This window comes from Faecalibacterium hominis (ex Afrizal et al. 2022), from assembly GCF_049545105.1.
Classification (GTDB): Bacteria; Bacillota; Clostridia; order Oscillospirales; family Ruminococcaceae; genus Faecalibacterium; species Faecalibacterium duncaniae.
Map to the genome: position 1 here is coordinate 2,574,541 of NZ_CP186860.1, position 57,247 is coordinate 2,631,787.

The following is a 57,247-nucleotide window of genomic DNA, read 5'->3' on the forward strand; positions in this document are numbered from 1 at the left end:
GCCATCTGCCCAAGGTAGGCGACCGCTTTACCCTGGGCGAGTACGATGGTGTTGTTACCCGCACCGCCAAGCGCCGCGTGACGGAGGTGCGCCTGACCCCCGCCGCCCCGGCTGAGGATGCCGAGAAGGATGACGAAAAGGATAAGCGCTTCTCCCGCCTTGCACAGCGCGGGGAGAGCCGCTGACAGGAAGCATAAGATAGAAACAGTGAAACGCCGCCGGGTGGAGCTTTTGGCTCTGCCCGGCGGCGTTTTCTTGATTCAAGTCCTTGCCCGCGGCCCTGCACTGTGCTAAACTGAATAAAATACAGAACGCAGGAGGACAAGGAACTTGAAACGGATGTCGAAGTTTGCGCGCCGGTGTGCGGCGCTGATGCTGGCGGTGGTGCTGCTCTGCATGGCAGTGCCTGCCGCCTTTGCAGCGGAAGGGGACACCCTGCCCGCCGGTGCCACCACCATGGGCGGTGCCAACACTACTCTGATCCCGGACGAGGAGGAAAACTGCCTGAGCTGGCTCTTCGGCTCCGGCGATACCATCACCATGCCCTACCTGAACGTCAAGGGGCAGGGCCTGCGCCGGAACGTGACCCTGGATCTTGAGGACTGTCTGGTGGGCATCACCTACACCGAGCTGGGCTCCATCGGCAGCTATGTCAGTGACGCGGCAGCACAGCAGGCGTGGAAAGCGCAGGCGGTGGCCATCCATTCCTATCTGGAATACCACAAGAAATACGGCTCTTCGGCCAACGCGCTGGTGTACACCCCCGTGGATCAGATCCCTTCCTCTGCCCGCAGCGCCATCCGCAGGGCAGTCTCTGAGGTCAAGGACGAGGTGCTGACCTGCAACGGCAGCGTCATCGATGCAGTGTGGTCGGCCAGCGCGGGGTACAACACCCAGACCGGCGTGTACGGCACCTGCTCCGGTCTGGATGCCTGGGGCACCGATGTGCCCTATCTGCAGAGCGTGGAAAGCCCCTACGAGGAGCAGTATCACAACCTGATGCGCCGGGTCATCGGCAAGGATTACCGCTACATCGAGTATAACGACAGCAAGACCGGCCAGCCCTACGAGAGCGCCGACACCACCCATAAGGATCTGGGCGGCTTTGTCCAGTACAATACCTTTGTCTCGAACGGAAAGAGCTACCGCTACATCGGCCAGTTCGTTTCCTCCCGCTACTGCTTTGATTTCAGCGCGGACGAGAACGGAACCCCCTGCATGAACTACTATGGCTTCGGCCACGGTGTGGGCATGAGCCAGTGCGGCATGGTGGGCTATGCGCAGGAGCAGGGCATGGGCTACCGGGACATCCTGCGCCACTACTATACCGGCGTGTCCTTTGGCACGGTGGGCAGCGGCAGCTCGAACGGCAGCCTGTTCGGCTGGCTGTGGAGCCTGCTGGGGCTGTAATAGATTTTGCACCGGAAAGCGCAGGAAATGCGGAAAAACGCTTCTCAAACGGGACGAAATCTGGTATACTATTGTAGTTTGTAAAAATGCGTCTGGGCGGCGGAATGGCCCAGTGAAGTGGAGAAGTCGGAATGCAGTTGGAGAAAGCAAAGGAAACAAAGCAGGACATGGAGCGCTGCCGCCTGCTGGCACAGCGCATTGCGGAGGAGCTGGCCCCGGCAACAGCTGCGGTGCTGAACGCCGAGACCCCGGCACTGGAAAAGGCCCTGCACCGGGCGGGCGTGGATGCCAACCCCTTTACAGTGGCTGCCCGGCAGGCAGACCTGCTGGTGGTGGAGGACCCCGCCTGGGTGGAGATGCCCGCGCAGCTGCCCGGACAGGTGCTGCTGGTGTTTACCGGCAGCAACGTGGCTGAGGGCTGGGCCGAGGAACTGGCCCGCCGGGGCTACTACCGGGATTTCCGCTGGCGCAGCCGGGGCCGTGCCCAGCAGTCGGCTCTGTACTGCACGGTCCAGCCTGCCACCGCCGAGATGATCGCGGGCTATGAGAAGGAGTTGGATCTCCTGCGTGACCGGATGGTGCGTGCCGAGCGCACCTGCAACGAGGAGGCTGCCCTCATTGAGCGGCTCCGCAGCGATCTTTCCCTGAGCCGCAGCCATGCCAAGAACCTGGAAAAGACCCTGAACGAGGTGACCAGCTCTACCTTCTGGAAGCTGACCTGGCCCATGCGGTATGTTGTCAGCAAGAGCCGCCAGATCTGGCACACCTTCCCGCTTTTCGTCCTGCTGGGTGAGCTGCGCCGGGACGGCATTTCGGGTGTGCGGGAGCACGCCCGCGCCAGGCGGGAATATGCCGCCCTCTTCCCGGGGAACCTCCTGCGGGCCGACCGCTTTGCCCCGGTGGAGCTGCTGGTCAGGCAGGCGAACGATCAGCCTGCCGGGCCCAAGATCAGCATCGTGGTGCCTCTGTACAACACCCCGCTGGACTTCCTGGACGAGATGCTGGATTCCGTGGTGAACCAGACCTACAAGAACTGGGAGCTCTGCTGCGTGGATGCCGGTAAGGACGAGGCCGTAGGCCAGCATGTGCAGGCCCGTGCGAAGGCCGATGCACGCATCCGGTATCAGAAGCTGGAAAAGAATGAGCTGATCCCCGGCAACACCAACAAGGGCTTTGAGATGGCCACCGGTGAGTATATCGCCCTGCTGGATCACGATGACCTGCTGCATCCCTGCGCCCTGTGGTACGCGGCCAGGGCCATTGCCGAGCAGAAGGCCGACTTTGTCTACACCGACGAGGCGACCTTTGAGGGGAAGCCGGAGCATGTGGTGCTCTACCACTTCAAGCCCGACTTCATGCTGGACAACCTCCGCTCCAACAACTACATCTGCCACCTGACCGTGTTCAGCCGCGCCCTGATGGAGCGGGCCGGCGGCGGCGAGCGGATGGAGTACAACGGCAGCCAGGATTACGAGCTGTTCCTTCGCCTGACGGAGCAGGCTGAGAAGATCGTTCACATTCCCCATGCTTTGTATTACTGGCGCTCCAGCCCCGGCAGCACGGCGGCGGATATCTCCGCCAAGACCTACTGCATCGACGCAGGCATTGCGGCCCTCAAGGCCCACTATGCCCGCTGCGGGATCGCTGTGGACGATGTTGCCCTCATCCCCGGCACTCCGGGCTATTACAAGACCGATTACACCATTGAGCACCCGGGCCGGGTGAGCATCCTCATCCCCACCTGCGACCACATCCGGGATCTGGAGCTCTGCGTGGATTCCATCTATGCCCGCACCACCTACCCGGATTTTGAACTCATCCTCATCGAGAACAACAGCAAGCAGCCCGAGACCTTCCGCGCCTACGAGCGGATGCAGAAGGAGCACCCGGACAACCTCAAGGTCGTGACCTGGGAGGGCAAGGGCTTCAATTACAGCGCCCTGAACAACTTTGGCGAGCAGTATGCCACCGGCGAATATCTGCTGCTGCTCAACAACGATACCGAGGTCATCACCCCCAACTGGTTGGAGGAAATGGTCATGTACGCCCAGCAGAAGCGGGTGGGCTGTGTTGGTGCAAAGCTGCTCTACCCCGATGACACCATTCAGCACGCCGGCATCGGCTTTGGCATCGGCGGCGTGGCGGGCCACCTGCACAAGTATTTCCCGGCGGCATCCGATGGCTACATGGGGCGGCTGAACTATGTGCAGGATGTTTACGGCGATACCGCCGCCTGCCTGCTCATCCGCAGGGAGATCTATGATGAGATGAACGGCCTGGACGAGAGCTATGCCGTGGCCTTCAACGATGTGGATTTCTGTGTCCGTGTGCGGGAGGCGGGCTACACCAACGTGTTTACCCCCTTTGCCCAGCTCTACCACTACGAGAGCAAGAGCCGCGGCACCGAGGACAACCCCGAAAAGCAGAAGCGCTTCCAGGGCGAGGTGCTCCGCTTCCAGGCCCGCTGGGGAGACCTGCTGGCCGCAGGCGATCCCTGCACCAACCCCAACTTTGATATCCAGCGTGAGGACTTCACGCTGAAGATCCTGCCTTTGGAGTGAATTGATGAAACTCTCTGCTTGTATTGTTGTTTACAACGGCTATGACGAGGCGCTGAAGGCAGCGCAGACGGTGCTGCACTGCACGCGCCGCTACCCGGTGACCCTGTATTTGGTGGACAATGCCAGCCCGGACGGCAGCGGCAAAAAACTGGAGCAGGCCGTGGCGGACGGCCTGCTGGCAGCAGGCCCGGGCCAGCAGGTGGTGGTGCACTGCCGCACTGAGAACGGCGGCTTTGGCACCGGCCACAATATGATCCTGCCCGAGCTGGACAGCGATTTCCATTTTATCCTCAACCCGGATATCCAGCTGACCGCTGATACCCTGAGTGACCTGGCCGACTGGATGGCCGCCCACCCGGATGCCGTGATGGCCCGGCCCTCGCTGGTGTTCCCGGACGGCAAGCCCCAGCAGCTGCCCCTGCGCCGGTGCGCCCTGCGGCCCATGCTCTACCGCCAGCTGCCCCGGCTTAGCTTCTGGAAAGGGCAGAACGACCACTACCTGATGCTGGATGAGGACCTGACCAGGCCCATCGAGATCGAGTTCTGCACCGGCAGCTTTTCCGGTGTGCGCACCAGCACCTTCAAGGCGGTGGGCGGCTTTGACGAGAGCTACTTCATGTATGTGGAGGATGCGGATCTCACCCAGAAGATGCGCACCCGGGGCAAGGTGTATCTGGTGCCCCAGTATACCGCCATCCACGCCTGGCACCGCGCTGCCCACCGGGATCTCAAGCCCGCCCTCTGGCAGACAGGAAATCTGCTGAAGTATTTCCATAAGTGGGGCTTCAAGTGGTAAGAAACGCTCCACCATCGCGATGTGCTGCCGCCGTGGGCGGCTGAACGGTTCTGTTTGACGGCCTGTTCCGGAAAAAATTCTGGAACAGGCCGTTTTTTCTTGCTTTTTTTTCGATTTGAGAGTAGAATAAGGTGTAAAACTATCTGATGCCGCCCCGCGCGGCCGGAACTTTTACCCTGTAACTTTGTTGACAGCGGACGCAGCTCCGCTTTGAATATTACGAGGTGAGCGTTTCACCCCGTATAGCTGCACAACTTTTTCAATACAAATAAAGGAGTGCACAAATTATGAAAGGCATTATTCTGGCCGGCGGTGCCGGCACCCGGCTTTATCCGCTGACGATGGTCACCAGCAAGCAGCTGCTGCCTGTCTACGATAAGCCCATGATCTACTATCCTCTGTCCACCCTCATGCTGGCGGGCATTCAGGATATCCTGATCATCTCCACCCCCACTGATACGCCGCGCTTTGAGGCGCTGCTGGGCGATGGCAGCCAGTATGGCATCCATCTGCAATATAAGGTCCAGCCCTCTCCCGATGGTCTGGCACAGGCCTTTATTCTGGGCGAAGAGTTCATCGGCGACGACTGCTGCGCCATGATCCTGGGCGACAACATCTTCTACGGCAACGGCTTCTCCAAGATCCTCAAGACTGCCGCCGCCAATGCAGAGACCAAGGGCCGCTGCACTGTGTTCGGCTACTATGTGCAGGACCCCGAGCGTTTCGGCATCGTGGAATTTGACCAGAACGGCAAGGTGCTGAGCGTGGAAGAAAAGCCCGAGCACCCGAAGAGCAATTACGCCATCACCGGCCTGTACTTCTACAACAAGGAAGTGGTCCAGATGGCAAAGCAGGTCAAGCCCTCTGCCCGCGGTGAGCTGGAGATCACGACCCTGAACGATATGTACCTGAAGAAGGACGAGCTGGATGTCCAGCTGCTGGGCCGCGGTTTTGCATGGCTGGATACCGGCACGATGGAGAGCCTGGTGGATGCCGCCGACTTCGTCCGCATGGTCGAGAAGCGTCAGGGCATCAAGATCAGCGCCCCCGAAGAGATCGCCTTCAAGTATGGCTGGATCGACCGCGAGACCCTGCTGGAGAGCGCTTCCCGTTATGGTAAGAGCCCCTACGGCCAGCACCTCAAGAACGTGGCCGATGGAAAACTGAGATATTGATGCAGGAGGGGAAACACCCATGAAAATCATCGTCACCGGCTGCAAGGGCCAGCTTGGCACCGAGATCATCAAGCAGCTGCGGGAGGGCCGCAGCGAGATCGGCCCCATCCCCGAAAAGCTGATGAATGCCACCGTGATCCCGGTGGACCTGCCGGAGCTGGACATCTCCAACTATAAGATGGTGGATGACTTCATCCGCCGCCAGCGCCCGGATGTCATCATCAACTGCGCCGCCTACACCAACGTGGACGGCTGCGAGGTGAACCACGACGCAGCCTTCAAGGCAAACGCTCTGGGCCCCCGCAATCTGGCACAGGCCGCCGAAAAGACCGGTGCCCGCCTGGTGCATGTCTCCACGGACTATGTGTTCTCCGGCCGTGAGAACGGCGGCATTGCACAGGACGAGGCCACCATTCCCGGCCCCATCAGCGCCTACGGCTCCACCAAGCTCATGGGCGAAAAGTATGTGGAGCAGTTCTGCCACCGCCACTTTATCGTCCGCACGGCATGGCTGTACAGCTACTACGGCAAGAACTTCGTCAAGACCATCGTCAACGCCGGCCGGAAATTCGGCAAGCTGGAAGTGGTCAACGACCAGTGCGGCAACCCCACCAACGCGGTTGACCTGGCCCATGAGCTGCTGCAGCTCTGCGTGACCCATGAGTACGGCCTGTATCACTGCACTGGTGAGGGCATCTGCTCCTGGTACGATTTTGCTTCCGAGATCATCCGCCTGTCTGGTGTGGATGCCTCTGTGGCCCCCTGCACCAGCGAGGAGTACAAGGCCAAGCATCCCGAAAGTGCTGACCGCCCCAAGTGGAGCGCACTGGACAACCGGATGCTCCGCTGCACCGTGGGCAACGATGTGCGGGACTGGAAAGAGGCCCTGGCCTGCTTCTTCGCCCACTGGGACGGCGAGAATGGGATGAAATAAGGGGAAAGCTTCCCCAAGAAGATAAAACCTGAAAATTGAGGTAGAATAAACCTATGAAAAAATATCTGATCACCGGCTGCGCCGGTTTTATCGGCTCCAACTTTGTCCACTATATGCTCAAGAAGTACCCCGAGATCCTGCTGGTCAACCTGGATAAGCTGACCTATGCGGGCAATCTGGAGAACCTGAAGGATGTGGAGGGCGACCCCCGCCATGTGTTCGTGCAGGGCGACATCTGCGACAAGGAGCTGGTGGAAAGCCTGTTTGCAAAGTACGATTTCGATTATGTCATCAACTTTGCCGCTGAGAGCCATGTGGACCGTTCCATCAAGAACCCCGAGATCTTTGTCCAGAGCAACGTCATGGGCACCGTGAACCTGCTGCAGCGTGCCAAGGAAGCCTGGTACGATGCCGATGCCAAGACCTGGAAGGAAGGCAAGAAGTACCTGCAGGTCTCCACCGATGAGGTCTACGGCGCTCTGGGTGCCGAGGGCTACTTCATGGAGACCACCCCGCTGTGCCCCCACAGCCCCTACTCCTCCTCCAAGGCCAGCGCTGATATGTTCGTTATGGCATTCCACGATACCTACGGTATGCCCATCAACATCACCCGCTGCTCCAACAACTACGGCCCCTATCAGTTCCCTGAGAAGCTGATCCCCCTGATGATCAACAACGTCAAGCACCACAAGCAGCTGCCTGTCTACGGTGACGGTATGCAGATCCGTGACTGGCTGTACGTTGAGGATCATTGCAAGGCCATCGATATGGTCTGCAACGGCGGCAAGATCGGCGAGGTCTACAATGTGGGCGGCCACAACGAGCGCCCCAACATCTTCATCGTCAAGACCATCATCGCGCAGCTGCACGACCGCCTGAAGGACGACGGCATCAGCGAGGATCTGATCAAGCACGTTGCCGACCGTCTGGGCCACGACCGCCGCTACGGCATCGACCCCACCAAGATCAAGAACGATCTGGGCTGGTACCCCGAGACCCCGTTCGAGAAGGGCATCGTCCTGACCATCGACTGGTATCTCGAGCACGAGGAGTGGATGGAGCACATCACCAGCGGCAACTACCAGAAATACTACGAGGAAATGTACAAGAATAAGTAAGTTCTTGTTCTGTATATTGAAAAAGAGAGAACGTCCATCCGCAGACTGTTCGTAAAACAGTATTCAACAAATGACACGGCAACTGGATGTCAGGATTGGTTACTGTTCACTCCGCTAGGTCTAAAAAGCAAAAAGTCCCATGCCCGCACCGCCAAAGTGCTGGGCATGGGACTTTTTGCGTCTGGGAACGGTACACCTCTATCGAGGTGTAACATACTAGACTTTGTACCAAAGTCGTGTGCCAAAGGAGATTGTGCTCCTTTGGCATTTCCGTCATCATAGAGGAAAGAAACAATCTATTAACTTTCCCATGCAGCAACAATGCTTCTTTCTGGGTTTTGAGGATCAATAGTCACCTTTATAGGTGTTCCCTTGCTCACGAGAGGATTGAACCAAAACCAATGGGACTGTCCATAATAAGTGTCTTTTCCAATCTTATATTGGTACCGGATCACCCAAGGATAAATTACATCTTCATCAGCAAGGTGATAGGTACTCATGTGGAATTTTATGTGAACCCTTTTTACTGCATTAACTTCTCCGGAAACAATCTTTCCGTTTTTCAGCAGGTCTGCTTTGCGGATGTCTGTAATCCATGCTACCCCGATAATTGCGATAGCAATAAGCCACGCAGCTATGAGTGCCCCGATTCCAACTTGCTTATAGGCGATAGAAATCAGAAAAGCAACAAAAATCCCAACAGCACCAAGAATATGGAGCAGATCTTTAGAAAAGAACTTATGGATTTTTTTCATGGAGAGACACTTCCTTTCACGAGGTTTTGTTACACTTGGAATACGGATAAACCGGGAAGAAGATTGCGGTCATGCCGGAAAGATTTCTCAGCCCAAACTGATCCCCATGCGTTTGGCAACGGTGAGGAGCTCGCAGCCCTCGGGGATATTGCGGGTCTTACCGGCGATATCCTCCAGACGGTTGGAGATGACGTGGTTGTTCACGAGAGCCACCGTAACGCCGTACTGCTCGATCTCCACCAGCTTGGCGGCGTAGCTGCCGAACTGGGTAGCCAGCACGCGGTCGTAGGCGCTGGGGCTGCCGCCGCGCTGCATGTGGCCCGGGATGCAGACCCGGGTCTCCATGCCGGTCTTTTTCTGGACGGCGGCGGCAATGCGGTTGGTGGCGGTGGTGTAACCGGCCTCGGCGCGCTTGGCGGTCCACTCCTTGCGCTTCAGCTTGGCCTCGTCCACGTTCATGGCACCCTCGGCCACAGCGATGATGGAGAAGTTGGAGCCGCGCTTTGCCCGGCGCTCCACGGCCTCGCAGACGCGGTCGATGTCGTAGGGCTGCTCGGGCAGCAGGATGATATCCGCGCCGCCTGCAATGCCGGAGTAGAGGGTCAGCCAGCCGGCCTTGTTGCCCATGATCTCGATGCACATCACGCGGCTGTGGCTGCCGGCGGTGGTGTGGATGCGGTCGATGACCTCGGTGGCAATGTCCACAGCGGTGTGGAAGCCAAAAGTCACATCGGTGCCGTAGATATCGTTGTCGATGGTCTTGGGCAGGCCGATGATGTTCAGGCCCTCCTGCGAGAGCAGGTTGGCGGTTTTGTGGGTGCCGTTGCCGCCCAGGCAGAGCAGGCAGTCCAGCTTTGCGTCCTTGTAGGTCTTTTTCATGGCCGCGACTTTATCGATCTTGTCATCCTCGACCACGCGCATCAGTTTGAAGGGGGTGCGCTTGGTGCCCAGAATGGTGCCGCCCAGTGTCAGGATGCCGCGGAAGTCATCCTCGCACATCTCCCTGTACTCGCCGTTGATCAGGCCGTGGTAGCCGTTCAGGATGCCCACGATCTCCACATTATCACCCATCCGGGCATACAGTGCCTTTGCCACGCCGCGAATGGTTGCGTTCAGGCCCGGGCAGTCGCCGCCGGAGGTCAGGATGCCAACACGTTTTTTCATCTCACAAATCCCTCGTTTCCTCTTGATCTTTCCCACCGCAGAGCAGGGGATATCTGGTACTATAAGAGTATTCCCAAAGGGGAAATGTGTCAAGAAAAAATTTTGTAAAAAGAAAAAAGAGACACACCGAAGTATGTCTCTTTTTCGATCGGAGCAGCGGGATTTGAACCCACGGCCTCCTCGTCCCGAACGAGGCGCGCTACCAACTGCGCTATGCCCCGAAAATACCGCAGCCGGAAGGCGACTGCGGTTTTCTGGTTGGGGATGAGAGAATCGAACTCCCACAAGTAGAGTCAGAGTCTACCGCACTACCACTATGCAAATCCCCATCATTCTGTTGTCGTCAGCTTTGAACCTCGCCGCTGACAAGGGATATTATACTATACGGCCCGGGTCTTGTCAACACTTTTTTTGAGATTTTTCGCCTGAGAAGAAAATGCCAAAAACTTTCTCTTTCCGGCAAAGTATGTTAGAATAGAGCCACTAAGATTCAGGAGGATATTTTTATGCTGAAACGTCTGCGCGCAAAGCATCCCGTCGGCTTCTGCGTTTTGTCCGAGGTGCTGTTTCTGGGCAGCCTGCTGCTGGCATCCTATCTCATTGTGTTTGCACTGGTGCTCTTTGGGGTGGACCTGGAACGGGTGGACTCCTACTTCCTCAGCGCCGTGCAGGAGGCGGTGGGCATGGTGGTGGCGTTGGTCATTCTGGGCCGCACCGGTAAGATGTACCTGCTCCGCCGCCGGGGCAGCGGCTTTTTCAATGGGCTGCTGGTGGGAATGTATCCGCTGGTGCTCATTGGTTACAGTCTGTATACCAAGCTGATGTTCGGGATGCCCGAGGATGGCCAGCTGCAGCCTGCGTTCAGCATCTTCAGCTTCTTTTTGAGCATGGCACTGGTGGGCGTGGCGGAGGAGTTCATCTTCCGCGGGGTCATTGCCCAGAGCCTGCTGGAGCGCTTTGGCACCGGCAGGGCGGGGGTCTGGAAAGCCTGTCTGCTGTCGGGCCTGCTGTTTGGCGCGGCCCACCTGACCAATCTGCTGTCCAGCGCTCCCTTCGGTGTGCTGATGCAGTGTGTCTTTGCGGCATCGCTGGGCACGCTGTTCGCAGCCATCTATTTCCGCACCGGCAACCTGTGGGTCACGGTGTTCCTGCACGGGGCCATGGACATTGCCTCTATGCTGGTGGGCGGTCTGTACGGCACGGAGGACGTGGCCGAGAGCATTTCGGGCTATGATGCCAGCATGATGCTCTCGATCTTGATCTATCTGATCCCGACTCTCTTCCTGCTGCGCAAAAAGAAGATCGGCGAGGTGGCGCTCTACTTTGGCCGGGACTGCGCCCCGGCAGCTGCTCCGGCCCCGGAGGAAAACGGGGAACGGCTCCGGTAAGGCCTCTTGCCTTTTGAAACAAAAAGGATTACAATCAGTCAAGGCAAACCGAGAGACAAATACTTCGATTCGGAGGAGAAGATATTATGGCATGTACAACGCTTCTGGTTGGTAAAAACGCATCCTATGACGGCTCCACCATGATCGCCCGCAACGACGATTCCGGTTCCGGCCATTTCACGGCAAAGAAATTCGTGGTGGTCCAGCCCGAGGAGCATCCGGCGGTCTACCGCTCGGTGCTGTCCCATGTGGAGATCCCGCTGCCCGGTGACCCCATGCGGATGACCGCCATGCCCAACGCCGTGGAGGGCAAGGGGATCTGGGCCGCAGCCGGTGTCAATGCCGCCAATGTCGGCATGACCGCCACCGAGACCATCACCTCCAACCCCCGCGTGCTGGGCGCTGACCCGCTGGTGGTGTACCAGCCTGCCAGGGGGGAGCAGCCCGAGGTGCCCGGCGGCATCGGCGAGGAGGACATCGTCTATCTGGTGCTGCCCTACATCCACACCGCCCGCGAGGGCGTGGAGCGGCTGGGCAAGCTGCTGGAGACTTACGGTACTTACGAGATGAACGGCATTGCATTCCAGGACGTGAATGAGATCTGGTGGCTGGAAACCATCGGCGGCCATCACTGGATGGCACGCCGTGTGCCCGATGACAGTTATGTGGTGATGCCGAACCAGCTGGGCATTGATGCCTTTGATCTGGACGATGCCTTTGGCGCGCAGGAAAACCATCTCTGCTCGGCTGACCTGAGGGAGTTCATTGTAAAGTATCACCTCGACTTGGCACAGGACGGCGTGTTCGATCCTCGTGCCGCCTTTGGCAGCCACACCGATTCCGATCATGTTTACAACACGCCCCGCGCCTGGTACATGCTGCGCACCCTGAACCCCACCACCTGGGTCTGGGATGGCCCCGATGCCGACTATACCCCGGCTTCCGACGACCTGCCCTGGTGCATGGTGCCTGAGAAGAAGATCACCCCCGAGGACGTGAAATATGTGCTGTCCAGCCATTATCAGGGCACGCCGTACGATCCGTATGCAAGCTACGGTGCCAGAGAGAACCGGGGCGTTTACCGCTCCATCGGCATCAACCGCAACGACTTTGTGGCGCTGATCCAGCTGCGGTCTGATCTGCCCACCGACCTGCAGGCAGTGGAGTGGGTGGCCTACGCCTCCAATGCCCTGAACGCCATGGTGCCCTTCTACGCCAATGTGGAGACGACCCCGGCCTATCTGGCCGGCACCACCGGTGAGGTGTCCACCGACAGCTTCTACTGGGTCAGCCGGATGATCGCTGCGATGGCGGATGCTTCCTATGGCAAGTCGGTGTTCCATGTCGAGCGCTATGAGCTGGGGGTGCTCTCCGCCTGCCGTGCCCTGCTGAATCAGTATGACGCAAAGCAGCTGGCCGAGACCGACCCTGCCCGCCGCGCCGCCCTGCGCCAGGAGGCCAACGAGGCCCTGGCCGCTGAGGTCAAGGCCCGCGCCGCCGACACGCTGGATAAGGTGCTGTTTGAGCTGAGCAGCAATATGAAGAACGCATATTCCCGTTCAGATATGTGATATTTAAACGATATAATCCATCTGGTAGAAATAAGAATGCCCTGTACCATGCAAAACGGTACAGGGCATTGTTGTTTTGAAAGATAATTTAAGCGGCCAGAGCGGTCTTGATGGCGTTCATCACGGCATCGCTGTTCTCACAGCACACCATGACCACTTCGCCGGTGGGGACAGTGGCCACCTTGGCGGAGGCGGCGATCTGGTACTGATCCTCGAGGTAGTGCTCCATCGTCTGCTGCTGGTTCTGGATATAGGCATCCATTGCGTCCACGACCTCCTGCGTCTTGCCCTCAGCAGGCTTGATGATGGCAACGCCGTAGCTCTGCACCATCATGGAAGAGAGGGAAGCGGCAAGATCGGTGTAGCTGCCCTCGGGCAGGTCCAGCAGGGGGAGCAGCATGTTCTGAATCTCATCGTTCAGGTCATCCGCCGGATAGCTGGCGCTGTAGCCGTACTGGGCGGTGAACTTGCCGTCCTCTGCCGGGGAGAAGATCATATAATAATCATTGTCCTCGGCTTCCCGGGCATCGTGGATGATCTGGGTGTAGTCTTTGGGGGTGGTATCTTTTTTGCTGCCGCAGCCGGTGAACACCAGCAGGGCACAGCCAAGAGCCAGCAGAGCGGCAAGAATGCGTTTTTTCATGGTCGTAGTTCCTTTCGTCTGACAAAGGCAGGGTGATCGTGATCAGTCTGCCCGCCTTTGGGGGCATTTATGCAGCCGCTGAACGGCGGCCTTGTATCAGGAATACGGCCCGGTCGGCCAGAAGATTGCACGGCAGTTGTAACAGTTCTGTGAACGGCTTACAGCTGCAGCGCTTCCAGATCACCATGGTTGACCGGAGTAGAAAGGATGATCTGGGTGCTGGTGGTGCCCAGCTTCTGGAACTGCAGGATCAGGTGCTCCAGCTGGGGCATGCTGCCGCAGCTGACCTTGATGAGGAAGGTGTAGGCACCGGTGACGTGGTAGCACTGCAGCACCTCCTTGCTGTTCTGCATCAGCTCCACCAGCTCGTCCCGGTGGCTGGGTGTGACGGACAGGCTGATGAGCGCGTCCACATAGACACGGTCTGCCGGGCGGTTCAGCACCACGGTGTAGCCGCTGATGATGCCGTCGGTCTCCAGCTTGTGGATGCGGCTGGAAACAGCCGGGCTGGTCAGTGCTACCTGCTCGGCAATCTCCTTGACGGGCATCCGGGCATTTTTTGCGAGAAGGGAGAGGATCTTGCGGTCTAAATCGTCCATGAGAAAGGTCTCCTTTTATGTTTTTGTTGAATTGTACAAAAATTTTTGAAAGTAAAGTTTTACTGTTGTTGCAATCGCATAAACTGCGGAAAAACTCGCTTTTGTGTTTTCTGTGTTAATTATATAAAGTTTTGATCGAAATGTAAAGTGCTAAATTAAAGCAAATGTCAAAAATTTTGTTTGACAAGAAAAGAAAAAAGCGTATAATACATATCGCGAGGCACGGTAAGCGCCAAAGACTGCGCAAAACACGTTGTTTCTCAAGTGCCTGCATTTGAATTGCGATTCCCAACTTTATATACTTTCCCACCCCTCTATACACAAAAACCCGCTGCCAGGCGGGTTTTTGTGTTTGTTGGGGATTTTTTTATTTGTTCGAGACGATAGGACGGCGGGGAGTTTCCCAAAGCAAGTGTCCGGAGGGTGGGACCCGACTGCCGTCAGGCAGTTGGGCGGGGGATGGAATGCCCCGTATCACTTGCGTGGGAAAGCTCCCCAACGGCCGATTCCCTTTATTAAACCAAGAATCCTTCAAAACAGTGCAGGTCCTCGGTTTTGACGATGCCTTCCAGATAAAGCCCGTCCTCCCGGTACTCCTCCAACTGCACGCTGCCCCGCTCCCGCATGGGGGCGGCCAGGCCCAGCTTATCATAAGGCAGCAGCACCCGGATGGTGTGCACCCGGTCACTGAGCAGCTCGTCCAGCTTTTTCAGCAGGGCATCCAGACCGTAGCCGGTCTTGGCACTGGTCAACAGGATGTCCGGGTCAAAGTTCAGGGCATTGGGCTTGTCACACTTGTTGTAAACGGTCAGGCGGGGGATGTCGGCACAGTCCAGCCCGTCCAGCACCTCATCGGTAACGGCCAGCTGCTCTTCCCGCTGATCGTCGCCCGCGTCTGCCACCCGCACGATGACATCAGACCATGCGGCTTCCTCCAGCGTGGATTTGAAGGCCTCCACCAGATTGTGGGGCAGACGGGAGACAAAGCCGACCGTGTCCACCAGCAGAACGGCCATGCCGCTGGGCAGAACCAGCTTCCGGCTGGTGGGGTCCAGGGTGGCAAACAGCATGTCGGCCTCGGCCACGCTGGGGCCGCACAGGGCATTCATCAGGCTGGATTTGCCCACGTTGGTGTAGCCCACAAGGCTGACCACCGGCATCCCGGTCTTGGCCCGGGCCTTGCGGCTCTCGCCCCGGCGCTTTTCCATCTCGGCCAGCTTTTCGGCCAGTGCGTCGATGCGGGCGTGGACGTGGCGGCGGTCCAGCTCCAGCTTGGTCTCACCGGCACCACGGCGGGCACCACCGCCGCCGCCGCCACCGCCGCCCTGGCGGCTCAGGCTCTCGCCCATTCCCTGCAGGCGGGGCAGACGGTAGCGCAGAAGCGCCAGCTCGGTCTGCAGCTTGCCCTCGTTGGTCACGGCGCGGCTGCGGAAGATTTCCAGGATCAGCATGGTGCGGTCAATGACCTCCATGCCGCCCAGCGCCGTGGAGATGTTGCGGATCTGGCTGCCGGTCAGCTCGCCGTCAAACACGGCACACTCGGCACCCAGCTCCCCGGCGGCAGCGGCGGCCTCCTCCAGCTTGCCGCTGCCCAGCACGATGCCGGTCTCGGGGGTCTGCCGCTTCTGGGTCACGGATGCCACAGCCTCCATGTGGTTGGCCTCGCAGAGTGCGGCCAGCTCGTTCAGGCTGCGCTCGCAGTCCCATAACCCCTGATCCAGGGCCAGTAAGATGACCTTTGTGGGGGGCGTTTCTACTAAAATGTCATAAAGTTCGCTCAAAATAAACCTCTCAGTTCTTCATGGTGTTCCCGGGTAAGGGCGTAGCACTTGCAGGCAACCGGTGTGCCGTCAAATTTGTGGTAGACAGAATCGTGGTCGTAGACAAAGCCGGCTTTCTGCTGGACCCGGCCGCTGGCAGGATTTTCAAACGCATGGCAGCAGGCCAGCCAGCTACTATCTGTATTTTTGAACCAGTATTCTACAACTGCTTTTAGCGCTTCGGTGGTAAAGCCTTTGTTCCACCAGGCCTTGCCGATGCAGTAGCCCACTTCCCACACGCCGTTCGTGTGGTCGAAGCCGGGCCAGGGGTCACGCTCCGGCTCGGCGGAACTGGATGTGAACACGCTGATGGAGCCAAACACCTGCCCGGTGGCTTTTTCCACGATGGCCCACTGGTAGTAATCTCCATTGGGGTAGAGAAGCGCCCATGCGGCCAGCAGTTCCCGGGTCTCGTCCGCGTTTTTGTGGGGCTCCCACCGCAGCCAGCGGGTTACATCCGGGTCATTGGCCCAGTTGGCGTACATCATGGGGGCATCCTCCGGGGTCAGCGGGCGGAGAAGCAGCCGCTCCGTTTCGATCGTTTGTGTGCCTGCATGGCGCATGATACATCTCTCCTCACATGTAAAAGTTACGCATAGGATAGCACAAAACTGCCCTGCCTGCAAGCGATGCCTCAAAAAAACGCTTGACAAGAGTCGAAACTTCATTAAACTGAAGAATATAGAGCTCATTTGTGAGATGCGAGGAAGTATATATGATGAACATTCGCGAACTGTTACAGACCCGCCCCCTGCTTTTTGATGGTGCCATGGGTACTTATTATAAGGCGGCTCCCGGGGTGGAGTGCGAGCAGGCCAACCTGACCGACCCGGCGGGGGTGCTGGCTGTCCACCGGGAGTATCTGGCGGCAGGGGCTGATGCCGTCAAGACGAATACCTTCAGCCTGCCCCGGCTGGCGGCGGCACACGCGCCCGGCTGGGAACAACTGGCGCAGGCAGGCTGGCAGCTGGCTGTGCAGGCCGCAGAAGAGACGGGTGCCGCCGTTTTTGCCGACCTCGGCCCGGCTCCGGATACCGAGGCGGTTCCGGCGGGGCAGGTATATACGGCTGTGGCAAAGCAGTTCGCGGCGCTGGGGGCCAGGAATTTCCTGTTCGAGACCCTGAGCTCCGATGCGGGCCTTCTGGATGCCGTGGGGGCCATCAAGGCGGAAGTGCCGGATGCCTTTGTGCTGGTGTCCTTTGCGGTCCTGCCCGACGGCTACACCCGGGAGGGCATGTACTGCAAAGACCTTGCCCGGCGGATGCAGGAAAGCGGCATCGTGGATGCTGTTGGCCTGAACTGCGTGTCGGCACCCGGTGCCATGCGCACACTGGCAAAGCAGCTGGGGGGCACGCTGCCCCTGTCGGTCATGCCCAACGCGGGTTATCCCATTGTCACCCGGACGCAGGTGAAGTATCAGGGCAGGCCGGAATATTTTGCAAGGGAGCTGGGCCGTCTGGCCGCCGAGGGCACGGTTCAGATCCTGGGCGGCTGCTGCGGCACCACCCCCGCCCACATTGCCGCCCTGCGGGCGGAGCTGGACAGCCTGCCCGTGGTGGAAAAAACGGCTCCGGCAGAAGAGTTTTCCACCGTGAAGGAACAGACGGTGGAAAACGAGGACGCATTCCTGCGCAAGCTGAACGCAGGGGAAAAGGTCATTGCCATTGAGCTGGATTCGCCCCGCACTGCGGACCTGACCGGCTATCTGGAAGGGGCAAAAAAGCTGCAGGCGGCGGGCGCTGACCTGCTGACCATTGCCGACTGCCCCATTGCACAGGCCCGGATGGATTCCTCTCTGGTGGCCTGCCGGGTCCACCGGGAGCTGGGGCTGTGCACCCTGCCCCACATGACCTGCCGCGACCGCAACCTGAACGCCACCAAGGCCCTGCTGCTGGGCCTGTATGCCGAGGGCGTGCGGGAGGTGCTGGCCATCACCGGTGATCCCATCCCCACGGCAGAGCGGGACGAGGTGAAGAACGTTTACCAGTTCAACTCCCGCAAGCTGGCCCAGTACATCGTCTCGCTGGCAGGGGAAGGCCGGGAGATGCCCGGCCCCATGACCGTGTTCGGTGCCCTGAATCTGAACGCCCGCAACTTTGATGTGGAGCTGCGCCGGGCAAAGGAGAAGCTGGAAAACGGCATGAGCGGCTTTCTGACCCAGCCGGTGCTCTCGGCACAGGCGGTGGAAAACCTGAAAAAATCCCGGGAGACGCTGGGGGTCGATGCAAAGATCCTGGCCGGTATCATGCCAGTGGTCAGCCAGCGCAACGCCATCTTCATGGAGAACGAGATCAACGGCATCCATGTGGAGGACTGGATCATTGAAAAGTTTGCCGGGCTCGACCGTGCCCAGGGCGAGGAGCTGGGGCTTGCCATCTCGCTGGAAATGGCAAAGGCCGCCCTGCCGTATGCGGACGGCCTCTACCTGATGACCCCCTTCAACCGGGTGGCCCTGATGGAGCGGCTGATCGGCAGATTGAAGCAGGAAGTTCTCGGAGCATATTGACAAAACGCCAAAAAAACGTTATATTCTTTGTATAAATGCAACGAGAAAGAGTGTGCGCGGCAAACCGCCTTGCAGAGAGTCGGGGTCAGGTGAGAGCCCGGCAGGTAAGCGCCGCACACTGTCGCTTTTGAGCAGGGGCGGTGAAGCCAGTAGCCGCCCTCGGAGCTGCCCCACGTTACCGGGGCATCAAGGGGCACGGGCTGTGTTTGCAGCCGGTGCAATTTGGGTGGTACCGCGGTATGTAGTTTACAGCCGTCCCATGGAACGTTCCGTGGGGCGGCTTTTTTCGTCCCACTCATCACATTTTTGGGAGGATACAATGAAAGAACTCGCAAAACAGTACGATCCCAGCCAGGTGGAAGACCGTATCTACCAGTTCTGGCAGGACGGCGGCTACTTCCACACGGAAGCGGACCCCGACAAGAAGCCTTACACCATCGTTATGCCCCCTCCGAACGTGACCGGCCAGCTCCACATGGGCCATGCGTTGGATAACACCATGCAGGATGTGCTCATCCGCACCAAGCGGATGCAGGGCTATGCCGCCCTGTGGGTGCCCGGCACCGACCACGCATCCATTGCCACCGAGGCCAAGGTCGTGGAGGCCATGCGTGCCGAGGGCCTGACCAAGGAGATGGTGGGCCGCGACGGTTTCCTGGAGCGCGCCTGGGACTGGAAGACCAAGTACGGCAACCGCATCGTCAGCCAGCTGAAAAAGCTGGGCACCAGCTGTGACTGGCAGCGGGAGCGCTTTACCATGGACGAGGGCTGCTCGGATGCCGTCAAGGAAGTGTTCGTGCGCCTGTACGACAAGGGCCTGATCTACCGCGGCAACCGGATGGTCAACTGGTGCCCCCACTGCAATACCTCTATCTCGGATGCTGAGGTGGAGTACGAGGAAAAGGACGGCAGCTTCTGGCACCTGCTCTACCCGGTCAAGGAGACCGGTGAGATGCTGGAGCTGGCAACCACCCGCCCCGAGACCATGCTGGGTGATACCGCTGTTGCCATCAACGGCGAGGACCCCCGCTATGCCCACCTCCACGGCTGCCATGTTGTCCTGCCCCTGCTGAACAAGGAGATCCCCATCGTCTGCGACGAGCACGCTGATATGACCAAGGGCACCGGTGTCGTCAAGATCACCCCCGCCCACGATCCCAACGACTTTGAAGTGGGTCTGCGCCATGATCTGCCCATCGTCCGGGTGTTTACCTACGACGGCCACATGACCGGTGCTGCCGATAAGGCCGCTGCCGATGCACTGTTTGCCGCAGGCAAGAACACCGTGAACGAGCCTGAGGTGCTGGACTGCGGCAAGTACGCCGGCATGACCACCCTCGAGGCCCGCAAGGCCATTCTGGCAGACCTGAAGGAGGGCGGCTTCCTGAAGGAGATCGAGCCCCTGAAGCACGAGGTGGGCACCTGCTACCGCTGCCACTCCACCATCGAGCCCATGGTCTCCAAGCAGTGGTTCGTCAAGATGGAGCCGCTGGCAAAGCCTGCCATTGAGAGCGTGGAGAAGGGCGAGATCAAGTTTGTGCCCGAGCGCTTTACCAAGAACTACCTCAACTGGATGAAGGGTACCCGTGACTGGTGCATCAGCCGTCAGCTGTGGTGGGGCCACCAGATCCCGGCCTTCTACTGCGATGACTGCGGCGAGACCGTTGTTGCCAAGGAGATGCCCTGCACCTGCCCCAAGTGCGGCGGCAGCCACTTCACCCAGGACCCCGATACCCTGGATACCTGGTTCTCCTCCGCTCTGTGGCCCTTCAGCACTCTGGGCTGGCCCAACGAGGACAGCGCGGACCTGAAGTATTTCTACCCCACAAACACCTTGGTCACCGGCTATGATATCATCGGCTTCTGGGTCAGCCGCATGATCTTCTCCGGCCTGGCCTACACCGGCAAGGCACCCTTCGACACCGTCTGCATCCACGGCATCGTCCGCGACAGCCAGGGCCGCAAGATGTCCAAGAGCTTGGGCAACGGCATCGATCCGCTGGAGGTCATTGCCCAGTACGGCGCGGATGCACTGCGCTTCATGCTGCTGGACGGCTCCACCCCCGGCAACGATATGCGTTACAGCGAGAAGAAGGTGGAGGCTGCCCGCAACTTTGCCAATAAGCTGTGGAACGCCACCCGTTTCGTCCTGATGAACCTGCCCGAGGACTTCCAGCCCGGCCTGCCCGAGGAGAGCAAGCTGGACATGAGCGACAAGTGGGTGCTGACCAAGCTGAATCAGGTGGCCGGTGCCATGACCGACAACCTCGACCATTTCGAGATGGGTCTGGCCGCTGCCAAGATCAACAGCTTCATTTGGGATGTCTACTGCGACTGGTTCATCGAGATCGCAAAGCCCCGCCTGAATTCCGGCGATGCAGAGCAGGCAGATACCGCCCGCCGTGTGCTGGTGTATGTGCTGGACAAGGCCCTCAAGCTGCTGCATCCCTTCATGCCCTTCATCACGGAGGAGCTGTATCAGGCCCTGCCCGGCTCCGCCGAGACCATTATGACCCAGAGCTGGCCCACCTTTGACGAGGCACACAACTGGGCCGAGGAAGAGGAAGCCTTTGAAAAGGTCATGGACTACATCAAGGCAGTCCGCACCATGCGTACCGAGATGAATGTCCATCCTGCCAAAAAGACCAGCATGATCATCGAGACGGCTGATCCTGCTCCCTTCCGGAATGCAGAGGTCTATCTGGCAAAGTTTGCCTTTGCCACCGACGTGACCTTTACGGAAAAGTACGAGGGCAGCACCGATGGCATGGTGCAGGTGTCCACCCACACCGCCCGCGGCTTTATCCCCATGATGGAGCTGATCGACCGCGAGAAGGAGCTGGCCCGCCTGAACAAGGAAAAGGCCAAGGCCGAGAAGGAACTGGCCATGTTTGAGAACCAGCTGGCCAACCCCAAGTTCGTGGAGCGTGCCCCCGCCGCTCTGGTGGAGGAGATCCGCGCAAAGCGCACCAACAGCCAGAGCAAGCTGGCCAACATCGAGCAGAGCATCAAGGCTCTTGGCTAAGCGGATGCAGGAACAGAATCAACGCACCTCCCCGTGGCTCATCGCGTGGCGGGTGATCTTTACCTTTGCCCTCATCGGCTGCATCGTGTTCATCTTCTCCAACTCTCTGCAGATCGCGGATGTGTCCGAGGGGGCCAGCGGCCGGGTACTGGGGATACTGCAGGGCATCCTGCGGCATCTGGGCCTTCCCGGTGCCGCTGACCGGCTTACCATGCACATCGTGCGCAAGCTGGCGCATTTCTGCGAGTATCTGCTGGAAGGCTTCCTGCTCATGCTCTGCCTGCGGGTGTACACCCGGCATTTCTTCAAGCATGTGTCCTGGCCTGTGCTGGGCGGCCTGCTCACAGCCCTGACCGATGAGACCATCCAGCTCTTTGTGCCGGGCCGCAGCGGCCAGGTCACCGATATCTGGATCGATTTTTCCGGTGTGATGACCGGCCTGCTGGTGGGGCTCATCCTGCTGGGGCTTGTCCGGATGTGCATCATTCTCTATCAACATCGAAACGAGGTTTGACGCAATGACCATTGAACAGGCAAATGCCTATTTTGCATCTCTGCCCGAGGGCTTTGCCCCGGCCCGGCAGCTGCAGGAAGCCCTTTCTGCCAAGGCAGGCCGGGTGGATTATCTGGGCGTAGCCGGTACGGCTGGCAAAACGACCGCCGCCGCCCTCACGGCGGCGGTGCTCAGGGCTGCCGATCTCGTTACCGGCAGCTACCACGCAGGCTGTGAACCGCTCTCTGCCCGCATCCGGGTGAATGGGGAGCCTGTGGCACCGGAGCTGCTTGCACAGGCCGCCGAGACCCTGAGCGCCCGGGAGACCCTGCCCCGTGCTGCCGCCGAGCTGGCTGCCGCTGCCCGCTGCTTTGGCGAGGCAGGCTGTGCGCTGGCCGTGGTGGAACTGCCCGATGCGGGACTTGCCGAGGCCCTGCCCAAGATGCCGGTCTGTGCGGTCACCTCCATCGGCCCGGACGGCATCAGTGCCTCACTGGAGCGCTCCGCCGCGCTGGCGGCCGGTGTCATGCGCAAGGGCAGCATCTGCGTCACCGCGCCTGAGCAGCCCAAGGCTGTGGTCAGTGAGCTCGTCGTGGCCGCCGGTAAGGCAGACTGTGAGCTGGTCGTGCCGGACCCCGATGATATCACCTTCCTCGAAGCCGAAAAGTTCGCCAGCCGTGTGGACTACGGCGGCTATACCGTGCCGCTGGCCTTCCTGGGCCGTCACGCGGCGGGCAGTGCCGCCATTGCGGTGGAGCTGGCTCTGGCCCTCTGCAAAAAGGGCTATGACATCCCCGATGAAGCCATTCTGGAAGGTCTGGCCGCTGTGGAGAACCGCAGCAGCATCCGGGTCCTCTCCCAGCGCCCGCTGGTGGTGCTGGATGCCTGCCGCACCCCGCAGCAGGCCATTGCCCTGCTGCGTGTCCTGAACAGGGCCAAGGTGCGCCACCTGAGCGCTGTCATCGGTCTGGCAGAGGAAGAAGGAGCGGAGGCCTTCTTCTCCGCGCTGGAAAGCGGCCTGACGGCTGAGACCCAGAAAAAAGACCGTACCACCATGCCCGGCATGAGCGAGAATCCCTTTGATAAGGTGTTCCTCGTTCCCCCGGCGGGTACGGATGCCGCCATGACCGAGCGCCTGCTGGAAAAGGCACGCTACCACTTTGATGCCGAGCTCTGCGGGAGTCTGGCCGAAGCCGTGGAGCTTGCCCGGGCCAACAGCCGCCGCGGCCTTCTGATCTGCGGCGGCGAAGCCATCGCACTGGAAGCTGCCGATCTGCTGGCTGAAAAGTAAGCGACACCCTTTTCTAAAATATGCCCGAAAGAGCCTGTACACTGATGAAAACGTGTACAGGCTCTTTTATTTTGGTTTGGAGGAAACCGCTCGGGCTATGTTTCGCACTGCCGCCCTCCCGGAAAGGGGAAGCCTCCGGCAGGCCGGACAAGCCTGAGCGATTCACGCAAGGAAAGGACAGAAAATGGCAACAGTTACATTCAGTGCGGCGGACGATCTGCTCTATGCCTATCTGGCAGGTGAGATCGACCACGATGCAGCACAGAACCTGCGCATCCAGCTGGACGATGCCCTTTTGGCCCGCACCCCCAAAACGCTGGTGCTCGATCTGGGCGGGGTTGGGTTTATGGATTCGTCCGGGGTGGGGCTGATTCTGGGCCGCCAGCGCTGCGCCCGCAGTCTGGGCGGAACCCTGCGTATCCAGCACGCCCCGGAGCAGCTGCGCCGCGTTCTGCGGCTGGCCAATATCCCCTGCACGGATGCAGGACAGGAGGAATGAAGATGAAAGCGGAAAACACGACCAGGATCCAATTTGATTCCCTCAGCGTCAACGAAGCGTATGCCCGCGGTGCGGCAGCGGCTTTTCTGGCCCGGTATGACCCCACCGTGCCCCAACTGGCTGACCTGAAAACGGCGGTATCCGAAGCCGTCACCAACTGCATCGTCCACGCCTACCCCGACCGGGTGGGGCCCATCACCATGACAGTCTCCGTTTATCCGGGGCGGGTGGTCAGGATCGTGATCGCAGACAAAGGGGTCGGGATCCCGGATATCCCCAGGGCGATGGAGCCGCTCTTCACCACCGGCAACCCGGAGGAGCGCTCCGGTCTCGGTTTTGCGGTCATGCAGAGCTTTATGGATAAAGTCAGTGTGCGCTCCGCTCCCGGCAGGGGCACCCGGGTCATTCTGACAAAGCATCTGGAGGAAAAGCCCTCTACATAAAAGGAAATGAGGGAATACCATGGTAACGGACAAGACCCGGCGCAGTGCATTCATTGAACAGAACCTCGGGCTGGTACACGCCTGTGCCGGACGCTTCCGGGGCAGGGGCATTGAATACGATGATCTCTACGGCGCTGGCTGCATGGGGCTGGTCAAGGCGACCGACGGCTTTGATGAGGGGCGTGGGGTCTGCTTTTCTACCTATGCAGTGCCGGTGATTCTGGGCGAGATCAAAAAGCTCTTCCGGGAGGGCGGCACAGTCAAGGTCAGCCGCTCCTTAAAAGAACTGGGGCTGCGGGTCAATGCGGCGCGGGAACATCACAGGAAGCTCTGCGGCACCGAGCCGACCCTTTCTCAACTGGCAGAAGAGCTGGGGGAGAGCGTGGAGAACATCACGCTTGCGATCCAGGCTGCACAGCCCGCCCTGAGCCTGACCCCGGAAGGGGAGAACAGTGACCGGCAGATAGATATCCCGGTGGAATCCCCGGAGGAAGAACTTGCGGATAAGATCGGCCTGGCCGAGGTGCTGGAAAGTCTGCCGGAAGAGGACCGGCTCCTGATCCGTCTGCGGTTTTATGCCAACCGTACCCAGAGTGAGACGGCAAAAGTGCTGCATACTACGCAGGTACAGATCTCCCGGCGGGAGCGCAAGATCCTGCGGAAAATGCGGGAGCGGCTATTGGAATGAGCCGTGCAAAAGAAAATAGGGCTTTTCTTGAAAAATGTAAAAAAAGGGCTTGCTTTTTGTCTGAGTCTGTGCTAAAATACATTACTGTCAGGCGGATGTCTGACACAAACGCTTCAGAAAAAACGGATGAAAAGTGACGAAGGTCGATTGGTTCTTCTAAGAACTTCAAAAAATCTTCAAAAAAGTGCTTGACATTCTGACACAAACGTGCTAAAATGTACAAGCTATCAGCCGCTAAGGCTGAGGCGCACAGGACCTTGAAAATTGAACAATATCGAAAAACTTGTAACGGAACCTATTTTCGTGTTGGAAAAACACGTTAAACAATTCCAAACAAAGTAATTCACACAGGACGCAAGCGATTGCGTGCTGAGCGAAGAAGATTTAACACTTTTTAAGTGATAAATATCATTTATAAAGAGTTTGATCCTGGCTCAGGACGAACGCTGGCGGCGCGCCTAACACATGCAAGTCGAACGAGCGAGAGAGAGCTTGCTTTCTCGAGCGAGTGGCGAACGGGTGAGTAACGCGTGAGGAACCTGCCTCAAAGAGGGGGACAACAGTTGGAAACGACTGCTAATACCGCATAAGCCCACAGGTCGGCATCGACCAGAGGGAAAAGGAGCAATCCGCTTTGAGATGGCCTCGCGTCCGATTAGCTAGTTGGTGAGGTAATGGCCCACCAAGGCGACGATCGGTAGCCGGACTGAGAGGTTGAACGGCCACATTGGGACTGAGACACGGCCCAGACTCCTACGGGAGGCAGCAGTGGGGAATATTGCACAATGGGGGAAACCCTGATGCAGCGACGCCGCGTGGAGGAAGAAGGTCTTCGGATTGTAAACTCCTGTTGTTGAGGAAGATAATGACGGTACTCAACAAGGAAGTGACGGCTAACTACGTGCCAGCAGCCGCGGTAAAACGTAGGTCACAAGCGTTGTCCGGAATTACTGGGTGTAAAGGGAGCGCAGGCGGGAAGACAAGTTGGAAGTGAAATCTATGGGCTCAACCCATAAACTGCTTTCAAAACTGTTTTTCTTGAGTAGTGCAGAGGTAGGCGGAATTCCCGGTGTAGCGGTGGAATGCGTAGATATCGGGAGGAACACCAGTGGCGAAGGCGGCCTACTGGGCACCAACTGACGCTGAGGCTCGAAAGTGTGGGTAGCAAACAGGATTAGATACCCTGGTAGTCCACACCGTAAACGATGATTACTAGGTGTTGGAGGATTGACCCCTTCAGTGCCGCAGTTAACACAATAAGTAATCCACCTGGGGAGTACGACCGCAAGGTTGAAACTCAAAGGAATTGACGGGGGCCCGCACAAGCAGTGGAGTATGTGGTTTAATTCGACGCAACGCGAAGAACCTTACCAAGTCTTGACATCCTGCGACGATGCTGGAAACAGTATTTTCCTTCGGGACGCAGAGACAGGTGGTGCATGGTTGTCGTCAGCTCGTGTCGTGAGATGTTGGGTTAAGTCCCGCAACGAGCGCAACCCTTACTGTCAGTTACTACGCAAGAGGACTCTGGCAGGACTGCCGTTGACAAAACGGAGGAAGGTGGGGATGACGTCAAATCATCATGCCCTTTATGACTTGGGCTACACACGTACTACAATGGCGTTAAACAAAGAGAAGCAAGACCGCGAGGTGGAGCAAAACTCAGAAACAACGTCCCAGTTCGGACTGCAGGCTGCAACTCGCCTGCACGAAGTCGGAATTGCTAGTAATCGTGGATCAGCATGCCACGGTGAATACGTTCCCGGGCCTTGTACACACCGCCCGTCACACCATGAGAGCCGGGGGGACCCGAAGTCGGTAGTCTAACCGCAAGGAGGACGCCGCCGAAGGTAAAACTGGTGATTGGGGTGAAGTCGTAACAAGGTAGCCGTAGGAGAACCTGCGGCTGGATCACCTCCTTTCTAAGGAGTCAGGCAGATGGAAGAACATCGAAGATGGTCGGCCATCTGGAACAGGTGACAGATACAAGCAGAGTAGATATTGTTCGATTTTGAGGGCCCTGAAAAGGGGTTACTCAAAACCTTATGTGGGGGTTTAGCTCAGCTGGGAGAGCACCTGCTTTGCAAGCAGGGGGTCAAGGGTTCGATTCCCTTAATCTCCACCACATGGGCCAATAGCTCAGCTGGCTAGAGCACACGACTGATAATCGTGAGGTCGATGGTTCGAGTCCATTTTGGCCCACCATGTGATGAAAATCAAAGTTTCGGGAGACCGGGCTTTGAAGGACATCACCAAGACGTACCTTGAAAACTGAATAATAACTGCGAAACAAAGATTATAGTAAGTTCTTTTAAGAAATATTGCAATTTCAAAAGGAAGGGTAACAATAATCTTCGTTGGCAATAAGAGAGAATCAAGAGGATACCAAATGTTCTGAAAGAACGTTTGAAAGGTCAAGCGAACAAGGGCGCAGGGCGAATGCCTTGGCACTGGGAGCCGATGAAAGACGTGATAAGCTGCGATAAGCTTCGGGGAGCTGCAAATAAGCATTGATCCGGAGATCTCTGAATGAGGAAACTCACCTGGGTTCATACTCAGGTACAATACACTGAAATTTAAAATAGGTGTATTGAGGGAACCGCCTGAACTGAAACATCTAAGTAGGGCGAGGAAGAGACATCAAACGAGATTCCGTAAGTAGTGGCGAGCGAACGCGGAAGAGGGCAAACCGAGAGTAGAAATACTTTCGGGGTACGGACTGCTTTTAAGACTTAATCTGTTAACCGAACGGCATGGGAAGGCCGGTCAGAGAGTGTGAGAACCACGTAGGTGAAAACGGAGAGAGCTGCGCAGGATCCAGAGTACGGCCAGACACGTGAAACCTGGTCGGAATACGGGGGGACCACCCTCCAACCCTAAATACTACCCAGTGACCGATAGCGTATAGTACTGTGAAGGAAAGGTGAAAAGCACCCCGGGAGGGGAGTGAAATAGAACCTGAAACCCTGTGCCTACAAGCACCTAGAGCGCGTCAAAGCGTGATAGGGTACTTTTTGTAGAACGGTCCGGCGAGCGATTGTATGCAGCAAGGTTAAGGACTTAAGGTCTGGAGCCGAAGCGAAAGCGAGTTTGAAAAGGGCGTTAAGTTGCATATAATGGGCCCGAAACCGGGTGACCTACCCATGGTCAGGTTGAAGTGGAAGTAAAATTCCATGGAGGACCGAACCGACCTCCGTTGAAAAGGCGGCGGATGAACTGTGGGTAGCGGAGAAATTCCAATCGAACCCGGAGATAGCTGGTTCTCCCCGAAATAGTTTTAGGACTAGCCTCAAGTTAGATACCTGGAGGTAAAGCACTGAATAGCCTAGCGGCCGAGAGGTTAGCGAAGCTTATCAAACTCAGAATGCCAGAGTATTGATGCTTGGGAGTCAGACAGTGTCAGATAAATGTCATTGTCAAAAGGGAAACAGCCCAGATCTACAGCTAAGGTCCCAAAGTCAGGTTAAGTGGAAAACGATGTGAAGATACGCAGACAACCAGGATGTTGGCTCAGAAGCAGCCACTCATTCAAAGAGTGCGTAATAGCTCACTGGTCGAGCGTCTTTGCGCGGAGAATTTAACGGGGCTAAACCTGACACCGAAGCTTAGGCAATGTAGTAATACATTGGGTAGGGGAGCGTTGTATACGCGGAGAAACAGTAGCGTAAGCGGCTGTGGAGTGTATAGAAGTGAGAATGCCGGAATGAGTAGCGCGAATGCAGTGAGAATCTGCATGGCCGAAAGCCTCAGGTTTCTGGAGGAAGGTTCGTCCGCTCCAGGTTAGTCGGGAGCTAAGGTGAGGCCGAAAGGCGTAGCCGATGCACAGACGGTAGAGATTCCGTCACCACCAAAAGAGTTAAGCACAGGGACACATATGAAGTCTCAGAGCCGGGTGTTGGTTCCGGTAGAGATCGAGGGAAATTAGTACCGAAGTCTGAGATGGAAGATGGCGAGAAAAGCTGTGTGTATTTCTGAGGTGCCCGTACCGCAAACCGACACAGGTAGGTAGGAAGAAGATTCTAAGGCCAACGGGAGAAGGGTTGTTAAGGAACTCGGCAAATTGACCCCGTAACTTCGGGAGAAGGGGTGCTCCAGAGATGGAGCCGCAGAGAATCGGCCCAAGCAACTGTTTACCAAAAACACAGGTTTGTGCTAAATCGAAAGATGACGTATACGAGCTGACGCCTGCCCGGTGCTGGAAGGTTAAGAGGAGATGTGCAAGCATTGAATCGAAGCCCCAGTGAACGGCGGCCGTAACTATAACGGTCCTAAGGTAGCGAAATTCCTTGTCAGGTAAGTTCTGACCCGCATGAAAGGCGTAATGATTTGGGCACTGTCTCAACAGCCCGCCCGGCGAAATTGTAGTACCGGTGAAGATGCCGGTTACCCGCGACAAGACGGAAAGACCCCATGGAGCTTTACTGTAGCCTAATATTGGGTTTCGATGTTGCATGCACAGGATAGATGGGACTCTGGGAAACCAAGGCTTTGGCTTTGGCGGAGAGGCCGTTGGGATACCATCCTTGCGATATTGGAATTCTAACCTGCGGCTCTGAATCGAGTCGGGGGACATTGTTAGGTGGGCAGTTTGACTGGGGCGGTCGCCTCCTAAAGAGTAACGGAGGCGTTCAAAGGTTCGCTCAGCTTGAACGGAAATCAAGCAAAAGAGTGCAAACGCAGAAGCGAGCCTAACTGCGAGACTGACGGGTCGAGCAGTAACGAAAGTTGGAGTTAGTGATCCGGTGGTATGTGAGTGGAAATGCCATCGCTCAACGGATAAAAGTTACCCTGGGGATAACAGGCTGATCTCCCCCAAGAGTCCACATCGACGGGGAGGTTTGGCACCTCGATGTCGGCTCATCGCATCCTGGGGCTGTATTCGGTCCCAAGGGTTTGGCTGTTCGCCAATTAAAGCGGTACGCGAGCTGGGTTCAGAACGTCGTGAGACAGTTCGGTCCCTATCTGTCGTGGGCGCAGGATATTTGATGGGAGCTGTCCCTAGTACGAGAGGACCGGGACGGACGTACCTCTGGCGCACCAGTTGTTCCGCCAGGAGCATAGCTGGGCAACTACGTACGGATCGGATAAACGCTGAAAGCATCTAAGCGTGAAGCCGACCCAAAGATAAGATATCCCACTGATTCAATCAGGTAAGATCCCTTGTAGACTACGAGGTTGATAGGCACGATGTGTAAGTGGAGTGATCCATTCAGCAAGTGTGTACTAATAGATCGAGGGCTTGACCACAATTCGCTTGAATTCTCAAGTCAATGACAAAATGTAAGCAGTGATTATTCAGTTTTGAAGGCACGTCCTTCAAGAAATACTGGACAAAGTAGAATAGAAATGTTATACTGAACCAGTCATATTGGTCGGTGACGATGACGGTGAGGTTCCACCTGTTCCCATTCCGAACACAGAAGTTAAGCTCACTCGTGCCCAAGATAGTTCGCTGGAAACGGCGCGTGAAAATAGGTAGTCGCCGACTTTTATATGGCCCGTTGGTCAAGCGGTTAAGACAGAGGCCTCTCACGCCTTTAACATCGGTTCGATTCCGGTACGGGTCACCATATGCACCTCTAGCTCAGTTGGTAGAGCAACTGACTCTTAATCAGTGGGCCCAGGGTTCGAGTCCCTGGAGGTGCACCAGATATTGAACGTCAAATCGTAAGATTTGACGTTCTTTTTTGTTATGTAACCCCGAAAAATCGGGGCTTGCACGGTCAATGCACGGTTTTTGCACGGTCGGCGTTTTCGTGGGAATCCTCTGCATGGGCTGGAATTGCTTTGAAATGCGTGGTAAATTTTGCATCAGGTCAGCAGAGCCAGACGGAGCTGCGCCTTTACTTCGGGGTCTGCGTCCTTCAGAAGTTCCAGCAGAGCGGTCATGGAGATGGTCGGTTCGCCTGCGGCGGGTACAGCCTGCGGGCTGGGGCTTTCCTGTTTAGCATAAAACCCTTCCTCAAATTTCCTGCCCAGTTCTACACGAGAGGACTGCTGGATATGAGCGTAGGTGTTCACCAGCATATCCGCCGTGGCGTGCCCTGTGGTGCCCTGAACGGCTTTCACATCGCCGCCGGAGATCATCAGTTGATAGGTGGCACTGGAATGCCGCAAACCGTGGAACACAATGCGGGGGAATTCCGGGTGGGCATCCTGCCATTTGAGGAACTTCTTGCGGATCAGCACCGGCTCCACTGCCAGACCATTGGGTAGACGGAACAGCATTCCGCTATCATGGTAGCGTGCCGGGTCTTTCATCTCGTCTGCCGCCAACTGATTCAGCCACTTCTTCAATTCCTCTTTCAGTGCAGAGGTCATGAAGATGGTACGGCAGGAGGATGCGGTTTTGGTGCTTTTCAGGATGAGGGAAGTGGTGCTGCGCTCCAGCTTGTCCGGGAATATCTTGATGATGCAGCCATCGTCCACTTGATTTAGGGCTTCTTTCCGCACCCGCTGCATGGACTTGTTGATACGGAAGGTTCCGATGCCATCTGCTGCGTCAAAATCGAGATCTTCCGGGGTCAGACCTACGATCTCGCCCTCTCGCAGTGCGCCCACCAGTGTGAGGTGGACTGCCAGATGCAGGATGGGGTCCTCCATGCTGTCCAGAGCCGCCCTCATTTCCTCTACCGTCCAGATGGTGCGCTCCTGCGTAGACTTCTTGGGGCTGTCCACGGGAACAGGGCTTTTGACAAGGATGCCCCACTCTACGGCATACTGGAAGGCAGTGCCCAGCAGCCGGTGCACCTCATGGATCGTTGTGCCGGAAAGGAAACGCTGCTTCTGCTTTTCGGTCAGTTCCTGCTTCTTGCCCTCGATATACGAACCACAGGGCGTTTTGCTCAGGGTCGTGTAGAGGTTCTCCATGTGGTAGGGCTTGAGCTTCTGCATCTCCATGCTACCGATATAGGGGATAATGAGATTCTGAATGGTGGAAAGGTTGGATTCGTAGGTTTTGGGTGCCCACTTGTGCTTGCTGCACTGTTTCGGCAGCCAGTCCATCAGGAACTCTGCCACCGTTACCGAGGACGGAATCAGGAAAGTGCCAGCGGCCAGTTCATGCTCGATTTGCTTTTTTCGGTTCGTTGCCTCCTCTTTTGTGGGAAAGCTCTCCCATTTGTCGCAGCTCTTGCCGTGCTCATCTTCGTAGGTGTAGCGGACGCTGTAAGAGTTGCCGCGCTTCGTAATATATGCCATACTGTTTGCCTCCTTATCAAGCTGCCCGGTAGAGCCACGCATCGAAGCTGTCCTTCGGCACACGGATGCTTCCGCCTACTCGCAGGACACGGAATTCGGTAGTGCTGTTGCACAGATTGTAAGCAGAGCGCAGGCTGATGGCCAGCATTCGTGCGATCTCTTCCACCGTGTACACCAGTTTCGTGGTTGCCGGGCTGTCAGTCGGAGACTTGACGGCATTGGTTTGAGTGACCACTTCCATTGTAGTGGGATTCGAGCCCTTTTGCAAGAACTTTTTCGTATAATCGGAAGATTGCACAGGGACGGTCATAGAATTACGGTCAAAATCCATAAGCGTTGCTCCTTATATTGTCATATCATCTAAAAATTCAGCTTAAAGTTCTACATCTTGCCCACGCTTACGGTTTTGCTGCGGCACATTCATGGTGTGCTCCTGCTTGGGGGCAAGAATCTTTTCCAGAAAGCCACGCACCAGTTCGGGCGCACGGTGGAGAGCATCCAGATAGGGTTTCATGTCGTACCACAGGTCGTGGTACTTGTTGCTCCAACGAACGGCCTCCTTCTTGGCGGTGGAAAGTTCTTCTTTCAAGCGGCGGTTCTCCATGTCCATCATATAGCCGTGGTCGGCTTGCTTTTTCAGCTTGGAAAATTCTTCTTCGGTCAGCGAGTAGTTGCCGAGGAAGGTGCGCTTGCCGATATAATCCAGATCACGCGCATGAATGAGGGCTTCTTTCGTGAGCGTGGTCTTTTTCTGAATGGAGGCAAGTTCTTTCTCCTTTTGGGAGAGGGTCTGACTGGTTTTAGCAAGCGATTGTGCCTGCTGGTCGGCTTGGGTGGTCAGGGTGTCCAGCCGTTCCTGTTCCCGCTGGACTTTGAACTGGGTGACGGTCAGGTGTTCTTCGGTGCTGCCGCGCTCACCGCGCTCCACATCCGTGTACCCGGCAGTACGCATATAGTTGAAGAAATCGTCTTGCAGGATGCTGTACGACTTCTTCAGGACTGGTTTGCCGTTCTTTTGCAGCACAGGCTTTCCGGCATCGTCCAGCAGGGGCTTGGAAGCCCACTTCTTGCTTCGGCTGACCTGCATGACGGTCTCCTTGACGGTGCCGACCAGTGCCTTGTCCTTGCAGCGTTTCGACCAGAGGATCTGCTTTTCCACCACGGGCACATAGAGCACATGGAGATGATAGTGGTAAACTTCGCGGCCTAATGCTTCGGTCATGGCACGGTTGATCTCATCGGCGTGCATGACTGCCGAGAGGATATACTGCTCACCACCCACAATCTGCACAGCAGCTTTGTAGGCATCCGCATAGAACTGCTTGGCGAACTCGTAGCCGCCGTGGTTGTCGAAGTAGGCTGAGTTGACATCAAAGACAAGCTCACAGTAGTGGGTGGCATCCGGTTTCAGGCCGCGCGTGGAGATGGTTCCATCGGCTTCCAACTGGGCGAACAGGTCGGTGTAGCTGGCGGTTGGCTTTTTGAAGTGGACGTTCCATGCAGCGCGCTGGGGGATAATATCGGGGTTCCGATAGCTGTCCTTTTCACGCTCATTGTGCTGCTGGGTGTTGCCAACGGCCTTGTCCGAAACGGCGAGATTTCGGACACTGGTGCGGTCAACGCCATCGTTTCTTGCCAAAGGGCATCCCTCCTTTCGGGGTTCAGAGGAAGGTGACGGGGACGGAGATGCACTTCCCCGGAAGTGTAATAACCCACTATGACACTTTCATCCCTATGGGCTGCAAAGTGTAGTGGGCTCTTCGAGGACTCTCCGAGGGGGAACGTCTCCTGCGGGAGAGCTACAATCAAGTTCGCACAATGCGAACTTGATTGCTCCGTACGCATCTGAAAAAATTGCGTACGGAGTTCAATAACCTGTACGGTTCGTACGGTGTACAGACAAGCAAAATACAAGCGATAAAACGCTTGATTTTCTTAAAATCTACCGTACAGGTGCGTACAAGTACAGACCGTACAGGTTGTACGAACTTCTTCCGTGAAAAAATGCACTTTTTACGGGCAGGGGTGGACAAGCGGCTCGATGCCTACAAAACCCCGCACCCTGCGGCCACCGGGCAGGTAGATGTTGTTGGTGGCTTCAAGGTTATAGCGGCGGTCATTCTGGCGCAGCTCTGCGCTGAAACGAATCGCCGATACGCTGTGGCAGGCGTTGTCCTCGCACCACTGCTTATAAATGTCGTAGAACTCCTTGGAACTGATGGAGTAGTCCGCCTTGAAGCGGAAGTAGCCCTCGGACTCCATGAAGTCGATGACGTTGTTGCTGCTGCGTTTGATGGTGTCCACGTTGGCGGCGGCTCGTTCGCTGACCGTGAAGTGGAAATCGCTCTGCACCAGCCGGTGCAGTCCTTCCAGACACCACAGCAGGATGCCCTCCAACTCGGCGCACATCTTCTCCACAAGGAAGGGGTCATCCGTGCGGTCAGCAGGCTTGTCCTTGGTGGTCAGGATGAGTTGGCGACGAAAGAAGCCATCCGAATGGTCGTACAGCGAGGTCAGCGCACCGTTGCCGAAGCAGAGGAACCGGGCGTAAAGGTCCCGCTGGTAGCTCTGGACACCTTTGCGCTCCAAGTCCAACTTGGCTTCGGCAGTCACGATGGTCTTAATATAATTCGTTTTAGGCAGGGCGTTCATATCCATATCATCGTCGATCATCAGCAGGCGGCGTTCCAGATCGGCACGGGCAAAGCGGTTGTTCTCCACTTTCTGGACGCTGCCGTTGCTGGCGGCATCCCCCATGAGCCGTTTCAGCACCAGTCCGATGCGGGACTTGCCCTCGCCGCCCTTGCCAACGATGAGCATCATCTTCTGTCCCTTGGTGCTGGGGATCAGGCAGTAGCCCAGATATTCCTGTAAGGTAGGGATGTCGGCATCGTCCAGCAGCTCGTGCAGAAAGGTCAGCCAGCGGTCAGGGGTGGCGGCTTTGGGGTCATACTTCACAGGCAGGCGGTTCTGGCAGAACAGGCGGCTCTCCTGAAAAGAGCCATCCGGCAGATGGTACACGCCGTTCTGGAGGTGGATGCAGTCCTGTTCGATGGGAAACGGGTCGGAAAAGGCCAGCAGCTTGATGGTCTCCAGAATGTTGGTGATCTTTTTTGACAGGCCGGAGGTGACATATTCCTCGATGTTCTCCAAGATGCGCTGCTTGATCTCGCTCTCATCCTCTACCGGGCCGTCCAGCGTGTACAGCGTTCCGTTGACGCATTTCAGCGGCCACTGTTCCAGAAAGGCACGGCCAAACTGGACTTCATCGATCTTCTTGCCGTTGTACCAGTCCGGCCATAAAGGGTTGCGGGAAATGTTTTTCTTCATAGGGTGGTTCTCCTTTAGAAAAGTGAAGTGGTGGGTCTCACCGTGAGACCCACCACTTCAGGTGAATAAATTGTCAGGCGCACTTTGCCAGAGCAAGGCGGTCGGTGCGCTCCTCCAGCATCAGCAGGTACGACCCGGACAGCAGCCGTGCAGCGGCATCGGCCGTCTGCTGGGGCGTCCCAAATGCAACGCAGTCCGTCAGGTGCTCGATGGTCTCGGTCGTGTGGAGGGCTTCTTCAAACCGTGGGTCATGCGGTTCCTCCGGGGTGGCGGGCTTGTAACGCTCTCGCCAGTCGTGCAACAGGTCGAGATAATCGGTCAGCACCCGCAGGCAGTAGGCGATGTCTGCCCACTGCTCGTCCGTCAGGCCACGCTTGGGCGGCGGCAGGGCGATGGCATTGGCGGGCGGCTTGTCCGGGTCAAGCCAGAGCTTGTCGGGGCGAGGCCCCTCCATCTTGCTGACGCAAGACCGCTCTGTCACTTGCAGTCCCCACTGGGGACTGCATTGCTTCGCAAACGCGAAGTCATTTATCAGCTTCTCGGCGGCTTGCCGTGGGTTCAGGTCGAACAGCTTGGCGGTGAGGTCGATGGCATCTCCGTTGGCTCCACAGCCGAAGCAATAATAATAGGTGTCGTTCAGCATCATACTGGGGTGGTTGTCGGAGTGGAACGGACAGCACACCATGCCATGGCGGTCGGGCTCCATGCCGTACATCTCTCCCACCTGCCGAACGGTGATGGCGGACTTGACGGTTTGATACAGGCTCAAGGGCATTTCTCCTTTGTTTCGTGTGTTGCACCAGAGTACCCCAAAGTGGGAACTCTGGTGTTTTTTGCTTCCTGCCTGAATATACGGGAAATTTTGCAGGAAAGGCAAAAAAGCAGCAGAACTGCAACGGAAAAAGAAAAAAGCCCTCACTGGTTGCAGGGCTACAACAGCAAGGGTGGAGAGGAAACCGTATATTGAACAAAACGGCAGAGCGTATTATAATGAGGAAAAAGATCAAAAAGGAGGGCCGACTACATGGCACAGGAATATCTGCCCGCACCATCCAACGTCCGTCTTGCGGACTTGATGAAAGAGCACAACATAAGCCAACCGGAGCTTGCCAAGGAAATCGGCTGCTCCAAGAGCACCATCAGCCGCTTTATCAGCGGTGTAAAGGGAACCCTGACTCATGAGCAGGTGCTGAAAATTGCAAGGCTGTTCAACGTGTCCACGGATTTTCTGCTGGGAGAAACCGACATCCCTGACCGCAAAAATTACGACATTGCCGAACTGGGCTTGTCCGTAGAAGCCGCAAAGAACCTCTACACAGGGCGCATCAATGCAGAGGTGGTCAACCTGCTGCTGGAAAACGCCCGCTTTGCAGAGCTTACTTACCGCATAGCGCAGTATTTTGATGATACCTTTGCATCCGGCATCGCAGCACAGAACGCTATGCTCACGACATTGAGTACCCTTCTGCGCACAAAGGTCAAGACCCCGGAAGCAGCCAAGGCTGCAAAGGACATCAGCCTTCGGAGAAAGCCTGTGTACCAAGGCGACCTTGATGACATTGAGATGTATTTCATGGCAGCGGTCAAGGAGATCAAAAAGGGTATCGGGAGCCATTACGCCGAACAGGAAGCTATGAGTAAGAAAGTGGCAGAGAAGATGTTCACCGAATTGACCAAGGGGCAGGATGTGCAGCACCCAACAATCACGGCAGAGCAGCTGACGGATGCAATGTTGGACAGTGTTTCGGGCATGGAGGGAGCTACGCCGGAAGCACTGGAACAGCTGCGGAACGGTCTGCTGGGAATCTTGCAGTCTGCCGCAGAGCAGGAAAACGCCCATGAAGCAGACGAATGAACGGCTTTGTGCGCTGGCGCAGAAAGGCGATGCCGCCGCACTGGACAGCCTGATCGACAACAACAAGTCCTTTATCGGCAAGGTGGCAAATGACCTTTTCCGCAGTATGAATCTGGCACAGTCCGGTCTGAATCTTGACACGGACGATTTGAAACAGGCGGGGAATCTGGGCTTATGGAAAGCCGTGCCGAAATTTGATGCGGCGCGCGGCATGAAGTTCCTGACCTATGCGGCTCCTGCCATTCGCAACGCCATGATGGACATGGTACGGGATGCCTTTGCCACTTTTGAACAGCGGATGGTGACGGAGGATAAGGACGGTATCTGCTACCAGCGCGTTTCGCTGGATGATGTTCTGCCGGGAGAAGAGCAGCTGCGGCGCATCGAAGCCATAGCCGACCCTTATGCCATGCAGCCGCAGAGCATTATAGAGGAACAGGAATCGCGCCGGGAACTGTACGATGGTCTGAAACGGCTGACCCAGCGGGAACAGACCTATCTGCTGTACCGCTATGGCTTTACCGATGGCGAGGAACATCCGCTGATCGGCACGGCGATATACTTTCACCTGACAAAAGGCCGCGCCAAAAAGACCGAGGAACAGGCCATGGATAACCTGTGGCTGGAACTGCCGTGGTGGTTTGATTGAATGAAAAGAAAAATCGTGATTGTGCTACAAGCTTTATGGGAATTTATGTGCAACTATACGATTTTGAGAAATTTTGTAGACGGATGAAACAAAATAGGATTAAATCTAAGTATCTAAGGAACGTTGATTTCACGGAGCCGCTGATTACCGACTGTAGGATTTGAGGAGGATGCCGTTTTATGAAAATTACACGAGATAAAATGTTTTTTTCAAAAGATCTTATTCATACAATGGCATATGTCGGAATGTTCGTGGCGGCAATTATATCGGTTGGAGCGTGTAAGTCTGGTATTTGGGTGGCTGCGATATTAGCATGGATTGTAGCAGGTATAATTATCGGATTGGCGATTATTTCTGACTATAAAAAGGCAGAACTTTTGAAAAATGGAACAAGAATCATCGGAAAGGTTACAGCAACAAAACGGGTACATATAAAATTTCATATGAGTACCTACCACCTTGCCGATGAGGATCCGTTACTTTCTGTTTTCTGGAAATGTATAAAGCGGCTCTTATTACAACGGCTGGAAACTGGGCAGGAATTTTGATTGGACAAGTGTTGGGCGATTTCATTATTAAAATAAACGCCACAAAAATCACGCCGGATATGTATATAGGAAAAGTATGGCAGCTCAAGACACACTATGGAGTTTTGATTTGGCTGCTCGTTTTCTTACTTTCGTTTATTATCGGAATGCTTGTTGAAAAGAAAAAACGTGGTTAGAGTGTGTAGCTAATAATCAACAGCCCCCTATTTGCAACGACTGCAAGTAGGGGGCTGTTTAGAATATTCTAATTAAAGGTCAATCTTCTAATCTGCCATGTTCGCAGCCGAGCGAGAGATAATGCTCCAACCCTCCACCCAGTACAAGCTGTGCGTACTCCAAGGGCTTATTGTAGAGCAGCCAGTCCAGTTCCGTCCGCTGAACCGGAGTGTTGCCGTATTCGTCCTCCACGGCGATGCAATCGATGGCAAGAGTGGTGCCATCCTCGGACCGGGCTTCCACCCGGTTGGTGTCCATGTTGTAGCGGCAGGAGAGCAGTTTCGTCATAGTCGTATCCTCCAAGACTTGATTTTTGGCGTGCGGTCACTCAAACCAATGCCGTCAAGTCGATGGGGGATAGGGTGATTTTATTTGTCGGAGAGTAAGTGCACGGTTTCTGCACGGATTTTGCACGGTTTCAAAACGTGCAGAAGGTGCTTTTCGTTGCAAAATCCGACAAAGGGTGCAGAAATTGCCGGGTGAAAAACTACGCTGCTTTGCTCAAAAATAACGATGACTCGAAACTTCCATAAATTGAGACGAACCGGCGGCTTGCTCTCTTAATCAGTGGGCCCAGGGTTCGAGTCCCTGGAGGTGCACCAAACAATGAAAATCCGAACCTTTTCTCGATAGGAGAAGGGTTCGGATTTTTTGTTTTCTTCGGAAAGCAGAATGAAGGCTCTATCCAGCTGAGCTACGATCGCACATACTGATGCTGTCAGTATAAAACGGTATAGCACAGCCGCGCTAAAAATGCAAACGGAAATGTTCGCCCTGTTTTTCCGTTCTTCCTTTTGCTATAATAAGGACAGATATCGGGACAAGGAGGGAGCCTTTTCATGGAACTATTCACCCCGCAGCAGATCAAAAATCTGAACGAGTTGGAACTGCTGGTCTACCAGTACATCATCGAGCATCCGAACACGGTGCCCTTCATGCGCATCCGGGAGTTGGCAGCGGAAGCGCACGTTTCCACCACCACAGTGCTGCACTTCTGCAAAAAGGTGGGCTGTGACGGTTATGCGCAATTCAAATGGAAGCTGAAGGAGCAGGCCGGTTCCGCGCAGGGATCCCGTCTGCCGGACACGCTGGGCGAGTTGCAGAACTTTCTGTGGAAAGTCGGCACGCCGGAATACGATGCAGCGCTGGACGAAGCCGCCGGTATGATCGCACGGGCAGAGCGGGTGTTTCTGGTGGGCATCGGCAATTCCGGCAGCATAGCCGAGTATGGTGCACGGTATCTGTCCAATCTGGGCAAATTCGCGCTGGGCGTGACCGACCCGTTCTATCCCATCACCGTCACGCCCAACACCACCATCGCAGCCGTCATTCTTTCGGTATCCGGCGAAACGAAGCAGGTGCTGCATCTGGCCCGGCAGCTGAAGGAGAAAAACGCCGGACTGATCGCCATTACCTGTTCCGACCAGAGTTCTGCGGCAAAGCTTTCCGACATCACCCTGCCGTACTACAGTTCCGTGCACCGCGTGACCACCGAAAGCTACGACCTGACCAGTCAGATGCCTGCACTTTACCTGCTGGAAGCACTGGCCCGCCGGGTGTACAACCGCCTGCTGGAGTGACCGCAGAAACGCTCCGTCAATTTGTACAGATGTTTGTATCCATGTGCAGAAAAAACAAGCTGTTTTTTCTGCACATTTTTGTTTTTTGGCGCATCAAATCAGCTGACAATGCGGTTTTTCCTCTGTATAATGAGGACACAAGGCAAACCCGTGATCTGATGAAAAGGAGAGAACATCATGGCAAACAAAATCCGCGATTACACAAAGCTTGCCGCCGACATCTGTGCCGCCGTCGGCAAGGACAATATCCTCAGCGCGACCCACTGTGCCACCCGCCTGCGTCTGGTGCTGAGGGAAACACCCTCGGACGAAGTGACCAAACAGATCTCCGAGATGCCCGCCGTCATCAAGGTGATGGAAAGCGGCGGCCAGTATCAGGTGGTCATCGGCACCCATGCCAAGGACGTGTACGAAGCACTGGCCCAGCTGCTGGATCTGGACAACAGCACCGCTGCCGCGCCGGAAGTCAAGCAGGGCCTCGGCAGCCGCATCATCGCCACCATGTCCGCCGTGTTCGCACCCTTTGTGTACATTCTGGCCGCAGCCGGTCTGGTGCAAGGCGCACTGATCATCATTACCCACTTCTTCCCCGCTTTTGCGGCCACCGGTACGTATTCCGTGCTCAGCTTCATCAGCTGGACGCCCTTCACCTTCCTGCCGGTCATGATCGCCGTCACTGCTTCCAAGCACTTCAAGTGTAACACCTTCATTGCCATGTGGTGCTGCATGGCGCTGGTCAACCCGGACTGGGCTTCCATCGCTGCCCGCATCGCAGACGGTGAGGTCATCAAGTTCCTGGCCTTCCCCATGAGCCAGACCACCTACACCTCCACCGTGCTGCCGCCGCTGTTCCTGGTGCTGGTGCTCAGCTGGCTGGAGCACTGGCTGGACGAGCATCTGCCCGACATCATCAAGGCGCTGGCTGTGCCCTTTATCTGCACCATTGTTATGGTTCCCCTGACTATTCTGGTCATCGGCCCGGTGTCCAATGTGCTGGCAAACGCCATTGCTGCTGCCTACAACTTCCTTGCCAACAACGTTCCCGCACTGGCCGCCATTCTGGTGGGCGGCATCTGGCAGGTGTTCGTCATCTTCGGCGTGCACTGGGGCGTCACTCCCATGTGCCTTGCCAACTTTGCCAACTACGGCTGCGATTCCTTTCAGGCATTCCAGACCTGCGCCGTCATCGCACAGGCTGCTGCCTGCTTCGGCGTGTTCCTCAAGACCAAAAAGGCCGACATCAAGAACGTTTCCCTGTCCGCTGGCCTGACCGGCATCTTCGGCATCACCGAGCCCGCCATCTACGGCGTGACCCTACGCCTGAAGAAGCCCTTCGTCTGCGGCTGCATCGGCGGTGCCATCGGTGCGCTGATCATCAGCTTCTTCAACACCAAGTACTATGTATACGCTGGTCTGCCCGGCCTGTTGACCACCGTCAACGCCATGAGCGACGCCAATCCCTCTTCCTTTACCGGCATGATGATCGGCGTGCTGGCCACCATTATCATCACCATTGTTCTGGTGCAGGTGGTGGGCTGCGACGAAAAAGAATCCCAGAAAAACTGATATACATTTGACCAAGGAGAAAGAATATGCTTCCTGAAAACTTTTTGTGGGGCGGTGCCGTTGCTGCCCATCAGCTGGAAGGCGGCTGGAACGCCGATGGCCGCGGCCCGTCCGTCAGCGACGTGATGACCGGCGGTGCCAACGGTGTGGCCCGCCGCATCACCGATGGCATTGTGCCCGGCGAATTTTACCCCAACCACGAGGGCATCGACTTCTACCACACCTACAAGGAAGATGTGAAGCTGTTTGCCGAACTGGGCTTCAAGTGTTTCCGCACCTCCATCTCGTGGAGCCGCATCTTCCCCCGCGGGGACGAGCAGCAGCCCAACGAGGCCGGTCTGCAGTTCTACGACGATCTGTTTGACGAACTGCTCAAGTACGGCATCCAGCCGGTGATCACCCTGAGCCATTTTGAGATGCCCTACGCCCTTGCCAAGGAGTACGGCGGCTGGTACAACCGCAAGTGCATCGACTTCTTCGTGCACTACGCCGTCACTGTGATGGAGCGCTACAAACACAAGGTCAGGTACTGGATGACCTTCAACGAGATCAACAACCAGAGCAACACCACCAACGACATCTTTGGCTGGACCAACTCCGGCGTGCGGTTCTCCCAGTTCGAGAACAAGAAGAAGGCCCTGTATCAGGTGGTACACCACGAACTGGTGGCCTCGGCCCTCGTGGTCAAAAAGGGCCATGCCATCAACCCGGACTTCCAGATCGGTTGCATGTGCTCCTTTGTGCCGTACTATCCCTACTCCTGCAACCCGGACGACGTGATGCTGGCGCTGGAATCCATGCACGAGCGCTACTACTTTGCGGATGTGCACTGCCGCGGTCACTACCCCGCCTACGCTAAGAAGGAATGGGAGCGCGAGGGCACTGCCCCGGTGATGGAGCCGGGCGACGAGGCCATTCTGGCCGAGGGTGCTGTGGACTATCTGGGCTTCAGCTACTACATGAGCAACGCGGTGCGTTCGGACGTGGCCGTGGAGAGCGACGGCATCAGCGGCGGCAATGCCCACACCGTGCCGAACCCCTACGTCAAGGCCAGCGACTGGGGCTGGCAGATCGACCCGGTGGGCCTGCGCTACGCACTGGCCACCCTGTACGAGCGGTACGAGAAGCCGCTGTTTATCGTGGAGAACGGCTTCGGCGCCATCGACAAACTCCAGCCCGACCACACCTGTGACGACAGCTACCGCATCGACTACCTGCGCGCCCACATCGAGGAGATGAAAAAGGCCGTGGAGTTGGACGGCGTGGACCTGCTGGGCTACACCCCGTGGGGCTGCATCGACGTGGTGTCCTTTACCACCGGCGAACTACGCAAGCGGTACGGCTTTATCTACGTGGACCGCAACGACGACGGCTCCGGCACCGGGAACCGCTATAAGAAAAAGAGTTTTGACTGGTACAAGCAGGTCATTGCCACCAACGGTGAGGACCTGGGCTGAGATATTTTCCGCAAAAAACACGACGCCCCGCCGGGTGCCGTGTTTTTTTTGCGCCATTTTGCCGTTTCCATCTTGCAAAAGTAGCGTAGTGCCTTATAAAAGAGGCTGTGCCCCGGTGTGCGCGGGCACGGTTTAGGGATATATAGGATAAAGGGAAAAAGAGTATGAGTTCTCAAACGAATACGCTGACGGAAGGCCCTCTGGCCAAGCAGATCTTTCTGGTCAGTCTGCCGCTGGCGCTTTCCAACCTGCTGGTGGCGCGTTTTTACGGTGCGCGCCACCCCAAGGACGTGGAAAAGACCGTCCACTCGGCGGCCATTATCAGCGCCGTTGCCGGTGTGGTGCTGTTGCTCATCGGCCTGCTGGGCTCCCCTGCCATGCTGCGGCTGCTGCATGGCGGTGGTCCGTGCAGGAGAAGCAGCGGGCAAAATTCATCTGACCGTCACAGCAGATGATAGCGTTCAGAAGCGGCTGACGATTCTGATTCGGGAAGCAGAGGGCGGAATCTCAAAAAGTCGGTGAAGGCTCAAAATAAAAACAGGGTGCGTCCCTGAATAGGACGCACCCTGCCAAAGACCACAGACAATAGCGATATGTACAATAGGGCGTTCCCCGTCGGGAACACTCTGTTTCTCTCTATAAGTTGGAGGAATTGCGTCAAATTGACACAATTCCTCCTCGTCCGTTCTAAGCAGGGTTTGGGGCAGGCACGCCCCAACAAGATCACTTCGGAAATGCGGACGCATTGCAGAAGTGAAGTCCCGGATGGACAAAAAATTTTCAAGAATTGAAAATTTGTGGCCACGGGACGGTTCTTGCTCTCACGAAAACCCATACTTTTTGAAAATCCGCTTTTCGCAGCCAAAGGAGGATGCACCATGAAAAAAGAGATCGAAGCCTTCGTCAACGCAGCCAACGAGCAGGAGTTGGAAGCCGCATGGAATAACCTCTCGGCAGAGGAACAGCGAGTTTTCGAGCAGCTCATGGAGGAAGAACCACCCGAAGATGCACTGGCATTTTTCGCACAGCTGTATGATGATGCCCCGAAAGAGCAGACCAGCGAGACTGTGAACATCTCCGAAAATGAAATCTATTTCAAGCGAAAGCCCTTGACCGAAGAGCAGAAGAAACACAGCTCTTATGTGGACGAGAACGGCAACCTCCATGTCAAGAACCTGTCCGCTTTCTGGATTCCAGAACTGACCACCACGGAGAAAGTCGGTCACACCACCTACACCGTGACCGGCAGCTATGAGGGCAAGGAGTCCTTTTTGAAGAAGCTGGAGCGCATTGTTGCCAAGAACGCCCAGCAAAAATTTGAAGATGAGGGTGCAGACGAATGACAACTGCGTCCAATTCTGCTATACTTGACCCGGTAACCAATCCTGTACCGACAGTTGCTCCACAGAGTAAGGAGGACACAACAATGTCTGGAGCAACGAATAAAATCACCGCACTTTACTGCCGACTGTCGCAAGAGGACGCACGGCTCGGCGAAAGCCTGTCCATTGAGAACCAGAAGGCTATTCTTCTGGAATACGCTAAGAAGAATCACTTTCCGAACCCGGTGTTCTTTGTGGACGATGGATATTCCGGCACGAACTACGACCGCCCCGGCTTTCAGAGTATGCTGGTCGAGATTGAAGCGGGGCGTGTAGGAATCGTTATCACGAAAGATTTGTCCCGACTGGGACGCAATTCTGCCTTGACAGGTCTGTACACAAACTTCACTTTTCCCCAGTATGGCGTTCGCTACATTGCCATTAACGACAACTACGACACCATTGACCCGAACAGCGTAAACAACGATTTTGCGGGCATTAAGAACTGGTTCAACGAGTTTTACGCCCGTGATACCAGCCGCAAGATTCGGGCTGTTCAGAAGGCCAAGGGAGAGCGTGGAGTACCGCTGACGGTCAATGTGCCGTACGGCTATGTGAAAGACCCGGAGAACCTGAAACATTGGCTTGTTGATCCAGAAGCGGCTGCAATCGTGAAGCGCATCTTCTCCATGTGCATGGAAGGCCGTGGCCCGACCCAAATTGCAAACCAACTGTGGGTGGACAAAGTTTTGACTCCCACCGCCTATAAGTTGAGCCATGGCCTGAGTACGAACTCACCCGCCCCGGAAGACCCTTATCGCTGGGATAAAAGAGCAGTAAGTTCGATTCTGGAACGCCTGGAGTACACTGGCTGCACAGTCAACTTTAAGACCTATACTAACTCTATCTGGGATAAAAAGAGACATCTGAATCCCGTGGAAAATCAGGCTATCTTCCCGGATACACATGAGCGCATTATTGACGATGATGTGTTTGAAAAGGTTCAGGAGATTCGTAGCCAGCGTCACCGCATGACCCGGACAGGCAAGAGCAGCATTTTCTCCGGTATGGTCTACTGCGCTGACTGCGGTTCCAAGATGCAATATGGTTCGTCCAATCACAGGGACTTCAGTCAAGACTTCTTTGATTGCTCTCTGCACAAGAAGAACGGGAGCAAGTGCAAGGGACACTTCATCCGGGTAAAGGTTTTGGAGGGCCGTGTGCTAAGCCATGTTCAGCGGGTGACGGACTACATCCTCTGTCATGAGGACTACTTCCGCAAGGTCATGGAGGAGCAGCTTCGGGTGGAAAGCACCGAAAAGCTGACTGTCCTGAAGAAGCAGCTTGCCCGGAATGAGAAGCGGATCGCAGACCTCAAACGGCTGTTCATGAAGATTTACGAGGACAATGTTAATGGAAAGCTTAGCGATGACCGCTTCGACATGATGAGTCAGAGCTACGATGCCGAACAGAAGCAGCTGGAAGAGGAAGCTCTCTCTATCCAACAGGAAATCGAAGTACAGGAACAGCAAATCGAAAATATTGAAAAATTCGTCCAGAAAGCACACAAGTACGTTCATATTGAAGAGCTCACCCCATATGCTCTCCGTGAACTGGTATCGGCCATCTATGTGGATGCCCCGGATAAGTCCAGCGGAAAGCGGGTGCAGCACATCCATATCAAGTACGATGGGCTGGGGTACATCCCTCTGGATGAACTGGAAGCAAAAGAAAAGGCGTGACCGAAGTCACGCCAAATCTTCCCCATTTCGGGAGCTTTTGCAAATACTGTTTTATGGGAACTCTGCTACTCCGGGTGCTCCGCTCTCCACAGACGGTACCATTTCGTCAGCAGCTCCGGTGCGATGGGCAGACCGTCCGGGAGCCGGAACAGCTGTCCGCAGTTGCTGTACTTCTCCGGGGCGCTCTGCTCGTCCTGCTTGAGCTTTTCAAGCCATGCTTGAAGTTCCTCTTTCAGGGGTTTGGTCATATACAGGATACGATTTGACTTCTTGGTCTTGGGCTTTTTCAGGATGAGAGAGGATTTGCTACCCTCACGCCTGTCCGGGAACGTGTAGTAGACCTGCTTGGGGTCGAGCTTTTCCAGAGCGTCCTTGTTGGCTCGCTGCATGGTCTTATTGACCGAGATAGTGCCACGCCCATCGGCTGCATCAAAGTCCAGATCACTCGGCTGTAGGCCGAGGATTTCGCCCTCACGGAGCGAAAGGATCATGCTCATGTGCACCGCTAGATGCAGGGCAGGGTTCTCGATGGTCTGCAACGCTGCCAGCATGGTTTTCTCGTCCCAGATGGTGCGTTCCTCGATGTTGACCTTGGGGGCATCACGGGGCAGGGGAATCTTGTGGATCAAGTCCCATTCCACCGCATAGGAAAAGGCGGTTTTCAGCAGGGTGTGGACTTCGTGAATAGAGGTGCTGGACAGCAACCGCTTCTTCTGCTTTTCGGTCAGGGGCTGCTTTACGCCGTGGACGTACTGCCCGCAGGGAGTCTTGGCAAGGGTAGCATAGAACTTCTCGATGTCGTAGGTTCGCAGTTCCTGCACCTTCCGTTTCCCGATATACGGCACGATAAGATTCTGCACCATCGCCACAGATTGGGTGTAGGTCTTGGGAGACCATTTGTGTTTGGTGGACTGGATCGGGATCCATTTGTACAGCATCTCCTCCACCGTCATGGTGTCGGGGACAAGGAATGTGCCGTCCAGCAATTCTTTCTCGACCGTGATCTTTCGCTCCTGCGCCTCCTTTTTGGTCTTGAAACTCTCCCATCCCTCGCAGGGCTTGCCGGAATGGTCTTTGTACTTGTAACGGACGGAGTAGGAATCTCCGCGCTTCAGAATAGATGCCATAGATTACCTCCCTCAGGCCGATGCAAGCCAGTTGTCGAAGCTCTGCTTGTTCACCCGGATGCTGGTGCCGATGCGCAGCACCCGGAAATCCTTCGTGGTGTTGCACAGGTTGTACGCCGCACGGGGAGAAATCGCCAAAAGCTGGGCGATTTCCTCCACCCGGTAAACAAGAGGTTCGTGCTTGGCTGCTTTGGTCTGGTCAGAAGATTCTGTGGCAGGGGATTTGGACGCTTTCATTGTAACCGGGTTCGAGTCCTTTTGCAAGGACTTATTCGTATAATCTTTAGATTTCACATCTTCGGTCATGTCAGGCCGATTCATATTCATAGGCAGACCTCCGTTTCCTTGTAACCGGGTGCCGGGGCAGAAAGTGCCAGCTTTCTGCCCCAAACGTTCCCGATGAGTTCAGATTTCCGAGTGCCCCTCCTGTTTGCGGGGTTGCGCCGTTGGTTTGTTTTGCCCCTGTTCTGCCTGTAAGCGGTTCAGCAGTTGCAGGACGGAATCTCGTGCTTTCTCCTTAACCTGCTCCTTGCCTTTCTGACGGACTTCCGGCTTCAGGAGCTTCTCCTGCAGACGTGCGGTGGTGGTCTGCATGGTCTTGAGGAACTTGTCCAGCACGGTGTCCAAACGGTGGGCGGCGTATTCTCTCGTGGTCTGCGGAGCCTTACGTTCCTGGGACAGCACCCACTTCTTCGTGTCCTCGATCATCCGCATATCTTCCTTCCGGGTCTCGGTGCGCACCACATCGGTCACGACCTCCACCGCCTTGTCGTAGGCCGCAGCCGAAACTTCATCGATCAACGCTTCCATGTCGTTGACCTTGAGGGTCAGCTTGTCCAGCTTGTTCTGCTGGGCGGCAAGCTGCTTCTTTTGCTTGGCAAGGATGAAATCCTGCTTTTCCAAATATTTGCGGTTGCCATACTCCGCTTCTTCCTCCAATTCCAGACCATGCCGTTTTGCAATCTCGAACAGCATCTTCCGGCAGGCGGCATCAAAGGTGATTTTGCGGTTGTTGCGGCGGCTGAGGGGCTTGTCCGGGTCGGGCAGGTTGAAGCCCAACACTTCCAATGCCTTTTCCTGCTGGGGAGCCACCTCACCGTACTTGTTCTCGCAGTCGAACACATGACGCTCATGGATATGGGGTGTGCTCTCATCCAGATGCAGTGCCCAGTCCAGCACATGAACGTGGTCGCCATACTTGGCCTTGAACTCCTCGATGAACTCTGTGACGACGCTCAGCAAGTCCTCTGCCGAAGCGTGTTCATCCAGCGTTCCAAGTTGGTAGATGGTCTCCTCCGGGCAGGTCTTGCGGCTGGACAGCAGGTCGGGAATGGAGCGGTTGCGCTCTGTGTGCCGAATCTTGGCGTTGCGCTCGTTCTGACCTTCGATAAAGGTCGTGTACCGGCTCTCGTAGAACTGCCGTTCCACATCTGAGAAGGTCGCCCCCAGATCGTCTGGGTCTTGTGGGTCGAGAGCCGAACGGAAACCGTGGAAGCAGTCCCAATAGATGTTGCCCTTGGCTCGTTCCGGGTCGATGTGCTCACTGTTGGCAAGGTTGAAACTGCGGTCATTGTGCCTGGGGTTATAGGTGCCGTGGGTTCCGGCTCGTCCGTTGTGTCGTGTCAGTTTCAGATAGACATCCCTCCGTTTCATCAGTTTGGCGTGGGAGAACGCAGCAGCGGAGCTGCTGGATCTGCCGCCATTTTGCGCCAGATAATACCCAGTAGGATATGACGCACAGCATCATATCACTGGGGCAAAGAGCTGCGCTCTCTGCACTCTTGCTCCGGGCAAGCTGCCCTGAAGGACAGCTCGTCCGGTTTTTCAGAGGGTCATTTTGACCCTCTGATTTTGGCAAACTGTCAATCTGACACTTTGCCAACACCCCCTATAAAGGAGAACTTGGGCGTTTTGCTGCGTACGTGCGTACGCAGCAGGCGGTTTTCTCTGTACGCACGTACGCAGCGAAAGACCGAAAACGCACCATATAGGGGGATCAAAAGCGGGTCATGCCCGCCAGCCATTGGGGGTGAGGTCGGGCTGCACAAGGGCTTCGATGCCCACAAAGCCTCGGACTCTCCGCCCGGACGAATTGACGATGTTGTTGGTGGATTCCAGATTATACCTGCGCTGGTTGGCGATCAGCGCATCGCTGAACCCTCGTGCCTTGATCGCATTCAGGCTGTTCTCCTCACACCACATTCGATAGACCTCATACAGCTCTTTCGAGCTGGTGCAGGCATCCGCCTTCAGGCGGATGTAGCCCTCGGATTCAAGGAAATCAAACACATTGTTGTTGTCCCGCTTCACCAGTTCCCGGTTCCGCTTGGCACGGTCACTCTCGGTGAACTGGAAGCCATTCTTCACCAGCCGCTGCAAGCCCTCAAATGCCCACAGCAGGATGCCCTCGACCTCTGCCGCCATCTTCTCGGCAATGTCCGGGTCATCCACACGAGACAGGGGCTTATCCTTGGTGGTCAAGATGAGCTGACGACGATAGAAACCGTCCGAGCGGTCATACAATGCCTGCAAATCGCCATTGCTGAACGCCAGCAGGCGGGCGTACATCCAACCCTGATAGCTCTGCTTGCCCTTGCGCTCCAAGTCCATCTGCCCCTGTGCGGTCACGATGGACTTGACATAGTTGGTCTGGCGCAGGGCTTCCATCCGCATATCATCGTCCACACAGAGCAGGGTGTGCTCTAGATCGGCACGGGCAAAGCGGTTCTCCGAGATTTTGCCGATGCTGCCATCCTTCATGTTGCAGCCGAACAGCCGGGACAGCACCACGCCGATTTGCGACTTACCCTCACCGCCGCTGCCCTTGATAACCATCATGCGCTGCCCCTTGTTGCTGGGGATCAGGCAGTAGCCGATGAACTCCTGCACCGTGGGAATGTCCTCCGGGTAGAGCAGGTCGGACAGGAACCGCAGCCAGTGGACGGGCTGGGCGGCTTTCGGGTCATATTTGACCGGGAGCCGGTTGCGGACGATCTCCGGCTTGCCTTCCTGAAAGGTGCCGTCCAGATACAGGGTGCCGTTTGCCAGCGCAATGCGGTCGGTGATGGGCGGGAAGTCCTCCACCTGTGCCGCCAGCTTCAGTACGTCCACGACATTGCTGACCCGTTTGGCGATATTTGCGCCGATATGGTCTCGCAGCATATCGAAAATTTCACAGCGCAGGTTCATGGTGTCTGTGACCCTGCCGTCCGGGGTGAAAAATGCGCCATTCACATAGAGGAGCTGGTGGGTGCTGAGAAAATCGTCACAAAACAGGGATTCGTTGAAGAAGCCTTTCTTGATCCATGCAGGGGTAAAGTTGTTTCCCATAGGCACACATCCTTTCTTCGGTGCTGCGGCTTATCCATGTGGTCAATTTGGCCACATGGATTTTCTCTGCTGCAACAGGTGGATAAACGTCCTTTGGGTTACGGCAAATCAATGTGGACAATTTGTCTACATTGATTTCTCCTGCCGCAACGAGTAGATAAACGTCCGTTTCACCTCATGTGCTCATTTTGACCACATGAGGTGAATTGCCGTTCTCTCTGCATGGCTTTCCTGCCCCCCTCCGGCGGCGTTTTCCGGCTCTCCTTCTCAGGGTCATCGCCGGGTATCCCATGCAGACGGTCATGCGGTTTTCAAGGATCAACAGGCAAAACGGCAATAAAAAAGCCGTCACAAAACAGACCAGCCCTGCCTTCGCTTTTTCTGGAAGGTCATGCTAGTCGGTTATGTAACGGCTGAAAGCCAAAATGTTCAGCCCCACAGGGTCTGAACGAATATGTAAAAATATGTTATATTCAATTGTTGGGATAGATTACCACAAAAATCGAGCCGTGTCAACAAAAAGTTTTGAGAATACGTCACTTTCGGCAGTGTGCAAGAAAAAGCAATGAAAACTTTGGCAAAAAGAGAGAGGGCTGGGCGGTGCCAGCCCTCTTGACAAGGCAATGAGGCACATCAATATGGGCTTGCAAAATTTATTAAGGGAATGCGGTGATAGTAGGACTTATACAAATCAAAACACCGCCCGATTCTGGTGAAGGAGAACCAGAATTGAACGGTGCAAATGGAAGAAGGAGAAAAGCGTAGAAAATCAGACGATGCAATCTGGGAGCAGCGCATGGAGCTGTGTCAGCAGTTCTTCGCAGGAATCGGAATAAATCACAAGGGTAAGCGGATTGCTCAGGTCGAGACTGTAAATGCCAAGCAGGGATTTGGCATCAATGGTATATCGCCCGGAGACTAAGTCCATCTCATAGGGATATTTGGACAGCAAATCTACAAATTCCTTGACCTGATCGACCTGCCGCATTCTGATCTGTAATTTTGTCATAGGGTATCCTTTCTTTTACAGCAGTGGGATAGAGGCAATGCAGTTCTGAATTTCCACCATGGAGGGCATTGCAGGGATTGCGCCGCCCTTTGTCGTGGTCAGACTGCCCGCTGCATTGCCGAAGCGGACGATTTCTTCAAGCTCAAATGCAGGGAGGGTACGCAAATCCTCAGCATCTTTTCCTCGCAGCTGGTAGTGAATTGCGCCCATGAAAGCGTCGCCTGCACCCGTCGTGTCCACGGTAGGCACATCATAGGTGGGAAGATGCCCTGCTCCCACAGCGTTCCGGTAATAAGCACCCTTTGCACCCAGCGATACCAGCACAAGAGATGGCCCCATTTCGAGCAGGGCTTGTGAGCCGCGGGCAAGGTCGCTTTCGTTTGTGATAAGCTGCATTTCTTCCTCGGAAACTTTCAGAAGATCCGCCAGCTTGACACCTTCCTGCATCTGGACAACGGCATCTGCCGGGTGCTCCCACAGAAGCGGACGGTAATTGGGGTCAAAGCTGACCAGCTTGCCCTGCTGCCGTGCATACCGCGCAGCTTCCAACGTGGCGGTGCGGCTCGGGTCGGCGGTCAGAGAGACAGAGCCGAAATGGAAGATGGCAGCATCGTCGATCAGATTCCTGTTGACTTCTGCCGAAGTCAGCATCACATCGGCACCGGGGTTCCGGTAAAAGGTAAAGGAGCGGTCTCCCTTGCTGTCAAGCTGAACGAAGGCAAGGGTCGTGGGAATCTTTTCGTCGATCACCAGACCGGACACATCAATGCCGCTTTCCACAAGGGTCTGGCGGAGAAAATCGCCGAATCCGTCTTTGCCGACTTTTCCGATGAATGCTGTTTTGCCGCCCAGACGGGCATTCATGGCAAGGACATTGGCGGGTGCACCGCCGGGATTCCGGGCAAACAATTCGATGCCCTGTGCATTGGTTCCGTTCGGGGTAAAGTCGATCAGGCTTTCTCCCAAAGCTACAACATCAAACATGGTATCACCTCAACCTGCTTTTTTAGCGTTCAGTTCGGACATAATCTGGTTATACGAACGCTTACTGATTCGGTAGAAGAACAGGACAATCGCTGTTACCAGCCACAGCGCACCGGGAAGCAGCGAGAATGCATAGTGCATCGCATTCTGCACGGCAGCATTCTGCACCTGATTGGGGGCAAAACTCAATGCACTCAGCACACCAGCCAGCGCAGAGGTGCCAATCGCCATGCCCAACTTGTTCCCCAGTGAAACGAATGCGTACTGGAAACCATCGTTGCGGACACCGGTTTTCCACTCGCCATACTCCACGCAGTCGGGAACGATGGCGTAGATGGCGGTATTGAATCCGCAGAAGAAGAACTGGGACAGTGCAGCGAATGTATAGAACGGAATGGGAGAAGAAACTGCACTGAAGAAATAGAGCGCAGTCAGGGAAACGCCGGTTCCGGCAGCGAAAAGGGAAGCAGTGTGCCCTTTGTTGCCCAGCTTTTCAAACACGAAGGGGAATGCCGCAGCACCCAGAATGGAGGGAACGATCAGGATCATCGAGTAGATGGTAAACAGATTCTCGTTGCCTTCCACATATTTGAAGTAATAGAGCAGGTCGGCATTGCGGCCATACAGCGTCACACCGAACAGGAACTGACCCGCCAGTGCAATCAGGTAGGGCTTGTTCTGAAGCGCTGCATCCAACTGCTTTTTCAGTGAGACTTTTTTCCGCTCCGGGGGCTGGACGACCTCTTTGGTTTTGGCAAAACAGAACCAGTGACAGAGGGTGAAGATACCGCCGTAAAGGACGGTCACCAGAAGATATCCCCGTGCTGCATTATCACCGCCAAAAGCAGAGATCAAAGGCAGGGTGATGATGTTGATGATATTGATGGCGATCATGGCACAGACGGAGCGGGAGGTGTTGATTTTCGCACGCTCCTCGATGTTCTGGGTCAGGGTGCCGCAGAGCGTACCATAAGGGATGTTCACGCAAGTATAGCCCAGAACCAGTACACAGTAAGTAATGTACATATACAGGCTCTTGGCACTGTCTGACCATGTGGGGTGCGCCCAGAACGTCAGCACGAGCACCACAGCAGTTGCCGGTGCGCCGAACAGCAGCCATGGACGGTAGCGTCCCCAGCGGGAACGGGTGCGGTCGCTCAGCGAACCGATCACGGGGTCATTGATGGCATCCCAGAAGCGGGAGACCAGCATCAGGAGGGACACTGCCGCCATGCTGATGCCGCAGACATCGGTGTAAAAAATCATCAAGAAGTTGCCAACGAACATCCAGCTGAAGTTGCAGCCCACATCGCCCATGCCGTAAGCGATTTTACTGATCAGAGGGACTTTGATGTTCGTATCCTGCTGTTTCGGCTCTGCTGTGTAACTCATACGGCGCGCTCCTTTCTCCTCTTGACGCGATGCTTATAATTTCTGGCAGAACTCTATTCTCTCTTTATTCGGGCCTTCGACCATGAAAAAGCGCACACCGTTTTCCCAGAACGGCAGTGACTGGATGCTGGAATGCAGCAGGTGCATCCCTGCCTCTTTTGCTGCAGCAAAGGCGGCTTCGATATCGGTCGTTGCCAGAGCTACATGGTCGATTGCTCCGGCCTTTTCCGCCGCACGATGGTTTTCATAGGTTTCGATCATCAGATCGCCAAGCTGAAGAAACGCAACGCGCTCCCCGGCGGCTTTGTTTACCGTTTCCAGCGCAGAAACAAACCCCAGCTTCTTGTAAAATGCAATGGTCTTGTCGAGATCATTTGTCGGGATGCCAATGTGCGCCACACCGGTCAGAACCTGCGGAAAACTCATACCTTCGTTGCCTCCGCAATCTTCACCACTGCTTTGACGATGTTGGCCTTGTCCGAAATGCTCTTGTCCATGGCATTCTGGATGTCGTCAAAGTCAAAGATGTTGGTCACAATGCCCTTCAGGTTGATTTTGCCGGAAGCAACGGCATCGATCGCCATGGGGTAAATGTGGCGATAACGGAACACGGTCTTGAAGGTCAGTTCCTTGTCCAGTGCAAGGCTCATAGGCAGGGTCATCTCGCCGGATTTGGAGTAACCGACCAGAACGATGTTTGCACCCTTCTGCGCCATCTCAATGGCCTGGCGGGTAGTGATTTCTGTACCAGCAGTCTCGATAACGAGGTCGCAGCCCAGACCATCGGTCAGGTCGAGAATCGTTTGGACGGCATCCTTTTCGCGGCTGTTGATCACACCGTCTGCACCCAGTTCAAGAGCCTTATCCAGACGCTTCTGCATGATATCCACAACGTAAACACGGGAAACACCCTCGGCTTTCAGCGCCATCATGGAGACCAGACCAATGCAGCCTGCACCCATGACCACCGCAGTCTGACCGGCATGAGCACCGCCCTGATTGGCTGCGTGGAAACCAACAGCCAGAGGCTCGATCAGCGCACCTTCCATGGTGCTTACGTTGTCCGGCAGCTTGAAGCAGAGGTTTGCTTCATGGGCCACATACTCCTGAAAAACACCGTCTACCGGCGGAGTAGCGAAGAACACGACATCCGGGCAGAGGTTGTATTTGCCCTCACGGCAGAACTTGCAGTGACCGCAGGTCTTGCCCGGCTCCAGCGCAACGCGGTCGCCGACTTTCAGATGCTTGACAGCACTGCCAACTTCCACGACTGTGCCGCCCGGCTCGTGGCCCAGCACGAACGGTGGCTTGACCACATAATTGCCGATCGCACCCGTTTCATAGTAGTGCATATCGCTGCCGCAGATGCCAACGTATTCCAGCTTGACCAGAACTTCGTCCTCTTTGGGTGTGGGGATCGGGCGGGTGGTGTAGCCCATCTTGCCGATGCCGTTCATGACTGCAACTTTCATTGTGCCTTTCATAAGATGACCTCCGTTTTTGTTTGCTTATTAACTTTTATAAAGTGTTTATGAATGTGACTACAAATTAGCACACCGCACAACCAAAGTCAAGCCCTTTTTCGCGGATTCGGAGAACTGCACAAGGAAAAAGCGGCGGAATTGTGCAAAAAATCGAGGACGGCAGGTGCCGTCCTCGATGGGAAGGTTTATAGGTTCTGAATGAAGGCTTCGATATGGAGCAGAGCGGCTCCCAGCGCAGAGGCTTCCAGCTTATAGCGGCTGAACTTCAGGTAGGAACTGTCCGGCTCAAACGTATTACGCTCGACCAGCATTTCCCGGAGCGGTTCGCCAAACTCTGCCAGAAATCCGCCAACGTAGCCGCCAACAATTACATCACAGTCGAAGGTCATGCGCAGATTATTGACTGCTACAGCAAGGTAAGAAAGGTATTCATTCCATGCCGTTTGCAAAGCTGCATCGCCAGAGCGCAACCCATCAAAGAATAGTGCAAGATTTCCGTCATTCAGTCGGGAGAGGACTTTTGCAGAGCAATAGGCATCCAGACAGCCCTTTTTTCCGCAGTAGCAGGGGCGGCCATCGGGAACGAGCGTGTTGTGCCCGAACTCTCCGGCACGAAGATGGTCGCCGCCATAGAGCACTCCACCGGTCAGAATCGCACCACCGACACTGTTGCTCAGAGAAAGGTAGACAAGGCTGCGGGGAGATTCGAGGTCGCGCACTTCAGCAAGTCCGGCAGCGTTCGCGTCATTGATGAACCGGCAGGAGAACGGGATGTAACGGCTGAATTCTTCGGTAGGAACATTCCGCAGACCCAAGGCATGAGAGTAAACCAATGTCTGCCCCTCTTTGTCCAGAATACCGGGCAGCGAAATGCCGACACCCAGAATTTTTTCCACCGGGTAGCCCTCTTTTTCGATCAGCCCCTGCACGATTCCGGCAAGCATTTCCGCATAGGTGTCCGACCGCTCATAAAGACGCTTTTTACGCTCATAGCGGAGAAGGTTACCGGACAGATCGACCAGAACTGCTCCGACATGATTCTGGGTAATCTCCAGTCCGACCGCAAGTCTGGCATCCCGTACAGGAGCGAATGCTCTCGCCTTGCGCCCGCCGGTGGATTCAAAGGTGCCGACCTCCTGCACCAGTCCCATCGCCATCAGTTCTTTGACATTCTGCAATACGGTCGGCCAGCTGTTGTTGACTTTTGCCGCAAGCTCCGGCTGCGAGATTCGGTCGCAGGAAAAAATGCTGCGAATCGTTCGGATGCGGTTGATTTTTTTAACATCGCGGTTATTTGCTCCGCTGCCGGTCATAGGATGATTCACCTCCAAGAGCGGGTTTTACATTTGAAAGAAGATTTATAAAGTTCTTTCTTATTATAGTGAATCTGGCTAGATTCTGCAAGGGAAACATTTACGAATAAAAAAGCGTTAGCCGAAAAGAGCGAGTTGCTTATGGATAAGAAGCGATGCCCACCAGCTTATGGCAAACCATAGGTCGGTGAGCATCGTGTTCTTTATAGGGGCTTAATCTTCCGGTCTGCCGTGGTCGCAGCCGAGGGAAAGATAATGCTCAAT

Annotated in this window: 48 protein-coding genes, 6 tRNA genes, 3 rRNA genes and 1 other annotated feature (2 of these 58 running past the window's edge); of the genes, 32 read left to right on the top strand and 25 right to left on the bottom strand. The window is 55.9% G+C overall.

Annotated elements, in window-relative coordinates; all coding sequences use genetic code 11:
• From ACKXGA_RS12385 to rfbB, 7 genes are all read left to right on the top strand, one after another.
• On the top strand, window positions 1-185 hold the 3' portion of the coding sequence (locus ACKXGA_RS12385; protein WP_098923219.1) for an HlyC/CorC family transporter. It extends 1,135 nt beyond the left edge of the window; only the last 185 of its 1,320 coding nucleotides appear in the window; the start codon falls outside the window, past its left edge; the stop codon is at window positions 183-185.
• A gap of 154 nt (window positions 186-339) precedes the next feature.
• Window positions 340-1,410, top strand: coding sequence for a sporulation protein SpoIID (locus tag ACKXGA_RS12390; RefSeq protein ID WP_156071150.1), 1,071 nt, complete (start codon window positions 340-342; stop codon window positions 1,408-1,410).
• A gap of 131 nt (window positions 1,411-1,541) precedes the next feature.
• On the top strand, window positions 1,542-3,971 hold the full coding sequence (locus ACKXGA_RS12395; RefSeq protein ID WP_005936485.1) for a glycosyltransferase family 2 protein: 2,430 nt from the start codon (window positions 1,542-1,544) through the stop codon (window positions 3,969-3,971).
• 4 nt (window positions 3,972-3,975) lie between these two features.
• Window positions 3,976-4,767, top strand: a complete 792-nt coding sequence (locus tag ACKXGA_RS12400) for a glycosyltransferase (RefSeq protein WP_005936487.1) — start codon at window positions 3,976-3,978, stop codon at window positions 4,765-4,767.
• A 287-nt stretch (window positions 4,768-5,054) separates the two neighbouring features.
• Window positions 5,055-5,942: a glucose-1-phosphate thymidylyltransferase RfbA gene (gene rfbA, locus ACKXGA_RS12405; protein ID WP_005936491.1), complete on the top strand. Its 888-nt coding sequence runs from the start codon at window positions 5,055-5,057 to the stop codon at window positions 5,940-5,942.
• 19 nt (window positions 5,943-5,961) lie between these two features.
• Entirely contained in the window at window positions 5,962-6,876 is a 915-nt protein-coding gene (rfbD, locus tag ACKXGA_RS12410; protein ID WP_097771807.1) for a dTDP-4-dehydrorhamnose reductase, read from the top strand.
• 53 nt (window positions 6,877-6,929) lie between these two features.
• Window positions 6,930-7,994 carry a dTDP-glucose 4,6-dehydratase gene (gene rfbB / locus ACKXGA_RS12415; RefSeq protein ID WP_156067353.1) on the top strand — a complete coding sequence of 355 codons (1,065 nt, stop codon included), beginning with the start codon at window positions 6,930-6,932 and terminating at the stop codon, window positions 7,992-7,994.
• A gap of 299 nt (window positions 7,995-8,293) precedes the next feature.
• Here rfbB and ACKXGA_RS12420 read toward each other — a convergent pair whose 3' ends face one another.
• From ACKXGA_RS12420 to ACKXGA_RS12435, 4 genes are all read right to left on the bottom strand, one after another.
• A complete protein-coding gene (locus ACKXGA_RS12420) occupies window positions 8,294-8,749 on the bottom strand; it encodes a DUF3592 domain-containing protein (RefSeq protein ID WP_423729608.1) in 456 nt (151 codons plus the stop codon).
• A gap of 87 nt (window positions 8,750-8,836) precedes the next feature.
• Window positions 8,837-9,913 (bottom strand): 6-phosphofructokinase, encoded by a 1,077-nt coding sequence (locus ACKXGA_RS12425; RefSeq protein WP_005936506.1) that lies wholly within the window; start codon window positions 9,911-9,913, stop codon window positions 8,837-8,839.
• 148 nt (window positions 9,914-10,061) lie between these two features.
• Window positions 10,062-10,134, bottom strand: a tRNA-Pro gene (locus tag ACKXGA_RS12430).
• 34 nt (window positions 10,135-10,168) lie between these two features.
• A tRNA-Gln gene (locus tag ACKXGA_RS12435) sits at window positions 10,169-10,242 on the bottom strand.
• A 177-nt stretch (window positions 10,243-10,419) separates the two neighbouring features.
• On the opposite strand from ACKXGA_RS12435, the gene ACKXGA_RS12440 reads away from it, so the two are divergent.
• Entirely contained in the window at window positions 10,420-11,301 is an 882-nt protein-coding gene (locus tag ACKXGA_RS12440; RefSeq protein ID WP_097771811.1) for a CPBP family intramembrane glutamic endopeptidase, read from the top strand.
• 86 nt (window positions 11,302-11,387) lie between these two features.
• Window positions 11,388-12,872 carry a C69 family dipeptidase gene (locus ACKXGA_RS12445; protein ID WP_423729609.1) on the top strand — a complete coding sequence of 495 codons (1,485 nt, stop codon included), beginning with the start codon at window positions 11,388-11,390 and terminating at the stop codon, window positions 12,870-12,872.
• 88 nt (window positions 12,873-12,960) lie between these two features.
• Here the strand turns inward: ACKXGA_RS12445 and ACKXGA_RS12450 are convergent, their stop codons facing one another.
• The 4 genes from ACKXGA_RS12450 to ACKXGA_RS12465 form a co-directional block, all read right to left on the bottom strand.
• Window positions 12,961-13,515 carry a DUF4358 domain-containing protein gene (locus ACKXGA_RS12450; protein ID WP_097771812.1) on the bottom strand — a complete coding sequence of 185 codons (555 nt, stop codon included), beginning with the start codon at window positions 13,513-13,515 and terminating at the stop codon, window positions 12,961-12,963.
• Window positions 13,516-13,673: 158 nt separating this feature from the next.
• Window positions 13,674-14,114, bottom strand: a complete 441-nt coding sequence (locus tag ACKXGA_RS12455; RefSeq protein ID WP_097771813.1) for an Lrp/AsnC family transcriptional regulator — start codon at window positions 14,112-14,114, stop codon at window positions 13,674-13,676.
• Window positions 14,115-14,629: 515 nt separating this feature from the next.
• A complete protein-coding gene (gene hflX, locus ACKXGA_RS12460; RefSeq protein WP_423729610.1) occupies window positions 14,630-15,895 on the bottom strand; it encodes a GTPase HflX in 1,266 nt (421 codons plus the stop codon).
• Window positions 15,892-16,497, bottom strand: coding sequence for a GNAT family N-acetyltransferase (locus tag ACKXGA_RS12465; protein WP_423729611.1), 606 nt, complete (start codon window positions 16,495-16,497; stop codon window positions 15,892-15,894). Before ACKXGA_RS12465 ends, hflX begins: the two co-directional genes overlap by 4 nt.
• Window positions 16,498-16,649: 152 nt before the next feature.
• Between ACKXGA_RS12465 and ACKXGA_RS12470 the strand changes: the two genes are divergently transcribed.
• From ACKXGA_RS12470 to ACKXGA_RS12535, 14 genes are all read left to right on the top strand, one after another.
• Window positions 16,650-18,440: a bifunctional homocysteine S-methyltransferase/methylenetetrahydrofolate reductase gene (locus ACKXGA_RS12470; RefSeq protein ID WP_423729612.1), complete on the top strand. Its 1,791-nt coding sequence runs from the start codon at window positions 16,650-16,652 to the stop codon at window positions 18,438-18,440.
• Window positions 18,441-18,471: 31 nt separating this feature from the next.
• Window positions 18,472-18,703, top strand: a binding site (T-box leader).
• 56 nt (window positions 18,704-18,759) lie between these two features.
• Window positions 18,760-21,465, top strand: a complete 2,706-nt coding sequence (locus ACKXGA_RS12475) for a valine--tRNA ligase (protein ID WP_156061815.1) — start codon at window positions 18,760-18,762, stop codon at window positions 21,463-21,465.
• Window positions 21,458-21,979: a VanZ family protein gene (locus tag ACKXGA_RS12480; protein WP_423729613.1), complete on the top strand. Its 522-nt coding sequence runs from the start codon at window positions 21,458-21,460 to the stop codon at window positions 21,977-21,979. Before ACKXGA_RS12475 ends, ACKXGA_RS12480 begins: the two co-directional genes overlap by 8 nt.
• A 4-nt stretch (window positions 21,980-21,983) precedes the next feature.
• Window positions 21,984-23,249 carry a folylpolyglutamate synthase gene (locus ACKXGA_RS12485; protein WP_423729614.1) on the top strand — a complete coding sequence of 422 codons (1,266 nt, stop codon included), beginning with the start codon at window positions 21,984-21,986 and terminating at the stop codon, window positions 23,247-23,249.
• Between the two features lie 184 nt (window positions 23,250-23,433).
• Window positions 23,434-23,748, top strand: coding sequence for an anti-sigma factor antagonist (locus ACKXGA_RS12490; protein ID WP_005936547.1), 315 nt, complete (start codon window positions 23,434-23,436; stop codon window positions 23,746-23,748).
• Between the two features lie 2 nt (window positions 23,749-23,750).
• The gene (gene spoIIAB, locus ACKXGA_RS12495; protein ID WP_035395071.1) at window positions 23,751-24,191 is read left to right on the top strand and encodes an anti-sigma F factor; all 441 of its coding nucleotides are present in this window, start codon (window positions 23,751-23,753) and stop codon (window positions 24,189-24,191) included.
• 19 nt (window positions 24,192-24,210) lie between these two features.
• A complete protein-coding gene (locus ACKXGA_RS12500; protein WP_117477378.1) occupies window positions 24,211-24,879 on the top strand; it encodes a sigma-70 family RNA polymerase sigma factor in 669 nt (222 codons plus the stop codon).
• 411 nt (window positions 24,880-25,290) lie between these two features.
• Window positions 25,291-26,801 (top strand): 16S ribosomal RNA (locus ACKXGA_RS12505).
• A 127-nt stretch (window positions 26,802-26,928) separates the two neighbouring features.
• Window positions 26,929-27,004, top strand: a tRNA-Ala gene (locus ACKXGA_RS12510).
• Window positions 27,005-27,007: 3 nt separating this feature from the next.
• A tRNA-Ile gene (locus ACKXGA_RS12515) sits at window positions 27,008-27,084 on the top strand.
• Between the two features lie 207 nt (window positions 27,085-27,291).
• A 23S ribosomal RNA gene (locus ACKXGA_RS12520) occupies window positions 27,292-30,126 on the top strand.
• Window positions 30,127-30,250: 124 nt separating this feature from the next.
• Window positions 30,251-30,367: ribosomal RNA gene (gene rrf / locus ACKXGA_RS12525) — 5S ribosomal RNA — on the top strand.
• Together the 16S, 23S and 5S rRNA genes with 4 tRNA genes alongside form the textbook arrangement of a ribosomal RNA operon.
• A gap of 7 nt (window positions 30,368-30,374) precedes the next feature.
• Window positions 30,375-30,449, top strand: a tRNA-Glu gene (locus tag ACKXGA_RS12530).
• Between the two features lie 3 nt (window positions 30,450-30,452).
• Window positions 30,453-30,528: transfer RNA gene (locus ACKXGA_RS12535), tRNA-Lys, on the top strand.
• A 162-nt stretch (window positions 30,529-30,690) separates the two neighbouring features.
• Here ACKXGA_RS12535 and ACKXGA_RS12540 read toward each other — a convergent pair.
• The 5 genes from ACKXGA_RS12540 to ACKXGA_RS12560 form a co-directional block, all read right to left on the bottom strand.
• Entirely contained in the window at window positions 30,691-32,079 is a 1,389-nt protein-coding gene (locus ACKXGA_RS12540) for a site-specific integrase (protein WP_097786545.1), read from the bottom strand.
• Between the two features lie 16 nt (window positions 32,080-32,095).
• Window positions 32,096-32,410, bottom strand: coding sequence for a helix-turn-helix domain-containing protein (locus ACKXGA_RS12545; RefSeq protein WP_423729364.1), 315 nt, complete (start codon window positions 32,408-32,410; stop codon window positions 32,096-32,098).
• Window positions 32,411-32,452: 42 nt separating this feature from the next.
• Window positions 32,453-33,718 (bottom strand): plasmid recombination protein, encoded by a 1,266-nt coding sequence (locus ACKXGA_RS12550; RefSeq protein ID WP_423729363.1) that lies wholly within the window; start codon window positions 33,716-33,718, stop codon window positions 32,453-32,455.
• 374 nt (window positions 33,719-34,092) lie between these two features.
• Window positions 34,093-35,409 carry a DNA primase family protein gene (locus tag ACKXGA_RS12555; protein WP_423729362.1) on the bottom strand — a complete coding sequence of 439 codons (1,317 nt, stop codon included), beginning with the start codon at window positions 35,407-35,409 and terminating at the stop codon, window positions 34,093-34,095.
• A 73-nt stretch (window positions 35,410-35,482) separates the two neighbouring features.
• Entirely contained in the window at window positions 35,483-36,178 is a 696-nt protein-coding gene (locus tag ACKXGA_RS12560; RefSeq protein WP_423729615.1) for a CHC2 zinc finger domain-containing protein, read from the bottom strand.
• Between the two features lie 255 nt (window positions 36,179-36,433).
• On the opposite strand from ACKXGA_RS12560, the gene ACKXGA_RS12565 reads away from it, so the two are divergent.
• The 3 genes from ACKXGA_RS12565 (at window position 36,434) to ACKXGA_RS12575 (ending at window position 38,461) form a co-directional block, all read left to right on the top strand.
• Complete coding sequence (locus ACKXGA_RS12565) at window positions 36,434-37,264, top strand: helix-turn-helix domain-containing protein (protein ID WP_423729616.1); 831 nt, start codon at window positions 36,434-36,436, stop codon at window positions 37,262-37,264.
• Window positions 37,248-37,913 carry a sigma-70 family RNA polymerase sigma factor gene (locus ACKXGA_RS12570; protein ID WP_423729359.1) on the top strand — a complete coding sequence of 222 codons (666 nt, stop codon included), beginning with the start codon at window positions 37,248-37,250 and terminating at the stop codon, window positions 37,911-37,913. Before ACKXGA_RS12565 ends, ACKXGA_RS12570 begins: the two co-directional genes overlap by 17 nt.
• A gap of 179 nt (window positions 37,914-38,092) precedes the next feature.
• Window positions 38,093-38,461: a hypothetical protein gene (locus tag ACKXGA_RS12575; protein WP_423729358.1), complete on the top strand. Its 369-nt coding sequence runs from the start codon at window positions 38,093-38,095 to the stop codon at window positions 38,459-38,461.
• Window positions 38,462-38,716: 255 nt separating this feature from the next.
• Here the strand turns inward: ACKXGA_RS12575 and ACKXGA_RS12580 are convergent, their stop codons facing one another.
• Window positions 38,717-38,965 (bottom strand): DUF6061 family protein, encoded by a 249-nt coding sequence (locus ACKXGA_RS12580; RefSeq protein ID WP_423729357.1) that lies wholly within the window; start codon window positions 38,963-38,965, stop codon window positions 38,717-38,719.
• Between the two features lie 551 nt (window positions 38,966-39,516).
• Between ACKXGA_RS12580 and ACKXGA_RS12585 the strand changes: the two genes are divergently transcribed.
• The 6 genes from ACKXGA_RS12585 to ACKXGA_RS12610 all read left to right on the top strand — a co-directional run bounded on the left by ACKXGA_RS12585 (window position 39,517) and on the right by ACKXGA_RS12610 (window position 46,344).
• Window positions 39,517-40,257, top strand: a complete 741-nt coding sequence (locus ACKXGA_RS12585; RefSeq protein WP_112121590.1) for a MurR/RpiR family transcriptional regulator — start codon at window positions 39,517-39,519, stop codon at window positions 40,255-40,257.
• Window positions 40,258-40,434: 177 nt separating this feature from the next.
• Window positions 40,435-41,823, top strand: a complete 1,389-nt coding sequence (locus tag ACKXGA_RS12590; RefSeq protein ID WP_112121591.1) for a PTS transporter subunit EIIC — start codon at window positions 40,435-40,437, stop codon at window positions 41,821-41,823.
• A 26-nt stretch (window positions 41,824-41,849) separates the two neighbouring features.
• Window positions 41,850-43,280: a 6-phospho-beta-glucosidase gene (locus ACKXGA_RS12595; protein WP_112121592.1), complete on the top strand. Its 1,431-nt coding sequence runs from the start codon at window positions 41,850-41,852 to the stop codon at window positions 43,278-43,280.
• A 164-nt stretch (window positions 43,281-43,444) separates the two neighbouring features.
• Window positions 43,445-43,735, top strand: coding sequence for an MATE family efflux transporter (locus tag ACKXGA_RS12600; RefSeq protein ID WP_242702941.1), 291 nt, complete (start codon window positions 43,445-43,447; stop codon window positions 43,733-43,735).
• A 423-nt stretch (window positions 43,736-44,158) separates the two neighbouring features.
• Entirely contained in the window at window positions 44,159-44,623 is a 465-nt protein-coding gene (locus ACKXGA_RS12605) for a hypothetical protein (RefSeq protein WP_112120869.1), read from the top strand.
• Complete coding sequence (locus ACKXGA_RS12610) at window positions 44,620-46,344, top strand: recombinase family protein (RefSeq protein WP_423729617.1); 1,725 nt, start codon at window positions 44,620-44,622, stop codon at window positions 46,342-46,344. The genes ACKXGA_RS12605 and ACKXGA_RS12610 overlap by 4 nt, the downstream gene beginning before the upstream one ends.
• Window positions 46,345-46,409: 65 nt before the next feature.
• Here ACKXGA_RS12610 and ACKXGA_RS12615 read toward each other — a convergent pair whose 3' ends face one another.
• From ACKXGA_RS12615 to ACKXGA_RS12665, 11 genes are all read right to left on the bottom strand, one after another.
• A complete protein-coding gene (locus ACKXGA_RS12615; RefSeq protein WP_423729618.1) occupies window positions 46,410-47,471 on the bottom strand; it encodes a site-specific integrase in 1,062 nt (353 codons plus the stop codon).
• 12 nt (window positions 47,472-47,483) lie between these two features.
• Entirely contained in the window at window positions 47,484-47,798 is a 315-nt protein-coding gene (locus ACKXGA_RS12620; RefSeq protein WP_117476347.1) for a helix-turn-helix domain-containing protein, read from the bottom strand.
• 78 nt (window positions 47,799-47,876) lie between these two features.
• On the bottom strand, window positions 47,877-49,124 hold the full coding sequence (locus ACKXGA_RS12625; protein WP_242990248.1) for a hypothetical protein: 1,248 nt from the start codon (window positions 49,122-49,124) through the stop codon (window positions 47,877-47,879).
• A gap of 354 nt (window positions 49,125-49,478) precedes the next feature.
• A complete protein-coding gene (locus ACKXGA_RS12630; protein ID WP_117476346.1) occupies window positions 49,479-50,801 on the bottom strand; it encodes a DNA primase family protein in 1,323 nt (440 codons plus the stop codon).
• A gap of 769 nt (window positions 50,802-51,570) precedes the next feature.
• On the bottom strand, window positions 51,571-51,810 hold the full coding sequence (locus tag ACKXGA_RS12635; protein ID WP_117476345.1) for an HPr family phosphocarrier protein: 240 nt from the start codon (window positions 51,808-51,810) through the stop codon (window positions 51,571-51,573).
• A 15-nt stretch (window positions 51,811-51,825) separates the two neighbouring features.
• Window positions 51,826-52,794, bottom strand: coding sequence for a carbohydrate kinase family protein (locus tag ACKXGA_RS12640; protein WP_117476344.1), 969 nt, complete (start codon window positions 52,792-52,794; stop codon window positions 51,826-51,828).
• 9 nt (window positions 52,795-52,803) lie between these two features.
• A complete protein-coding gene (locus tag ACKXGA_RS12645; RefSeq protein WP_423729619.1) occupies window positions 52,804-54,186 on the bottom strand; it encodes an MFS transporter in 1,383 nt (460 codons plus the stop codon).
• Window positions 54,187-54,219: 33 nt separating this feature from the next.
• Window positions 54,220-54,612, bottom strand: coding sequence for a VOC family protein (locus ACKXGA_RS12650; protein ID WP_117476342.1), 393 nt, complete (start codon window positions 54,610-54,612; stop codon window positions 54,220-54,222).
• Entirely contained in the window at window positions 54,609-55,670 is a 1,062-nt protein-coding gene (locus ACKXGA_RS12655) for an NAD(P)-dependent alcohol dehydrogenase (RefSeq protein ID WP_117476341.1), read from the bottom strand. The genes ACKXGA_RS12650 and ACKXGA_RS12655 overlap by 4 nt, the downstream gene beginning before the upstream one ends.
• Window positions 55,671-55,855: 185 nt before the next feature.
• On the bottom strand, window positions 55,856-56,983 hold the full coding sequence (locus ACKXGA_RS12660) for an ROK family transcriptional regulator (RefSeq protein ID WP_117476340.1): 1,128 nt from the start codon (window positions 56,981-56,983) through the stop codon (window positions 55,856-55,858).
• 213 nt (window positions 56,984-57,196) lie between these two features.
• Window positions 57,197-57,247, bottom strand: the 3' portion of a protein-coding gene (locus tag ACKXGA_RS12665; RefSeq protein WP_117476339.1) for a DUF6061 family protein. The gene runs 198 nt beyond the window's last position; only the last 51 of its 249 coding nucleotides appear in the window; its start codon lies off the right edge, out of view; the stop codon is at window positions 57,197-57,199.

What these genes read in the sequence shown, in the direction of transcription:
- ACKXGA_RS12390 (WP_156071150.1), top strand. Translation starts at nt 340, where the DNA reads ATGTCGAAGTTTGCGCGCCGGTGTGCGGCGCTGATGCTGGCGGTGGTG.
- ACKXGA_RS12395 (WP_005936485.1), top strand. Translation starts at nt 1,542, where the DNA reads ATGCAGTTGGAGAAAGCAAAGGAAACAAAGCAGGACATGGAGCGCTGC.
- ACKXGA_RS12400 (WP_005936487.1), top strand. Translation starts at nt 3,976, where the DNA reads ATGAAACTCTCTGCTTGTATTGTTGTTTACAACGGCTATGACGAGGCG.
- rfbA (WP_005936491.1), top strand. Translation starts at nt 5,055, where the DNA reads ATGAAAGGCATTATTCTGGCCGGCGGTGCCGGCACCCGGCTTTATCCG.
- rfbD (WP_097771807.1), top strand. Translation starts at nt 5,962, where the DNA reads ATGAAAATCATCGTCACCGGCTGCAAGGGCCAGCTTGGCACCGAGATC.
- rfbB (WP_156067353.1), top strand. Translation starts at nt 6,930, where the DNA reads ATGAAAAAATATCTGATCACCGGCTGCGCCGGTTTTATCGGCTCCAAC.
- ACKXGA_RS12420 (WP_423729608.1), bottom strand. Translation starts at nt 8,749, where the DNA reads ATGAAAAAAATCCATAAGTTCTTTTCTAAAGATCTGCTCCATATTCTT.
- ACKXGA_RS12425 (WP_005936506.1), bottom strand. Translation starts at nt 9,913, where the DNA reads ATGAAAAAACGTGTTGGCATCCTGACCTCCGGCGGCGACTGCCCGGGC.
- ACKXGA_RS12440 (WP_097771811.1), top strand. Translation starts at nt 10,420, where the DNA reads ATGCTGAAACGTCTGCGCGCAAAGCATCCCGTCGGCTTCTGCGTTTTG.
- ACKXGA_RS12445 (WP_423729609.1), top strand. Translation starts at nt 11,388, where the DNA reads ATGGCATGTACAACGCTTCTGGTTGGTAAAAACGCATCCTATGACGGC.
- ACKXGA_RS12450 (WP_097771812.1), bottom strand. Translation starts at nt 13,515, where the DNA reads ATGAAAAAACGCATTCTTGCCGCTCTGCTGGCTCTTGGCTGTGCCCTG.
- ACKXGA_RS12455 (WP_097771813.1), bottom strand. Translation starts at nt 14,114, where the DNA reads ATGGACGATTTAGACCGCAAGATCCTCTCCCTTCTCGCAAAAAATGCC.
- ACKXGA_RS12465 (WP_423729611.1), bottom strand. Translation starts at nt 16,497, where the DNA reads ATGCGCCATGCAGGCACACAAACGATCGAAACGGAGCGGCTGCTTCTC.
- ACKXGA_RS12470 (WP_423729612.1), top strand. Translation starts at nt 16,650, where the DNA reads ATGATGAACATTCGCGAACTGTTACAGACCCGCCCCCTGCTTTTTGAT.
- ACKXGA_RS12475 (WP_156061815.1), top strand. Translation starts at nt 18,760, where the DNA reads ATGAAAGAACTCGCAAAACAGTACGATCCCAGCCAGGTGGAAGACCGT.
- ACKXGA_RS12485 (WP_423729614.1), top strand. Translation starts at nt 21,984, where the DNA reads ATGACCATTGAACAGGCAAATGCCTATTTTGCATCTCTGCCCGAGGGC.
- ACKXGA_RS12490 (WP_005936547.1), top strand. Translation starts at nt 23,434, where the DNA reads ATGGCAACAGTTACATTCAGTGCGGCGGACGATCTGCTCTATGCCTAT.
- spoIIAB (WP_035395071.1), top strand. Translation starts at nt 23,751, where the DNA reads ATGAAAGCGGAAAACACGACCAGGATCCAATTTGATTCCCTCAGCGTC.
- ACKXGA_RS12500 (WP_117477378.1), top strand. Translation starts at nt 24,211, where the DNA reads ATGGTAACGGACAAGACCCGGCGCAGTGCATTCATTGAACAGAACCTC.
- ACKXGA_RS12540 (WP_097786545.1), bottom strand. Translation starts at nt 32,079, where the DNA reads ATGGCATATATTACGAAGCGCGGCAACTCTTACAGCGTCCGCTACACC.
- ACKXGA_RS12545 (WP_423729364.1), bottom strand. Translation starts at nt 32,410, where the DNA reads ATGGATTTTGACCGTAATTCTATGACCGTCCCTGTGCAATCTTCCGAT.
- ACKXGA_RS12555 (WP_423729362.1), bottom strand. Translation starts at nt 35,409, where the DNA reads ATGAAGAAAAACATTTCCCGCAACCCTTTATGGCCGGACTGGTACAAC.
- ACKXGA_RS12565 (WP_423729616.1), top strand. Translation starts at nt 36,434, where the DNA reads ATGGCACAGGAATATCTGCCCGCACCATCCAACGTCCGTCTTGCGGAC.
- ACKXGA_RS12570 (WP_423729359.1), top strand. Translation starts at nt 37,248, where the DNA reads ATGAAGCAGACGAATGAACGGCTTTGTGCGCTGGCGCAGAAAGGCGAT.
- ACKXGA_RS12575 (WP_423729358.1), top strand. Translation starts at nt 38,093, where the DNA reads ATGAAAATTACACGAGATAAAATGTTTTTTTCAAAAGATCTTATTCAT.
- ACKXGA_RS12580 (WP_423729357.1), bottom strand. Translation starts at nt 38,965, where the DNA reads ATGACGAAACTGCTCTCCTGCCGCTACAACATGGACACCAACCGGGTG.
- ACKXGA_RS12585 (WP_112121590.1), top strand. Translation starts at nt 39,517, where the DNA reads ATGGAACTATTCACCCCGCAGCAGATCAAAAATCTGAACGAGTTGGAA.
- ACKXGA_RS12590 (WP_112121591.1), top strand. Translation starts at nt 40,435, where the DNA reads ATGGCAAACAAAATCCGCGATTACACAAAGCTTGCCGCCGACATCTGT.
- ACKXGA_RS12595 (WP_112121592.1), top strand. Translation starts at nt 41,850, where the DNA reads ATGCTTCCTGAAAACTTTTTGTGGGGCGGTGCCGTTGCTGCCCATCAG.
- ACKXGA_RS12600 (WP_242702941.1), top strand. Translation starts at nt 43,445, where the DNA reads ATGAGTTCTCAAACGAATACGCTGACGGAAGGCCCTCTGGCCAAGCAG.
- ACKXGA_RS12605 (WP_112120869.1), top strand. Translation starts at nt 44,159, where the DNA reads ATGAAAAAAGAGATCGAAGCCTTCGTCAACGCAGCCAACGAGCAGGAG.
- ACKXGA_RS12610 (WP_423729617.1), top strand. Translation starts at nt 44,620, where the DNA reads ATGACAACTGCGTCCAATTCTGCTATACTTGACCCGGTAACCAATCCT.
- ACKXGA_RS12615 (WP_423729618.1), bottom strand. Translation starts at nt 47,471, where the DNA reads ATGGCATCTATTCTGAAGCGCGGAGATTCCTACTCCGTCCGTTACAAG.
- ACKXGA_RS12620 (WP_117476347.1), bottom strand. Translation starts at nt 47,798, where the DNA reads ATGAATATGAATCGGCCTGACATGACCGAAGATGTGAAATCTAAAGAT.
- ACKXGA_RS12625 (WP_242990248.1), bottom strand. Translation starts at nt 49,124, where the DNA reads ATGAAACGGAGGGATGTCTATCTGAAACTGACACGACACAACGGACGA.
- ACKXGA_RS12630 (WP_117476346.1), bottom strand. Translation starts at nt 50,801, where the DNA reads ATGGGAAACAACTTTACCCCTGCATGGATCAAGAAAGGCTTCTTCAAC.
- ACKXGA_RS12635 (WP_117476345.1), bottom strand. Translation starts at nt 51,810, where the DNA reads ATGACAAAATTACAGATCAGAATGCGGCAGGTCGATCAGGTCAAGGAA.
- ACKXGA_RS12640 (WP_117476344.1), bottom strand. Translation starts at nt 52,794, where the DNA reads ATGTTTGATGTTGTAGCTTTGGGAGAAAGCCTGATCGACTTTACCCCG.
- ACKXGA_RS12645 (WP_423729619.1), bottom strand. Translation starts at nt 54,186, where the DNA reads ATGAGTTACACAGCAGAGCCGAAACAGCAGGATACGAACATCAAAGTC.
- ACKXGA_RS12650 (WP_117476342.1), bottom strand. Translation starts at nt 54,612, where the DNA reads ATGAGTTTTCCGCAGGTTCTGACCGGTGTGGCGCACATTGGCATCCCG.
- ACKXGA_RS12655 (WP_117476341.1), bottom strand. Translation starts at nt 55,670, where the DNA reads ATGAAAGGCACAATGAAAGTTGCAGTCATGAACGGCATCGGCAAGATG.
- ACKXGA_RS12660 (WP_117476340.1), bottom strand. Translation starts at nt 56,983, where the DNA reads ATGACCGGCAGCGGAGCAAATAACCGCGATGTTAAAAAAATCAACCGC.